At 53.7% G+C, this 56276-nt stretch carries 60 protein-coding genes and 1 pseudogene (2 of these 61 only partly in view); 41 read left to right on the top strand and 20 right to left on the bottom strand.

Annotated elements, in window-relative coordinates:
* From SYN7336_RS30195 to SYN7336_RS21005, 4 genes are all read right to left on the bottom strand, one after another.
* Positions 1–454, bottom strand: the 5' portion of a protein-coding gene (locus SYN7336_RS30195; RefSeq protein WP_017327919.1) for a DUF4062 domain-containing protein. Its footprint begins 227 nt before the window's first position; 454 of the gene's 681 nt are visible here — the first part of the coding sequence; it begins with the start codon at positions 452–454; its stop codon lies off the left edge, out of view.
* A 233-nt stretch (positions 455–687) separates the two neighbouring features.
* Positions 688–1734 (bottom strand): DUF4351 domain-containing protein, encoded by a 1047-nt coding sequence (locus tag SYN7336_RS21015; protein WP_026101198.1) that lies wholly within the window; start codon positions 1732–1734, stop codon positions 688–690.
* A gap of 149 nt (positions 1735–1883) precedes the next feature.
* Positions 1884–2243: a Spx/MgsR family RNA polymerase-binding regulatory protein gene (locus SYN7336_RS21010; RefSeq protein WP_026101197.1), complete on the bottom strand. Its 360-nt coding sequence runs from the start codon at positions 2241–2243 to the stop codon at positions 1884–1886.
* Between the two features lie 60 nt (positions 2244–2303).
* On the bottom strand, positions 2304–2888 hold the full coding sequence (locus tag SYN7336_RS21005) for a hypothetical protein (RefSeq protein ID WP_017327916.1): 585 nt from the start codon (positions 2886–2888) through the stop codon (positions 2304–2306).
* 94 nt (positions 2889–2982) lie between these two features.
* Here SYN7336_RS21005 and ttcA point away from each other — a divergent pair, with 94 nt between their 5' ends.
* On the top strand, positions 2983–3819 hold the full coding sequence (gene ttcA, locus SYN7336_RS21000; protein WP_017327915.1) for a tRNA 2-thiocytidine(32) synthetase TtcA: 837 nt from the start codon (positions 2983–2985) through the stop codon (positions 3817–3819).
* Here the strand turns inward: ttcA and SYN7336_RS27125 are convergent.
* Positions 3816–4391, bottom strand: coding sequence for an alcohol dehydrogenase catalytic domain-containing protein (locus SYN7336_RS27125; RefSeq protein WP_017327914.1), 576 nt, complete (start codon positions 4389–4391; stop codon positions 3816–3818). The two genes, ttcA and SYN7336_RS27125, sit on opposite strands and share 4 nt — an antisense overlap.
* A gap of 130 nt (positions 4392–4521) precedes the next feature.
* A complete protein-coding gene (locus SYN7336_RS20990) occupies positions 4522–5748 on the bottom strand; it encodes a beta-propeller fold lactonase family protein (protein WP_017327913.1) in 1227 nt (408 codons plus the stop codon).
* A 525-nt stretch (positions 5749–6273) separates the two neighbouring features.
* On the opposite strand from SYN7336_RS20990, the gene SYN7336_RS33130 reads away from it, so the two are divergent.
* From SYN7336_RS33130 to cobT, 9 genes and pseudogenes are all read left to right on the top strand, one after another.
* Entirely contained in the window at positions 6274–6552 is a 279-nt protein-coding gene (locus SYN7336_RS33130; protein WP_083885840.1) for a LysR family transcriptional regulator, read from the top strand.
* Complete coding sequence (locus SYN7336_RS27120) at positions 6507–7169, top strand: LysR family substrate-binding domain-containing protein (RefSeq protein WP_162139133.1); 663 nt, start codon at positions 6507–6509, stop codon at positions 7167–7169. Before SYN7336_RS33130 ends, SYN7336_RS27120 begins: the two co-directional genes overlap by 46 nt.
* An 18-nt stretch (positions 7170–7187) precedes the next feature.
* Positions 7188–7403 (top strand): annotated as a pseudogene (locus SYN7336_RS32790) (polyketide synthase); the annotation flags it as partial.
* Positions 7380–8324 (top strand): AfsA-related hotdog domain-containing protein, encoded by a 945-nt coding sequence (locus tag SYN7336_RS20980; protein WP_255346731.1) that lies wholly within the window; start codon positions 7380–7382, stop codon positions 8322–8324. The pseudogene SYN7336_RS32790 and the gene SYN7336_RS20980, both read left to right, overlap by 24 nt.
* Positions 8266–8880 (top strand): calcium-binding protein, encoded by a 615-nt coding sequence (locus SYN7336_RS31315; RefSeq protein ID WP_017327909.1) that lies wholly within the window; start codon positions 8266–8268, stop codon positions 8878–8880. The genes SYN7336_RS20980 and SYN7336_RS31315 overlap by 59 nt, the downstream gene beginning before the upstream one ends.
* Positions 8881–8939: 59 nt before the next feature.
* Positions 8940–9152 carry a DapH/DapD/GlmU-related protein gene (locus SYN7336_RS29305; RefSeq protein ID WP_156820262.1) on the top strand — a complete coding sequence of 71 codons (213 nt, stop codon included), beginning with the start codon at positions 8940–8942 and terminating at the stop codon, positions 9150–9152.
* Between the two features lie 162 nt (positions 9153–9314).
* Positions 9315–10760 carry a DUF2157 domain-containing protein gene (locus SYN7336_RS20970; protein ID WP_017327908.1) on the top strand — a complete coding sequence of 482 codons (1446 nt, stop codon included), beginning with the start codon at positions 9315–9317 and terminating at the stop codon, positions 10758–10760.
* A 22-nt stretch (positions 10761–10782) separates the two neighbouring features.
* Positions 10783–11367, top strand: a complete 585-nt coding sequence (locus tag SYN7336_RS20965; RefSeq protein ID WP_017327907.1) for a GDYXXLXY domain-containing protein — start codon at positions 10783–10785, stop codon at positions 11365–11367.
* A gap of 94 nt (positions 11368–11461) precedes the next feature.
* Positions 11462–12607 carry a nicotinate mononucleotide-dependent phosphoribosyltransferase CobT gene (gene cobT, locus SYN7336_RS20960; RefSeq protein ID WP_017327906.1) on the top strand — a complete coding sequence of 382 codons (1146 nt, stop codon included), beginning with the start codon at positions 11462–11464 and terminating at the stop codon, positions 12605–12607.
* Between the two features lie 2 nt (positions 12608–12609).
* Here cobT and SYN7336_RS20955 read toward each other — a convergent pair whose 3' ends face one another.
* Complete coding sequence (locus SYN7336_RS20955) at positions 12610–12912, bottom strand: BolA family transcriptional regulator (RefSeq protein ID WP_017327905.1); 303 nt, start codon at positions 12910–12912, stop codon at positions 12610–12612.
* A 384-nt stretch (positions 12913–13296) separates the two neighbouring features.
* On the opposite strand from SYN7336_RS20955, the gene SYN7336_RS28365 reads away from it, so the two are divergent.
* Positions 13297–16659 carry an EAL domain-containing protein gene (locus SYN7336_RS28365; RefSeq protein ID WP_051039856.1) on the top strand — a complete coding sequence of 1121 codons (3363 nt, stop codon included), beginning with the start codon at positions 13297–13299 and terminating at the stop codon, positions 16657–16659.
* Between the two features lie 17 nt (positions 16660–16676).
* On the opposite strand, the gene SYN7336_RS27105 is transcribed toward SYN7336_RS28365, so the two are convergent.
* Together SYN7336_RS27105 and SYN7336_RS27100 are read right to left on the bottom strand one after the other, a co-directional pair.
* The gene (locus SYN7336_RS27105) at positions 16677–17024 is read right to left on the bottom strand and encodes a hypothetical protein (RefSeq protein ID WP_017327903.1); all 348 of its coding nucleotides are present in this window, start codon (positions 17022–17024) and stop codon (positions 16677–16679) included.
* Positions 17025–17251: 227 nt separating this feature from the next.
* On the bottom strand, positions 17252–18205 hold the full coding sequence (locus SYN7336_RS27100) for a hypothetical protein (protein ID WP_156820261.1): 954 nt from the start codon (positions 18203–18205) through the stop codon (positions 17252–17254).
* A gap of 276 nt (positions 18206–18481) precedes the next feature.
* Between SYN7336_RS27100 and SYN7336_RS20935 the strand changes: the two genes are divergently transcribed.
* From SYN7336_RS20935 to SYN7336_RS20885, 10 genes are all read left to right on the top strand, one after another.
* Complete coding sequence (locus tag SYN7336_RS20935; protein WP_017327901.1) at positions 18482–19360, top strand: lipopolysaccharide assembly protein LapB; 879 nt, start codon at positions 18482–18484, stop codon at positions 19358–19360.
* Positions 19361–19372: 12 nt separating this feature from the next.
* Positions 19373–20659: a C45 family peptidase gene (locus SYN7336_RS20930; RefSeq protein ID WP_017327900.1), complete on the top strand. Its 1287-nt coding sequence runs from the start codon at positions 19373–19375 to the stop codon at positions 20657–20659.
* A 43-nt stretch (positions 20660–20702) separates the two neighbouring features.
* Complete coding sequence (locus tag SYN7336_RS20925) at positions 20703–21017, top strand: DUF2499 domain-containing protein (protein ID WP_017327899.1); 315 nt, start codon at positions 20703–20705, stop codon at positions 21015–21017.
* A gap of 14 nt (positions 21018–21031) precedes the next feature.
* A complete protein-coding gene (locus tag SYN7336_RS20920; RefSeq protein ID WP_017327898.1) occupies positions 21032–21346 on the top strand; it encodes a DUF3593 domain-containing protein in 315 nt (104 codons plus the stop codon).
* 165 nt (positions 21347–21511) lie between these two features.
* Positions 21512–22081, top strand: a complete 570-nt coding sequence (gene def / locus SYN7336_RS20915; protein WP_017327897.1) for a peptide deformylase — start codon at positions 21512–21514, stop codon at positions 22079–22081.
* Between the two features lie 143 nt (positions 22082–22224).
* Positions 22225–22341 carry a photosystem II reaction center protein I gene (locus SYN7336_RS27095; RefSeq protein ID WP_071590914.1) on the top strand — a complete coding sequence of 39 codons (117 nt, stop codon included), beginning with the start codon at positions 22225–22227 and terminating at the stop codon, positions 22339–22341.
* A 724-nt stretch (positions 22342–23065) separates the two neighbouring features.
* Entirely contained in the window at positions 23066–23575 is a 510-nt protein-coding gene (locus SYN7336_RS20900; RefSeq protein ID WP_017327894.1) for a TIGR02652 family protein, read from the top strand.
* Positions 23576–23692: 117 nt separating this feature from the next.
* Entirely contained in the window at positions 23693–23800 is a 108-nt protein-coding gene (gene psb30, locus SYN7336_RS20895; RefSeq protein WP_017327893.1) for a photosystem II reaction center protein Ycf12/Psb30, read from the top strand.
* A gap of 280 nt (positions 23801–24080) precedes the next feature.
* Positions 24081–25898 (top strand): translational GTPase TypA, encoded by a 1818-nt coding sequence (gene typA / locus SYN7336_RS20890; protein WP_017327892.1) that lies wholly within the window; start codon positions 24081–24083, stop codon positions 25896–25898.
* A gap of 294 nt (positions 25899–26192) precedes the next feature.
* Positions 26193–26783 (top strand): response regulator, encoded by a 591-nt coding sequence (locus SYN7336_RS20885; protein WP_017327891.1) that lies wholly within the window; start codon positions 26193–26195, stop codon positions 26781–26783.
* A 66-nt stretch (positions 26784–26849) separates the two neighbouring features.
* Here the strand turns inward: SYN7336_RS20885 and sppA are convergent, their stop codons facing one another.
* Together sppA and SYN7336_RS20875 are read right to left on the bottom strand one after the other, a co-directional pair.
* Positions 26850–27656, bottom strand: coding sequence for a signal peptide peptidase SppA (gene sppA / locus SYN7336_RS20880; protein WP_017327890.1), 807 nt, complete (start codon positions 27654–27656; stop codon positions 26850–26852).
* A gap of 94 nt (positions 27657–27750) precedes the next feature.
* Positions 27751–28125: a hypothetical protein gene (locus SYN7336_RS20875; protein WP_017327889.1), complete on the bottom strand. Its 375-nt coding sequence runs from the start codon at positions 28123–28125 to the stop codon at positions 27751–27753.
* 169 nt (positions 28126–28294) lie between these two features.
* Between SYN7336_RS20875 and SYN7336_RS20870 the strand changes: the two genes are divergently transcribed.
* Entirely contained in the window at positions 28295–28546 is a 252-nt protein-coding gene (locus tag SYN7336_RS20870) for a TIGR02450 family Trp-rich protein (protein ID WP_038027395.1), read from the top strand.
* 497 nt (positions 28547–29043) lie between these two features.
* Here the strand turns inward: SYN7336_RS20870 and psbN are convergent, their stop codons facing one another.
* Positions 29044–29175, bottom strand: a complete 132-nt coding sequence (psbN, locus tag SYN7336_RS20865; protein ID WP_017327887.1) for a photosystem II reaction center protein PsbN — start codon at positions 29173–29175, stop codon at positions 29044–29046.
* Between the two features lie 89 nt (positions 29176–29264).
* Between psbN and psbH the strand changes: the two genes are divergently transcribed.
* Positions 29265–29468: a photosystem II reaction center phosphoprotein PsbH gene (gene psbH, locus SYN7336_RS20860; RefSeq protein ID WP_017327886.1), complete on the top strand. Its 204-nt coding sequence runs from the start codon at positions 29265–29267 to the stop codon at positions 29466–29468.
* A 150-nt stretch (positions 29469–29618) separates the two neighbouring features.
* Entirely contained in the window at positions 29619–29945 is a 327-nt protein-coding gene (locus SYN7336_RS20855; RefSeq protein ID WP_017327885.1) for a TatA/E family twin arginine-targeting protein translocase, read from the top strand.
* Between the two features lie 483 nt (positions 29946–30428).
* Here SYN7336_RS20855 and SYN7336_RS20850 read toward each other — a convergent pair whose 3' ends face one another.
* On the bottom strand, positions 30429–30893 hold the full coding sequence (locus SYN7336_RS20850) for a hypothetical protein (RefSeq protein WP_017327884.1): 465 nt from the start codon (positions 30891–30893) through the stop codon (positions 30429–30431).
* A gap of 336 nt (positions 30894–31229) precedes the next feature.
* Entirely contained in the window at positions 31230–31535 is a 306-nt protein-coding gene (locus SYN7336_RS20845) for a hypothetical protein (RefSeq protein WP_156820259.1), read from the bottom strand.
* A 704-nt stretch (positions 31536–32239) separates the two neighbouring features.
* On the opposite strand from SYN7336_RS20845, the gene ureC reads away from it, so the two are divergent.
* Positions 32240–33958, top strand: a complete 1719-nt coding sequence (ureC, locus tag SYN7336_RS20840) for an urease subunit alpha (protein ID WP_017327882.1) — start codon at positions 32240–32242, stop codon at positions 33956–33958.
* A gap of 42 nt (positions 33959–34000) precedes the next feature.
* Here the strand turns inward: ureC and SYN7336_RS20835 are convergent, their stop codons facing one another.
* Complete coding sequence (locus SYN7336_RS20835; protein WP_017327881.1) at positions 34001–34585, bottom strand: Uma2 family endonuclease; 585 nt, start codon at positions 34583–34585, stop codon at positions 34001–34003.
* Positions 34586–34781: 196 nt separating this feature from the next.
* Here SYN7336_RS20835 and SYN7336_RS20830 point away from each other — a divergent pair, with 196 nt between their 5' ends.
* The 6 genes from SYN7336_RS20830 to SYN7336_RS20800 all read left to right on the top strand — a co-directional run bounded on the left by SYN7336_RS20830 (position 34782) and on the right by SYN7336_RS20800 (position 41455).
* Positions 34782–35453, top strand: coding sequence for a HEAT repeat domain-containing protein (locus SYN7336_RS20830; RefSeq protein ID WP_017327880.1), 672 nt, complete (start codon positions 34782–34784; stop codon positions 35451–35453).
* Between the two features lie 139 nt (positions 35454–35592).
* Positions 35593–35955: a hypothetical protein gene (locus tag SYN7336_RS20825; RefSeq protein WP_017327879.1), complete on the top strand. Its 363-nt coding sequence runs from the start codon at positions 35593–35595 to the stop codon at positions 35953–35955.
* Positions 35956–36078: 123 nt separating this feature from the next.
* Positions 36079–36837: a DUF561 domain-containing protein gene (locus SYN7336_RS20820; RefSeq protein WP_017327878.1), complete on the top strand. Its 759-nt coding sequence runs from the start codon at positions 36079–36081 to the stop codon at positions 36835–36837.
* Positions 36838–36891: 54 nt separating this feature from the next.
* Positions 36892–39321: an endopeptidase La gene (lon, locus tag SYN7336_RS20815; protein ID WP_017327877.1), complete on the top strand. Its 2430-nt coding sequence runs from the start codon at positions 36892–36894 to the stop codon at positions 39319–39321.
* A 62-nt stretch (positions 39322–39383) separates the two neighbouring features.
* Positions 39384–39932: a Uma2 family endonuclease gene (locus SYN7336_RS20810; protein ID WP_017327876.1), complete on the top strand. Its 549-nt coding sequence runs from the start codon at positions 39384–39386 to the stop codon at positions 39930–39932.
* Between the two features lie 338 nt (positions 39933–40270).
* Positions 40271–41455, top strand: coding sequence for an LL-diaminopimelate aminotransferase (locus SYN7336_RS20800; protein WP_017327874.1), 1185 nt, complete (start codon positions 40271–40273; stop codon positions 41453–41455).
* A gap of 10 nt (positions 41456–41465) precedes the next feature.
* Here the strand turns inward: SYN7336_RS20800 and SYN7336_RS20795 are convergent, their stop codons facing one another.
* Both SYN7336_RS20795 and SYN7336_RS20790 read right to left on the bottom strand, forming a co-directional pair.
* Entirely contained in the window at positions 41466–41888 is a 423-nt protein-coding gene (locus tag SYN7336_RS20795; RefSeq protein WP_017327873.1) for a PIN domain-containing protein, read from the bottom strand.
* A complete protein-coding gene (locus tag SYN7336_RS20790; RefSeq protein ID WP_017327872.1) occupies positions 41878–42150 on the bottom strand; it encodes a hypothetical protein in 273 nt (90 codons plus the stop codon). The genes SYN7336_RS20795 and SYN7336_RS20790 overlap by 11 nt, the downstream gene beginning before the upstream one ends.
* Before the next feature lie 198 nt (positions 42151–42348).
* Here SYN7336_RS20790 and SYN7336_RS28360 point away from each other — a divergent pair, with 198 nt between their 5' ends.
* A complete protein-coding gene (locus tag SYN7336_RS28360; protein WP_017327871.1) occupies positions 42349–42924 on the top strand; it encodes a hypothetical protein in 576 nt (191 codons plus the stop codon).
* On the opposite strand, the gene mnmH is transcribed toward SYN7336_RS28360, so the two are convergent.
* The 3 genes from mnmH to SYN7336_RS20770 form a co-directional block, all read right to left on the bottom strand.
* Positions 42910–43947, bottom strand: a complete 1038-nt coding sequence (gene mnmH / locus SYN7336_RS20780; RefSeq protein WP_017327870.1) for a tRNA 2-selenouridine(34) synthase MnmH — start codon at positions 43945–43947, stop codon at positions 42910–42912. The genes SYN7336_RS28360 and mnmH overlap by 15 nt on opposite strands.
* A gap of 180 nt (positions 43948–44127) precedes the next feature.
* Complete coding sequence (locus tag SYN7336_RS20775; RefSeq protein ID WP_162139132.1) at positions 44128–46644, bottom strand: ATP-binding protein; 2517 nt, start codon at positions 46642–46644, stop codon at positions 44128–44130.
* Positions 46645–46918: 274 nt separating this feature from the next.
* Positions 46919–48016 carry a PIN/TRAM domain-containing protein gene (locus tag SYN7336_RS20770; RefSeq protein ID WP_017327868.1) on the bottom strand — a complete coding sequence of 366 codons (1098 nt, stop codon included), beginning with the start codon at positions 48014–48016 and terminating at the stop codon, positions 46919–46921.
* Between the two features lie 132 nt (positions 48017–48148).
* Between SYN7336_RS20770 and hemW the strand changes: the two genes are divergently transcribed.
* The 9 genes from hemW to SYN7336_RS32485 form a co-directional block, all read left to right on the top strand.
* A complete protein-coding gene (gene hemW / locus SYN7336_RS20765; RefSeq protein WP_017327867.1) occupies positions 48149–49330 on the top strand; it encodes a radical SAM family heme chaperone HemW in 1182 nt (393 codons plus the stop codon).
* A gap of 71 nt (positions 49331–49401) precedes the next feature.
* Entirely contained in the window at positions 49402–49590 is a 189-nt protein-coding gene (locus SYN7336_RS20760) for a hypothetical protein (RefSeq protein WP_017327866.1), read from the top strand.
* Positions 49591–49747: 157 nt separating this feature from the next.
* Positions 49748–50080 (top strand): DUF2605 family protein, encoded by a 333-nt coding sequence (locus tag SYN7336_RS20755; RefSeq protein WP_017327865.1) that lies wholly within the window; start codon positions 49748–49750, stop codon positions 50078–50080.
* Between the two features lie 91 nt (positions 50081–50171).
* A complete protein-coding gene (locus SYN7336_RS20750; RefSeq protein WP_017327864.1) occupies positions 50172–50459 on the top strand; it encodes a DUF2973 domain-containing protein in 288 nt (95 codons plus the stop codon).
* 844 nt (positions 50460–51303) lie between these two features.
* Complete coding sequence (locus SYN7336_RS20745) at positions 51304–52176, top strand: response regulator (protein ID WP_227498553.1); 873 nt, start codon at positions 51304–51306, stop codon at positions 52174–52176.
* A 344-nt stretch (positions 52177–52520) separates the two neighbouring features.
* On the top strand, positions 52521–53792 hold the full coding sequence (locus SYN7336_RS20740; protein ID WP_083885836.1) for a response regulator: 1272 nt from the start codon (positions 52521–52523) through the stop codon (positions 53790–53792).
* Positions 53793–54001: 209 nt separating this feature from the next.
* Positions 54002–54424, top strand: coding sequence for a hypothetical protein (locus tag SYN7336_RS31305; protein WP_156820258.1), 423 nt, complete (start codon positions 54002–54004; stop codon positions 54422–54424).
* Positions 54425–54892: 468 nt separating this feature from the next.
* Positions 54893–55456, top strand: coding sequence for a hypothetical protein (locus tag SYN7336_RS20730; RefSeq protein ID WP_017327860.1), 564 nt, complete (start codon positions 54893–54895; stop codon positions 55454–55456).
* A 367-nt stretch (positions 55457–55823) separates the two neighbouring features.
* On the top strand, positions 55824–56276 hold the 5' portion of the coding sequence (locus tag SYN7336_RS32485; protein ID WP_017327859.1) for a hypothetical protein. 1077 nt of this gene lie beyond the right edge of the window; 453 of the gene's 1530 nt are visible here — the first part of the coding sequence; the start codon lies at positions 55824–55826; its stop codon lies beyond the right edge, outside the window.

The raw sequence follows: 56276 nt of genomic DNA, 5'->3' as shown, positions 1-56276 counted from the left end.
GCCAGCGGTTGAGTGCTTGGGCAACTGAGTATTTCAGGTTCTCAGAATTCTCGTCGAAGAACGCTAGTGTTTTCTCTTGCTTGAAATGCGATCGCCATTCCAACAAAAGGGCATCGCGCTGCCGGTCGTCAAATTCTTCCGGCCAGGGTGCATCCTCTTTCAGCATGAATACGAGGACATCGCACTCTTCTTCCAAGGCTTTGTAATATTCCAATTGCGTGATGCTGAGATGGTGGCCCGGTGGCACATATCCCCGTCGGAAACCCACCAGCAGCAGGCAAAGCTCGCAGCCAACGACTCGTTGTTGAGACACTGCTTTCGGCTCCCCAGCATCTGCCGACCAGTGTTCCATTGGATCGACGTAGAAACCCGCATCGCGCAATGCTAGGATCGCTTGTTCCCGATGTCGCTCCAGATCTTTAAAGGTGGACGAGACAAAGGCTCGATAGGTCATCTTTACAGTTCAGTTGCGTCAACCTGCAGCCAGTCGTGATGCTCGGTAACAGAATTGACTACAAGTTGGCTTTCAATCTTGAAACTTACCATTTGACAGGGCTGTCGATAGATAAATTTTATGGAAAGCTCTCAATTTAGCTGTGTCGCAAATTCGGAGTATGACTGAACCATGCCATATATTCTGCTCCCTTCTCTTCTGCCTAAGGCATTTTCTCCATCAGAATTTACCGCTCAGAGAACCTCCAAGTATTCGGCCAGTTGTTTGAGTGAGGCAGCGGTTAGAGCTGTATCGAGTAACTCCTCTAGCTGCACTACGGTCAGCTCCTGAAGTTGAGTCTGAAGTGAACTTGGAATAGAACCAAACCGACGTTCCATTAAACGCAGTAGCATACGGAGCGCTTCTTGTTGTCGCCCCTGTTCGAGCCCTTGTTCGCGCCCCTGTTCGAGTCCTTGTTCGAGCCCTTGTTCGAGCCCTTGTTCGAGCCCTCGTTCGAGCCCCTGTTCGAGCCCTTGTTCGAGCCCTTTGGCCAGACCGATTCTTTCCACACTGCTGATGTAAGGCATCCTCTGCTCCCGCTCGTAAGCTTGAATCTCCTCCCAAACCTCTTGCTCCAACTCCTCCGGCAATGCCATCACCCAATCGATGAAGTGAAAGAGCTGGATGATATCCTCGCGCTCGTAGCCCCGTTCGTACAGCCGCCGAATCAACCGCAGTTTCCACTGCAGGCGATCGCGCTCGTCCCCACGAGTGGCCTGCGCCTGCAGGTGAGCCATCGCAATGGTTGCAAACGGATTGCTGCTGGCCTCCAATTCGGCCCAGCGCTGCTTGTAGCCTAGCAACTTTGCTGTGAGAAAGCGGAATTCCAGGCGACAGCCCAAGACCTCGCGCACAAACTCGCTGGGCTGCCAGTTGGGACTGGTGTCGCAGAGGATGGCTAAACTCGCCACGGGGCGACCGTAGCGCTCGGCAATGCGGGTGTTGTAGATATACATGCGCTCGGGGAAAGAGTCATCTCTCTGGCCCTGCACTTCCACATGAATGAGAATCCACAGGTCCCGTCCGTCGAGCAGCCAAACCCGCACCAGTTTGTCCGCATAACGACGGCCCAATTCGGCATCGCGGGCGATCTGCTGGAGCTCTTTGTCGAGAAACTCGTAGGGACGCGACCAGTCAATTTGGGCCTGAGCGGCGGGGAAGAAGAGCCGGAGACAGGGCTCAAAATAGAGCTCCAGCATCTCCTTCCAGGGGGTATCGAAGTCTGCTCGGGGTGAGGTCATGTCTCGGGCGAACCACAACGCCTGACTCACTATAGAGTACCGCTAGGGTAAGGTCGAGGCTGCTGATGGGCTCTCGCAATCTGCCAGCGGCGATCGCGAACTGCACTGACAGAGCTCGATCGCCCGGTAACTTCTGAGCTGGAAATCGCCTAACCCCCCAAAGTCGCCCGCATACTCGCCTCAGAACCCCGAAAACCTGCCAGCACCGCCGTACCCTCTTTCACAAACAGCGGGCGCTTGAGCAACATGGCATTATCCGCAAACGCATCGATCCACTGCTCGTCCGTCATGGCATTGCGCTCCTCTGTCGGAATAGCCCGATAGGCTTGCCCGGACGTGTTGCGTATCGGTTTTGCCGTCAGCGTTGCCACCCAAGCGGCGATCGCCTCTCTAGTCGGCGGATGCTCCTTCGTATTCACAAACTCGTAGGTAACGCTCTGCTCGTCTAACCACTTCAACGCTTTTTTGCAGGTCCCGCAATTAGGAATGCCATAAACTTGCAAAGCCATTTCCACTCACACCCTCTCGAAAATCCCTCCTCAGTGTAATCGCAGCGATCGCCCCCAACTCTACCGCTTCACCCGCGTCCACAGCGCCAACCCACCACCGCGACCCCGCGCCGCCACACAGCGCTCCTCCAGCAAAAAATACGAGAAAAATGCCCGCTCTTTCAGAGGAACATCGTAGAACTGCGCCTCCCGTTCGGCTCCGCCGCGAATGTAACCCTCATAAAGGTTCACCTCGGCCATCGAGACAGTCATATAGATGAAGTCAAAGGCCAGCAAGCTTTGCTTTGGGAAAAACTGCGTCGGTCCGGTCAGGGCAAATTCTAGCGGCCCGATGCGAACTGCATTGCGGACCGTCCCGCGATCGCCATTCTCCTGCGACATCCGATAAGACAGGGAAACCTCTACAAACCGGGGCAAAAACCGACCCGCCCCCAAGACGACCCCCGTCTGTTGGCGAGCTTTTTGGGTTCCAGTTATAAACCCGAGCCGCCAAGTTCCGACTAAGTCTGGGTAACGGCGATCGGTTGCTGCCGAACGAGAATACTTTTCAGCCTCCAACAAAGCAGCCACCACTGCTGCAGGCTCGGGCTTCGGACCCTTTCTAGACTGCAGAAACTCGACCGCAGACAACAAAACCGAGTCCATCTTCACTCCCACTCTTTTCGAGTCTCACCCTACCCCAAGTACGCTTCAGCCAGAACCTATAATAGGCTTCGGGGAAATTGAGAGATTTAAGCCCGTGGACGCAACCCAAGTGCGCACCTCAAACAATTTCAAGAAGCTGCAGGCGCGCCTGCGTGGGTTGGTGGGCAAAGCCAGCGTGGATTACGGCATGCTCGAAGACGGCGATCGCGTCATGGTCTGCCTCTCGGGAGGCAAAGACTCCTATACCCTGCTCGACCTGCTGCTCAGCTTGCAGCGACGCGCCCCCGTCAAATTCGAGCTATTGGCCGTCAATCTCGACCAAAAGCAGCCCGGTTTTCCCACCCACGTTTTGCCAGACTACTTAGACAACCTCGGGGTTCCCTATCGGATTGTGGAAGAGGATACCTACAGCACGGTGATGCGGGTGATTCCTGCAGGCAAGACGATGTGCGGTCTCTGCTCCCGACTGCGACGGGGCATTCTCTATCGGGTGGCGGCGGAAGAAGGGGCCAGCAAAATTGCTCTGGGGCACCATCGCGACGATATCGTGGAAACGCTATTTCTCAATCTGTTTCACGGCGGTCGCTTAAAAACAATGCCGCCGAAGCTGCTCAGCGATGATGGCCGTCACGTGGTGATTCGACCGCTGGCCTATTGTGCGGAACGGGCGATCGAACGCTATGCTCGTGCCCGCAATTTCCCGATTATTCCCTGCAATCTCTGCGGCTCGCAGGAGAACTTGCAGCGGGCTCAGATTAAGCAAATGTTGCAGCAATGGGAGCGAGACAGTCCGGGGCGTATCGACAGTTTGTTCCGCAGCCTGCAAAACGTGTCTCCGTCGCATTTAGCCGATCGCAACCTGTTTGATTTTGTCAATTTGCAGATTGAAACCTCCAGCTGCGAGCCCGACGCGGTTCGGCTCACTGACTAAATGGTCTCGCCCCGCGCCATCCTGACTGCCAAAGCCGTCGTCGCTCGCCAAGGTTTGCAAATGACGCCGACGCGCTCGGTGGGCTTGACATCAAACTGAACAATGGGATTGAAGACGGTAATGCCGCCACAGAAGAGGGGACCGACCTTAGCTGGATCGATGCCTTCGGGCAGAGGAGTGACCCATTCTGCATGCGCCCGCACTTTGTCAGCGAAGCCGCCGTATCGACCGACGATGGTTTGTTCGGCTGTGAGACATAAGTTGTGATTGCCAGACATGCACCACTCGCAACTCATGCAAGAGTGGGAAAACCAACCCAATCCGACTCGCTGGCCGATTTCGACAGTTGTAACGCGATCGCCAATGGCTGCAACAGTTCCCACAACTTCATGACCGGGCACGAGGGGGTATTGGCTCATACCCCAGTCGTCCTTCAACATGCTGAGGTCGCTGTGGCAAATTCCGCAGTACTCAACCTCGATTTCGACTTGTTTGTCTTCCAGCGCCCCCGGATCGTATTCAAATGGCTCCAGCATTCCGCCTGCTGTTTTGGCTGCGTAAGCGCGAATCATGCTTGCCCCTTATTTGAGTGCGTCTAGACTAAAATCCGATCCAGCTTTTAAGAGACTGGCTCAAACAAAGCTGAAAGCTTAAATATTTTTTGACAGTATAAAATGAGATCCTCGGGGCTCATTGGCCATCCTACGGCACCAATACGATTGAATGGGCCCCGCGTGTGACGGGGATCGAGTAATCAGTCTGGACTAGCTGCAGTCCATCTCGTCTCTCTACACGCCAAAAATCAACACTACCTCCTCGAATACTGTCATCAAAGTGATCGTAGTTAACCACAGCTAGAAAGTTGCCAGAGGCGTCAAAAGCAGCAGCCTCCGGCAAAATCCCATCAAAAGCATAATCACCCACGGTGGAAAGCTGTCCCGTCTCTGGGTCGAGTTCGACGAGTGTCAAAGAACTGTAAAAGGTAATGCGATCGTCGTCGTAAGGAAGATAGCTGCGTTCCAGGTTAGTGGTGACGACTAACGCTCCATCTGGCGAAATTGCCAATCCTTCAGGGCTGATGCCGGTGGTGGTCCGCGACACCAACGGATGGCGGACGTTTCCGTCTGCATCCGCCGCTGTCGCTATTCGGACAGCAACCACATCGCCGCGTGGAGCTTCAATCCAAAATCCCGCCACGTCATCGCCCCAATACAGATTGCTGGCAATAAAATACTGGCCATCTGGCGTAAAACGTCCCATGAACGGATATTTGCCCAAAAAAGTTGGAGGGCCCCAGGGCTCAATTTCTAGCTCGCCGCGATCGCGCACCACGCGTAGCATCACCAATTGTCCGGCATCCACTAGAGTTGCGGCGAGGAACTCGCCAGATGGATGCCACTCGACGTGGGATGCACGTACTGCTGGTGCTACTTGCGGAATGGCAAAGTATGCAGGTTCTCCCAGCCTGCCGCCATCAAAGGGAACAATCGCCACTTGGCGATCGGCTGGAGGATGGAGGGTAACGGCGATCGCGCTACCGTCTGGACTCACTGTCACTGCCTCTGGACGTTCGCCGATCTCGATACTTTGATGAATGCGCGGATTGCGCGGATTGCTGAGATCGACAACCGTGAGAGCGTTGCCAATGGGTAAATCGCCAAATTGTTCGCCACCATTGGGACGGGGGCCGAAGGTCTCTACCACAAATGCCCATTTGCCATCGGGCGAAACTGCCACTGCTGTGGGTGGGCCGGCAACCGAATTCGAAACCGAAACTTCATTGGCTCGCCAGTTGGAGCGATCGCCCTGGAGCGGAATCACGCTCAAAGCATCCTCACCTTCTCGGGGGCCGAGCGCGCCATCGACATAGGCCGATGCCAGCATATCTGCATCCGAGACAGATACCAGATAGCGTCCCTGAAAATCCATGCTTGCCCTCCGTCCCTGCCCGAAGACAGACTCAGAGCTAGTTAACAAACATAGGACAATTGTCGGCAAAAGTAGGTAGATCGAGAATTTCATGCACCATCCCTTTTCAATAATTGACATCAAGTGAGGCGGAAGAGCCATGACTCAATCGCGCCATTCATCATCTCTACTCGAAGTGCTCGACCCAACTCGCTCGCGCCAAACGTGAATGAGAAGTGTAGCAAATACATCCATTGGTAGTGAGGTTCTCACAGTTAAACTCTCCACAGCGACGTTGCTCTACTCAGCTAATTTGCTAGGGAGATTCAGAAGGATTTCAGCGTCGAGGCAAGCCAAAGAGTATCTTTAGAGGGGCATTTCCCTGAGATTTATCTCATCAAACTTTGGAACTAGAGATTGTGGGGTGATGGAAAAACCATGTAGATCTGTAGACCTTGGGAGTCACAAACTTAATGTAAAGTCTGGTAACAAGTAAGTCCAATAGCTATCTGCGATAAACTAATAGCCTAAAACTATCAAGCAATCATGGATCTTCGCCAACTCCGCTATTTTGTTGCCGTAGCCGAAGAGTTGCATTTCGGGCGAGCAGCCAAACGGCCATACATCACGCAGCCGGTCCTGAGTCAACAAATTCGCCGTCTTGAAAGCAGTCTGGACGCACAGCTTTTTGCCCGCACCAAACGTAGCGTTCGTATGACTGACGCCGGTCGCACCCTCCTTCACGAAGCACGCAACTCTTGCAGCAGGCCGAGCGCGCCGTGGAATCGGTACAGAAGGTCAGTCGCGGCGAAATCGGACAATTGACCGTTGGGTTCACCGGCCCTGCCTGGTACACAATCCTGCCCGAGATGGTCAGACAATTCCGCGAGCGTTTTCCTCAGGTGGAAGTGGTGTTGGAAGAACTGTGCACTCCCGAGCAGGAAGCGGCTCTGCAGGCCGAGCAAATTGATATTGGCTTTCTCCATCCCCCAGTGGCTGTTCAACAGTTACAGCTCATTCCGCTAAGACGCGAATCCTTGATTGTGGCTCTGCCAGAAGGCCATGCTTTGGCAAATTGCGACGAGCTGCCCTTCGGTCAGCTAGCTGACGAACCCTTTATTCTGTTTCCCCGCCACATGGGACCCAATTTGTATGCCCAGATTCTGGAGTTGTGTCGAGACGCGGGTTTCAGCCCGAATGTCGTGCAAGAGGCGGCTCCCCAACCGACAGCCGTAGGTTTAGTTGCAGCGGGGATTGGCATTGCCCTAGTGGCCGAGTCCCTGCAAAATTTGGGACGACCTGGGGTGGCTTATCGGCCGCTGCAGGAACCCTCTCCCAAGCTCGAGTTAGCAGCAGCATGGCATGGCGAGAACGCTTCTCCCATCCTTCTAAAGTTTCTCGAGGTTATCGAGGGTGCATCTCTGGCAACTGTAGCGCTTTAATTCAGTGTCAGTGCCGATCGCATTAGTTACGTGGAGGCCCACGGCACTGGCACCTCCCTCGGCGATCGCACAGAAGCTCGGGTTTTGGCAGAAGTACTGCGTCCGGATGAAAAAAGCGATCGCCCATGTTACGTCGGCTCGGCCAAAACCAACATCGGGCACTTGGAAGCAGCAGCGGGTATTGCCGGCCCGATCGAAGCTGTGCTGGCGATGCAGCACGAGGTAATTCCCCCCAATCTCAACTTGAAACAGCTCAACCCCGAGCTGGCGTTCAACAGTGGTGCCTTCCACATCCCTACCCAACTGCAACCGTGGCCGAGGGGTGAAGAGTCTCGTTGTGCTGGCGTCAGTGCCTTTAGCTTTGGGGGAACCAATGCCCATGTTGTTCTCGAAGAAGCTCCTGTCCAGTCTTGTCCCGATATTTCCGCAACTATGCCTGCAGGTACAGTCACTCCTAACCATCGAGAACGCCCCTGGCACGTCCTCACGCTGTCGGCAAAAACGCCCGAGGCGTTACAGGCAATAGCTGCGAGCTACACTGACTGGCTCGACTCCCATGCCCAGCTCGCGATCGCCAACATCTGCTTTACCGCCAATGTTGGGCGCTCGGCTCTCGACTATCGTCTGTCGGTGCAAGCTGACTCGATCCAGACGTTGCAGCAGGAATTACTCGCTTTCAGCACGGATGGCACATCCACGCCATTGCTGCAGAGTTCCGAGCGCTGCAGCCGCCCGCCCAAGCTTGCCTTCCTGTTTACCGGCCAAGGATCGCAGTATCCCCACATGGCGGCAGAACTGTACGCGACCCAGCCTACATTCCGTCGCACACTCGATCGCTGCGCGGAGTTGCTGCAGCCTTATCTACCGCAGCCGCTGTTATTGGAAGCAAACGTCATCATCGGAGAGATGACCCAAGATGTGAATCATCCTTTTTTCTACGAGCATCCTAAAGATCACGTACCGGGGATGTACATGATTGAAGCAGCTCGGCAGGCTGGTACAGCCCTGACTCACTGCTTCTACGAGGTGCCGTTGACGCGAGCCTACATTCTCGATGAGTTAAAGGCAGATTACGGCAGGCAACGGGGACGATATCGTGAATGGCGATGCCGGCAACGATATCGTGTTTGGCGGCAACGGTCGCGACATTATTAATGGCGGTCTTGGAGTCGACGTGCTTATCGGCGATGACGGTAACGATGTCATTTCAGGGGGCGATGGGGATGATGTACTCAATGGCGACAATGGCGACGATATCCTCGACGGCGGTGCTGGCAACGACTCGATCGCGGGCGGCCAAGATGACGATCGCGCTTTTGGCGGCGATGGCAACGACGAGCTAGCGGGTCAAGACGGTAATGATTCTCTCAATGGCGATCTTGGCGACGACGCGCTGAGTGGCGGCCGCGACGATGATTTTCTCTTCGGTGCGAGTGGCAGCGATATCCTGCTCGGGGATAGCGGCAACGACGAGTTAGTGGGCGGCCTCGACAATGATTCTCTGGAGGGCGGCGACGGTCTCGACACCCTCGCGGGCGTCAACGTCTTTGTGCCCGCATTTGGCTTTGGCGTGGGCGAAATCGATTCTCTTACCGGCGGGGCGGGTGCCGATGTGTTCGTACTGGGGGATGCGAGTAGTGTTTTCTACAGTGATGGCAACGCCTTTACCGCAGATACCAGCGATTACGGGTTAATTGAAGATTTCAGGTAAAAATAGGTGATTTCACTCTGCTCGGACCGTTTGTCCAGATTTATACCGCTACTCACCCGATGAATCCCGACTTACGTCGTACCCATGAGTTCGCCAAGCCCATCGACATAGGGTCTGATGTGTGGGTTGGAGGCGGAGCAATCGTCTGTCCGGGAGTGACAATTGGCTCTAAATCTGTCATCGGCGCAGGCAGCGTAGTTACAAGGGATATCCCTGCTAAAACCTTCGCCGCCGGTAACCCCTGTCGCGTCATTCGGGACATAACAGAGTAAAGAGCTCGGGCAAGGTTCATTCCAGGTAACAGTCAAAGCACCGTTCATCAGTGAAATCGGCCCAGCCAATCAAAAAACTGTCACACCCTCTTCCCGCCAACCTAAAAGCGTTCGCCACAATAGAGCTATCCCCCGCTCTCCAGCGGGCTAGAGGATATCCCCATGACTGTCGACGATCGCTTCCGCCGCCAACTCGCCACCGAACTCGATCGCTGGGTTGCCGAAACTCTCATCGCCCCCCAACAACGCGATCGCCTGCGGCAGCATTACCAGCTCGATCGCCTCAACAGCTCCGCCAGCAATCGCTTCACCACCGTCTTACTCACCATTGGATCTATCCTCATCGGCCTAGGGGCTATCTCATTTGTCGCCGCCAACTGGGACTCTATCCTCCCCAGCGTCAGAGCGATCGGCATTCTCGCGCTCATGCTCGGCTTCGACATCGCAGGCTACCAACTATGGCAAGGCAGCACTCGAGCGGCATTGCAGCGTTTGGGCACAGCCCTACTACTTGTCGGTCAATTGATGCTGGGAGCCAGCATCGCTTTAATGGCCCAATGGCTGCAAATCAGCGGCCCCCCCAGCGGCTTGTTTTTGTGGTGGGGCATCGGCGTCACTGTTATGGCCTACAGCCTCCGACATGTCTTCAGTGGCGCATTGTCCGTCCTCCTGATTCTGGCCGCCTTTTTCAGCGGCCTCAATTCCCCCTCGCAAGCTGCTTACATCGACCTTGTCATCGACTGGATGCCCCTCCTCATCCCCGCCATTTTTCTACCCCTAGCCTATTGGTGCCATTCCCGCTGGATATTTGCCTTCGCCACCCTAGCCACCTGCTTCTCTTTCGTCGGCACCACCTTCGCTCGCGCGGCTTGGAGTGACAACGCGATCGAACATTGGTTTTTACTCGGCTCCTTCGCGATCGCCTTCGGTCTCTGGGCAGGCAGCTTCTGCCACCAGCGCTATCTACCGCAACTGCAGGAAAAACTGGGGTTGGCTCACCCGAGCGATCGCCTTGAAAAACAGCTCGACTTTGCCCCTATTGCTCAATTTCTCAGTCTGTTTGGCTGGCTGAGCTATCTGTACGTCCTCGGCTTTGCAGACACCCTCTATCGCTGGGGCACAAGCGGTTGGGACTTTACCCCTCTCCGAACCACCCTCAACCTCCCCCAAGCCGGGTTGCCGGGTCTCTTCGTCGCTATCTACTGGGCGATTGCCCTCATTGCCTGGATTGCTAACTGGCGCGATCGACAATCCTTTCCCCAACCAGTGCGAGTGATGGACACCGCGATCGCCATCGTTGCCGCCAGCATGCTCCTCATCCTCCATATCGGCAGCTTCTGGGGTTTCTCCCTCATCGCCGTCAACGCCCTCTACTTCGGACTATCCGGCACCTTAGCGTGGCAAGGCTTGCAACTGGGGATCCGCTGGCGCTACTGGCTGGGCCTCCTCGCCCTCACCCTGCAAATCCTCAGTCGCTTCTTCGAATACGACACCGGCTTACTGGTCAAATCCCTCGTCCTCGTCGCTTGCGGTATCGGCATTATCCTCGCTGGGCTCAGCTTCGAACGCCGCCCCCGATCGCCTCAAGTCCTCCCCCATAACTCGTGACAACAGATAAAGGATTGCTCTGATGACCTCTTCCCCCCTTCGCCGCCGCTTCCCCTGGAAATTTGCTCTTCCCCTCCTTTTCCAACTGGCGATCGTCCTCGCCATCCCCATCCCCAAAGCTCTCACCCTCGCCACAGGCGAAACCCTCTACCTCCAAACCGTCCCTATCGATCCCTACGATCTCCTGCGCGGCCGCTATATTACCCTCGCCTACGCAATCGAAAATCACCGTAGCCTGAGCAACCTTCCCGGCTGGGAATCGGAAGAGGAATTGCGCGATGCCGGTGGCAATCTGCCCGACTCGATCTATTTAGTCATGGAGCTGGAGGAGGATTCTGCCAATCCCGTTCGTCCCTGGCAGGTGGTGCGAGTCGCGTTTGACCTTCCCACCGATCTCGCAGAGCGCCAGCGCATCTTAAAAGCCCGCTATTCCCGCTATGGCAACATTGATGTGGGCTTGAGTCAGTACTTTATTCCCGAGGCGATCGGCGACGAGTTAGAACGAGATATTCTAGAGCACCGCAACAGCACCTTGGTCGAAGTAAAAGTAGACGATCGCGGCAACAGTGCCTTAGTGGGGTTATGGGTGGAAGATCGATCCTATTAAACTGCGGTTGCCCGCCATCGCCCTCAACAGCCCTAGATGAGATACTGGCAGGTGACGGCACTGCTCTAACGCAGGCGATCGCCTCTAGCATCAAGTGAAAGGCTTGATTTCCCCTACCTGCAAAGCCTATACCCAACTGGACGCCGCACGAGCCTGGTGTCAATCTGTGCGCGGCCTGCAACCCTTTTTCGCCTGCGCTGTGGGCTTCACCGAAACCGCCCTAATACCTGGAATCTCGGCTGCCGGTGCCACCCCCGCCGCCCGCCGCTGGACGGCGATCGCCGACGCGGAAGTTCTCCTGCAAGGCTACTCTAGCCGACTGCCCACCGCCCCCGAAGGCTATCCTTCCCCCGTCGTCATCAGCCAAGCCATTTGCCAGCAGCTCGACCTTCCCCTCGCTGTCTTCGACTGCGGTTTGCCCGAGCGCGTTCCAGGGGCGATCGCCGTTCAACCCCATTCCCCCAGCACTACTGCCGCCTGCCTGAGCACGGGGCGTGCCCTCAGCCGCGACACGGTCGAAACCTTGTTTGAGTGCGGTCTGCACTGGGGAGAAAGATTGGCGGCAGAGCATCCCTATGTGGCGATCGGCGAATGTGTCGCAGGCGGCACAACCACGGCACTGGCTGTTTTGATGGCTTTGGGCTTCGATGCTGACGGCATGGTCAACAGCAGCCATCCCGTTTGCAACCACCCCCAGAAACTCGCTCTCGTGCGACAGGGGCTGGCACAGCTTCCCGATCGCCCTGACGCCCTTGCCATTGCTGCTGCAGTAGGCGATCCCGTGCAGCCGTTTGCGGCAGGCATGACCCTGAGCGCTTCCCGCACAATGCCGGTGCTGTTGGCCGGAGGCACTCAAATGCTGGCCGTCTACGCCCTCGCCCGACGACTGGCAAGCGAGTTCCACATTCCTTGGCAGCCCAGCCGAGTTGCCGTCGGCACCACCCGTTGGGTGGCCGAAGATCCCACCGGTCGGACGGTCGATTTGGCCGAGCTGCTCGCCCCCCTACCGCTGCTGGCCACTCAGCTCAGCTTCTTGCAGTCCCAATTCTCCCAACTGCAGGCTTACGAGCGGGGATATGTCAAAGAAGGCGTCGGTGCTGGAGGCTTGGCGATCGCGGCCAGTTTGTATGCCGATTGGTCGCAACCCCACCTCCTAGCCGCCATTGAAACCACCTATACTGCCCTTCTGGCAATGCCTTCACCCCCTACAATCCCTGCCGCCAAACCCAGATCCGTCTAACTCTACCCCTGCCTTCCATCAGCCTTTTCCCACTGCTGGGGCGTATAAGTTTTGAGGGCCAGTGCATGGATCGAACCCCGCATCTCTTCCGCTAGAGCTTCGTAGACCAAACGGTGCTGTTCGATCGTCGATCGCCCTGCGAAGGCTGCCGATACTACCGCCACGCGAAAGTGACTGCCTTCTCCCGCCCCAACGTGACCGGCATGGAGGTGACTTTCGTTTTCCACCTGCACTACCGTTGCCTGGAGTTGCGATTCTAATTTGCGCGCTATGCGAGTGGCGATCGGAGAAACAGGAACAGACATAACAGCTAACGATCCTCAGTTGCAATTGTTATTTTAGGTGAGGAAACCAAGTTAAGTGCTACAAGATACATATTCGCAGCATAAGCCCTAAAGCCAGTATAAAATAAATTGAAACAATCCCCTCCTCATACGGGAGCAGTGACTTTGGGCAGAACTGGCCGCCAAAAAAACTAGGATTTGCAAGAAAAGCGAAAATCTAGTATAAAATTACTACAGCAAGTTATCTAAAAACTAATGGGGGATGATTCCGAACTACACGGTCTGCCGCCCAGTGGGAAATGTAGAGGAAGACTGCAGGTCGAGATTGCCCCTCGGGTACTCTACTTGTTGAATGTTTTGATACTTTTCAGGATTGCTTAAAGTTTTCTCATTAGAATTGAGGATATGGTACATCGCCAGGGCGTTCGGAACGCTCGCCACAATTACCGCTTTCGATTGAGGTTGAGTTCGCTCTCGGTGCGATTGACCCTGGTGTTGGCTGGTCTGACGGCTGCGACCGGTGCAGCCGTAGCACTTTTGGCGGCCAGTGCGGATCTGCGATCGCCAGATTCCTCCTCAGAATTGTCTGTCCGGGCAGAGTCCCGTTTGCCAGCCCCTTGGATGGGGTGGATGGCAGGGGCGGCAGCAGGAGGCACAGTTGTCGGTTTGGCGAGCTGGACATTAACCGCCCCATTACGCCAACTGGCTCGCCGATCGCGAGCGTGGCCGCAGTTCGCCTCGGGAGTGCTGGAGCACGAGGGTCCGCCAGGGGAAACCAGCAACGAAATCGAAGCCCTCAGTGCCGGGATCGAACGAGTTCTCGGACAGGCTACACAGATCCAATCCTATTGGAATGCACTGTTGCAAGCATGCCCCGAGGCAGTGTTTGCGATCGATGCCGACGGCACGATTTCCAATTGCAATCCTGCTGCCGAACGGTTTTTGCAACGCAAACGAGCGGATCTGATCGGCTGCAAGCTATTCGATGACGCGATCGCTCTGCTGCGAGCGGACTCGCCCATTCTGTCCTTACAAGATGTCGCTGCGATCGCCGAAAATCGCATCCTAGAAGCGATCGTACGTCCCCCCAATGGACCGCCCCGCTCGATCTCGCTCTCTGTCGAACCGATCGCGCTCGAGCCTGTCAATCTATACATTGCGATCGCCCGCGATCTGACCCAGCAGAAGGCTCTCGCAACAGCTCTCCACAAGAGTGAAGAGCGCTATGCCCTAACCGCAGCAGGCAGCCGAGACGGCTTGTGGGATTGGCGGTTGAACGAGCAACGCATGACATTTTCTGCCCGCTGGCAAGCCATGCTGGGGTTGAGGAAAGGGGAGATCGGCGATCGCCCGCAAGACTGGTTTAAACGGGTGCATCCCGACGATCGAAGTCGCTTGCAGGTGGCGATCGAGGGGCACCTACAGGGAAAAGCTCCCATCTTTCAGTGCGAATACCGCCTCCGCCATACCGAGGGACAGTATCGCTGGATGAGTAGTCGCGGCATCGCGCTGCGGAACGAGAGTGGTCAGCCCTATCGCTTAGCGGGGTCTCAAACCGATATTAGCGATCGCAAACGGATGGAGTTCGAGTTTGCCCAAATGCAAGCTCGCCAGCAGTCCCTCTTCTTCTGTGCCTTAGACCCCATCATCACCGTCAGCGCAGACGGCAAAATTGTCGAATTTAATCCAGCCGCCGAACGCACCTTTGGATTTAACCGCAAACAGGTACTGGGTATGGATTTGGGCTTTGTGTTTTTGGCCCCTTGGAACCAGCGGATGCGGGAACATATGAGCCGCTACAGCGATTGGGGAACGCAATACGCGATCGGTAAAAAAATGGGGGTGTTTGCCCGCCGTGCGAACGGCAGCAAAGTTCCGATGGAAATTTCCATCAGCCGCATCCCTGTGGCCGAAACGCCACTGTTTACCCTGATCGCCCGCGATATTGCCAAACGCCTGCAATCCGCCGCCGCTCTGAAGGAAAGCGAGGAGCGATATGCATTGGCAGTGCGCGGTGCCAACGACGGCATTTGGGATTGGGAGCTCAAAACCAATCAAATGTATTTTTCCCCCCGCTGGAAATCGCTGCTCGGCTACAGCGAAGAGGAGATGGGCAACAGTCTCTACGATTGGTTCGAGCGGGTTCATCCAGACGATCTCGATAGCCTCAAAACCGACATCATGGCCCACATTGACGGGCATACCTCCCACTTCGAAAACGAGCACCGCATTTTAAACATCAAAGGCGAGTATCAGTGGATGCTCAGTCGCGGTTTGGCGGTCAGGGACAAGCGCGGACGTGCCTATCGAATTGCGGGCTCTCAAACCGACATTACCGCACGCAAAGCCGCTGAAGAGAAATTGCGGCAAGGGGCCTACTACGATACCCTCACGGGCCTGCCCAATCGGGCTCTGTTTATGGAACGTCTCCGACAGGCGATTGCGAGTAGCAAGCGGGAGCCTAATTTTGTCTTCGCCGTGTTATTCCTGGATTGCGATCGGTTCAAGGTGATCAACGATAGCTTGGGACATACTATTGGCGATCGACTGCTGTGCGAGATAGCCCGCCAACTGGAATATACCCTCAGGCCCATCGACACGGTTGCCCGTCTCGGGGGAGATGAATTCGTGCTGCTTTTAGAAGGTATCAATACCCCAGCAGAAGCAACTCAAGTGGCAGAGCGCATTTTCAGCAAGTTGCGCAAGCCCTTTGCGATTGAAGGACGGGAAATTTTTACTGCTGTCAGTATCGGTATTGTGTCACACACCTCTGGTTACAGTCGTCCCGAAGAAATTTTGCGAGACGCTGACTTAGCCATGTATCGCGCTAAAGCCGGTGGCAAAGACCAGTATGTCGTGTTTGACGCCGCCATGCGAGCTCGGGCGATCGCCCGCTTGCAGTCCGAAACGGATTTGCGTCGAGCTGTGGAACGAGAGGAATTTTCGCTACACTACCAACCGATTTTGTCGCTCTCTAGCGGACGTATTGTCGGGTTCGAAGCCCTGCTGCGCTGGAACCATCCCGAGCGAGGACTGGTTTCGCCAGCAGAGTTCATTCCTTTGGCGGAAGAAACTGGCGCGATTGTGTCGATCGGAGATTGGGTGATGTTAGAAGCCTGCCGCCAGCTAGCTCAGTGGCAGCGGCAGTTTGTCGGCGGCGATCGCTTGAATGTGAGTGTGAATGTATCCAGCAAACAAATCGCGCGACCGGACTTTGTTGAACGAGTGCAGCGCACCCTTCAAATGAGCAATCTCGCGGCTGAATCTCTCAAGCTGGAGATCACCGAAAGCATCATTATGGATAATCTCGATGTGGCGATCGCCAAATTAGACGATCTGCACGTATTGGGCACCAAAGTTTATATCGATGATTTCGGTACGGGCTACTCCTCCTTCAGCTACCTCCAAGATCTACCCGTCGATGCCCTCAAGGTCGATCGCGCCTTCGTTAGCAAAATTTGCAATAGTTCCAGCAGTTGGCAAATCGTCCAATCGATTGTCACCCTAGCTCACGCACTGGGCTTAGAGGTGGTTGCCGAGGGGGTAGAAACCCACGAGCAACTCGTTTGCCTCGGCAATCTGAAGTGCGAATTCTGTCAGGGCTACCTGATTGCTCCCCCCCTCGATGTCAATGGGGTCAAAACCTTGCTAACCGCTGAAATGGACAATATCGTTACTCTGCAATGGCACAATTCCAGCATTCAGCGACTGGCGGTTCCCAGCCAATTCCCACTAGTTGCAACGTCAGCTAAGGCTGCCAATCAATAGGAATTTACCGAGTGCGCTTACTCTGGACTGCTGGCTTCGATAAACTCCAAACTGGGTTCCGTTTGAGTCGCGCGATAATATCCCGCTTGGCTGCCCACTGTCGAATTGAAGGGATTCGCCAAATCGGGGGTGTTAATGGTGGGCTGACCGACAAATTGTTCCACGTAAAAGTCCGCATGAAACTCCGCAAACTCGAAGTATTGCTCGGTAATGACTAGGTCCGGGTGAAACAACGGTTTGGGACGGTTAATGCGACCGTACAAAATATCATCGAGATCGTCGTAGATAGGCACCTGCGCTAGGCTAGCCCTTGCACCGAGCGACAGGCCGATCGCAGCCAATGACAAAGCTACTAGATACCGCATATCTCACACCCTGAAAAAGATTGTTTTTCCTCTCGGCGACTAGAGCTTTTATGCTTCGCAAAGCGCTAGACTCAAATCCGTAGAACGCTGCATAAAGCTACGTCCTATGACTTCAATCGAGAAGTTCTCATACGGTGCGATTGTATCCGCCATCTGACATTTGGCAACCCCATAGAGTAGTCTCCGCTGCCGTCGTCCAGAGATTTCGCCAGGATATTGCCAGAACGTTAAGGGGATGGCGGGGAAAACGTTTTGCGTTGGGGCTTGGGAGGAGGTGGAGCGGTCGATCCACTCGCCGATCGATTTGCCTGATGCCTGGGACCAGAATGAGGTCTGTCCCGATCGGACGATTTTCGCCGCTTTTTGGGGCGAGGCTTGGGGGCAGGCCCGATTGCAGTTGCCCTGACGATTTCTAGGGTGGCGTCTTGACGGCGGGCTTCGAGATCCCAAAATTGACCGGGGGAATTGGGTGGAAGTTTGCCTTTGAGATACAACTTAAAGGCACTGGTTTTGCGCTTGGGGGAAGGATTGCGGGCGTTTTGAACGATTTTGACAGTGACGGATTCCTGTTCGGGAGTCACGCGAACCACTTCGCCTCGTATAGAGAAATAACCAGGTGCTACGTTCGGCATCTGGGCTGTTAAGGGCTGCCGATCGCTGTCCTCTCTAGCCGGGTCTGCGACACCGTCGCGAGGAAGATCCGCATCTTCTTTTGCCTTGCGGGCAATCTCTTCAGGCGCCCACACGCCTGCCACTTGGAGGTGCAGTCGTTCTTGCTTGTTGTTGGCACTAGTGCGGGGATAGACCACCCACATATAATCGCGCTCGGGCTGCAGGTATTTGCGCACCAAACTCATTACCCGACCCAGCAACACCGCATCGATTTGCCCTCCATCTGGCGTATATAAAGTGCCGCGAGTGAACTGCTCTTCTGACGGTTCGTAGCGCCCTTCTACTAAACCAATTGCCCGGAATTGCATGGGGGCATCTGGCGGTGCAATCGGATGGTTGCGGACGCCCTCTTCTGAAGGGTCTTGGGGAAATGTCGGCGGTGGCAGGTTGGAGACTTCTGCACGAGTCGGCGCGATGGATGCTGGGCGAGGGGGCTCAGCTTTGGGTTTCGGCGGGATGGGCCGCTGGGGCCGCTTGGGGGGGATCGGGGCACCTAGCTCGGAGGTCATGGTAGGGGTTCCGGCAATGTTGGCGGCAAGCAAGAGAGTAGACCGATTGGCAAACACCGTCTGGCGAGTGGCGATCGCGGCAGGCGTTACGTTAAACGTGTCTGGCTGCCATCGGTATTATGGTTGTAGCTGATCTTGACCCTCCCTTCAAACGCGAAGTTATGCTTCGATGGAATGCTTTTGTACTGGAATGCCGCTAAGGGCTGCTGCAGCGATCGATGAAACTTGCAGCAATGAGTTGAGATTGAGCAACAGATCGTGCCTCGGGAGCGCAAGATGGGCAAGCCTTCAAAACGGAACTGGATCTTCCAAGCTGCGATTGGAATTGCCGTTTTGGCATTTGTCGGGTTTTCCTTGGCCCCAGCCCTCGGCCTCTTAACGAGATTAAACCGTAACGACTTGCCAGCAACCGGATTGCCCGTTGCGAAGCTAGAACGCGAGCTGGCTGGCTATCGGATTGTGCTAGATAGAGAGCCCGAGAATCTGACTGCGTTGCAGGGGCTGACGGATGACTTACTGCAATTGGGCCGAATCGACGAGGCGATCGCCCCTTTGCAACAGTGGATGGCACTGCAACCCGACCGTACGGGACTGGCCCTGCAGTTAGGACAATTGCAGTTCCAAACAGGCGATCGCGCAGCGGCTGTCAAAACCTTTCAAGCCCTCTACGATCGCCATCCCGAACGCTCCGATATTTTAGAAAACTTAATCGGCGCGCAAGTGGCCTCGGGCGACACAGACGCGGCCATCGCCTTTTTAGAGCAGCAACTTCAGAAGTCAGGCGATCGCTCCGAGACGACGGAGCTCAATCTCTCTCTCCTATTGGCCAAGACTTATCTGAATGGCGATCGCCGCCCTGCCGCTCTGGCCTTGTACGATCGCCTGCTGGCCGATAACCCTGCCGATTTCCGACCCGCCCTCGAAAAGGCGATCGCCCTCAGCAGCGGCCCCAAAGACGCGATCGATCTGGCGGCTGCCCGCCAACTCTTCGATTTGGCGGAATCTAAGGCCCCTTCCTCCACCCGCAAACGCATTCACCAACTCGCGCAACAGTATCGGGCCAAAGCCCTCACTACCGCCACAGGTTTAGAGAGTGCAGGTGGAGATACAACAGCAGCGAGATCCTTGGGCGATAATTCTAAAACAACTCCGTAGGAGAAACGCTCTATGGCCCTTTGGCCGCTGTTGTGGAATGTAGTTCAGTCCCCCTCTGCCGTTCCCCCCGCGCTGACCCCTCAACCAGTGCCCGATGCCGAACAAACTCGGCAAGAGACTCTACAAGCACCCGACTGGAGTCTTCCCGTCCTCTACCTGCGCGGCTCCCACTACGAAATGGGTTGGCAGCACGGCCATCAGTTAAAAGAGCCTATCCGCACCCTCACCCAGCAGTTTTTTAGCCAATTTGCCCGAGGTCCCGCCAAGCTGTTCTATCGCCACCTCGTACCCGGACGACTCTATCACTTGTGGCAAGCGGTGCCCGAACCTTACCGCCAGGAATTGCAAGGGGTGGCAGATGGCGCTCAATTGCCCCTCAAAGATATTTTGCTGATTAATTTTTTTGACGATGTGTTGAATTTATTGGAGTTGGGTTGGGCGTTTGCCTGCTCCACTCTAGTGGCCAGAGGCCGGGGCGATCGCGTTTTGATGGGGCGAAATCTCGACTACAACGGTCCCGTGGGGGATCTAGTGCGCCACTTTCAGGCGATTTTGGTCCGCCAGCCCGACTCCGGTGCCAGCACTGTCAGCGTTGCCGTGGCAGGACAGGTGGGGGTGTTGACCGGCATGAACCAAGCTGGGTTGAGTTTGGGATCGATGACCTCCCAGACCCACGAACAAAATTGGGATGGCTTAGGGGTGTCGGTGCTCTATCGACTCTTGCTCGATCGCTGCTCCACTGTCTCCGAGGCGCTGTCTGCCTTCGATCGCCATTCTCCCGCCCAAGGCAATAACCTCATGCTGGCGGATGCCTCAGACGGAGTGCGGCTAGAATTTACCAGTCGTCGCCGCGCCCTCTCTTCCCTGGAGGACAAACCCTTGGGAATTTCCAATCACTATCTCGATCCGCAACTGGCCCAAACCCACACCAATCTCTATCGCCGCGTTACGGCTTCAGGCTCTCAATCTCGCTACGATCGCCTCCGTCATTGGAGCGTAGCAATGGCCGACCGCATTGAAGTCGATGGCTTGATGCAAGCGATGACCGATGCACAAATTGCCCCCGACTACCCGTTGGGCGATTGCGATCCGTGGTGGACTTCAGCTGCCGTCAATAACTGGGGGACGCTCCATAGCGCTATTCTGGACCCGCACCAGCGACAATTACACATCGCGATTGGCTTGGGCAAAACCCCGATTCAGGCGAGGGATTTTGTGCAATATCGGCCTTTTGAGGCAACGTCGGTCTCCTCAGTGCCAGAATCTGCGGCGATCGCCTCTCCCCCAGCCTGCAACTAACCGCCGAGGGCTAGACTGATACGGTTGCTTTCAACCCGCTCGCGTGAACGCTCTGTCGCTACCCACTTGGTTCATTCATATTGCTAGCGTTGTGGAATGGATTGCTGCCATCTTCTTGGTCTGGCGGTTTGCCACGGTGACTGGGCAGCGGGCATGGCGGGGGTTGGCCTGGGCTATGCTGCCCGCCTTGGCGGGCGCAATGTCAGCCTTAACCTGGCATTTTTTTGATAACAGTCCCGAGCTGGATTGGATTGTTACCCTTCAGGCCAGCTTGACCTTGATGGGAAACTGCACCCTCGCCCTCGCCGCAGGGTCGATCTGGTATCAGTCTCGCCAGTCCAATTCGCGATCGCTTTAACAACTCACTCAAACATGGAAAGTTTATTTGCGCTCTCCCTATTTCCCTACCTGCTGTTTCTCTATTTCCTCACCCGCACCCCTTCCACCCCCCGCCTCGCTCTGATAGGCTTCTATCTTTTGCTCGTGTTTGTCGCCATCACCATTCCCGCCGGAATTGTGGCCAAAACCCAATTCGGTACATCGCTAGCCAATGTCGATTGGCTGCACGGTGGCGCAGAAACGTTTCTGACCCTCTCGAATGTGGTGGTGGTACTGGGCTTCAAGCAAGCGGTAGAACAGCGGACTGACCCATCCCCTTCTTCGACGCCAGACGAACAATTGGATTGAGGCTTGGGTTCGATGCCGTAGCGATGGGAAGCGATCGCGTTGCAGTCTCTAGCACACGAACCGCAGTACATCGGAGTGATTTCGACTAAATCTCAAAAGTTCGTTAGGATGAAATAACAAGAAATATTTCAGACCATCCTAGAATTTACATCATTCCGCACAACGATGCCCACCTCCGTAGCCGTCCCCAAAACCAAGCTCAAGCGTCCGCCCCTCAATATTCATACGCTAGGCGATCGCGTCCTGCGTCAGCCCGCCAAGCGGGTCTCCAAAATTGACAACAGCATTCGCGACTTGGCCCGACAAATGCTGCAGACCATGTATAGCTCTGACGGCATCGGCTTGGCAGCTCCCCAAGTGGGGATTCACAAGCGTCTCATCGTCGTGGATTGCAAGCCCGACGATCCCAAAGCCGAGCCCTTAGTGCTGATCAATCCCCAAATTCTCGAGCACTCCGACGATGCTGTATTGGGCGAAGAAGGCTGCCTCAGCATCCCCGAAGTCTTTCTCAACGTGAAGCGCCCTACCCGCATCACCGTGACCTATAAAGACGAACGCGGTCGCCCCCACCGCCTCAAAACAGACGGACTGCTCGCTCGCGTCATTCAGCACGAAATCGATCACCTCAATGGGATTGTATTTGTCGATCGGGTCGAGAATGACATTCAGCGCACCCAAGAACTGCAATCCCACGGCTTCAACGCCCGCGATGTCGTGCCCCTAACCGCAGCCTAAACAATCGCCAAGAAGAATCTCTCGGCCCTCTTCGATCGGGAAGATTTCACGTTACTATTAGAGAAATTCACGTTGCTTAACGTTTGGGCTAGTTTTCTACAGCCCGAATGGCAGCCATCAATACCGTTTACCGATTTAACGTCATGCTGTTACTGAAAATCACTGTCTACGCTGTTGTCATCTTCTTTGTGGGCCTGTTTGTGTTTGGTTTTCTCAACAGCGACCCTGCCCGCAACCCCAAGCGCCGCGATCTCGAATAATTCTCGAACGGGCCAACTGTTCCCCACTTGAGTTCGTTACCGCAGCCAGCTCGAAATCGAGGCTGGCTGTTTTGTCTATTTTAAAAAACTATCCGCCCCCTCACTGCATGCTCGGTGGCATTACAGTGAGGGGGCGGTCTAGTCGGATAATCTCCTGCGTCTGACTGCCGGGAGGAACCCAGCATCAACTCACAGCCTGCAAGTTAAATGGCGAGAACAGCCCCGGCACACAGCCGACTTACTGCAGATAGACGACCCAAGATGCGTTTATGACTACTACTCATGGGCATCACCTCCTTAATCCTTAACGGTAATTGAGTATTGGTAGCAGGGTTATAGAACCCTCTAACCTTGCCTGAAATTACAGTAGCACTATTTTCTGAGCTGGGCTGCAGAGATTTCACTGCTAAAGTGCAAAATACTGTCATTGCCTCTGTCATCGATCGCCTTGCGGCGATCGGAGTCTGGAGTCCGGCCGCCGCAAGGCACATCCACTGCGGCAATGGAGGAACGTAACAAAAAACTCCAGATCCAGCCTCAAGCGAGCAGAGCTCAGACGAGCTCGGTATACTGATGCTGCTAAGTGCGATCGCCCGCCGTCGGTACGGAAGTTTGTTTAGACCCTTGCGACCTCGTTCGACCCCCCCTTTGGCTCGAACATTTAAAAAAAGCTCGTGCTTTTGCCCGTTCACCCCTACAGCCCGTTACTCGACCGCAGTTGACTATGGAAGTCAGTTTTGCCCATCCCCTGTTTGGGCCCGAGATTCGGTGCCCCCACTGTCATCAGACCATCCCTGCCCTGACACTAACCGATTCGTATCTTTGCCAGCGCCACGGAGCATTCGAAGCTAGGCCAGAAACTCAAGAACTCGTCCACTTACAATCAGGACGGCGTTGGCGACTGTGGAACGATCGCTGGTTTCGCCAACACACCCACGTGGATGGCATCCGATTTGAAATCCACGAAGAACTCGATCGCCTACATGCCCAAGGGATGCGAGCGACGGCGGTCACCATCGCCAAGCGCTACAGCAGCCTGCTGAAATCCTATTTGGAAAACAGTCCCTCCCGCCGCTATCGAAACGGTCAGTGGCAGCTTTACGGCCTACCGGTTAGCTTCAGTTCCGAGGCCGATAGCGAAGAGAGTAGCGATCGCTGGTCGGCAATTAACTTCGAACTCACCCAAGAAGTTGGTCCTCCTCCCCGCTATTCTCCATTTAGACTATTTGAGTAGCATGGCGACGTGGGGGGAGCGTTGGGTCGCAAGCCGGGAGGAGAGCTGCGCGGCCTCGCGAGATCGAAGCCAACTGCGTTACAATCGATCGCATCAAATTCAGAAGGGGCTTTTACGATGTTTGGGAACTTTGAAGTCTTTATTCAACTATTCTTGTTGGCTTTAGTGCTCTTAGCGGGTCCTGCGGTTATTTTCGTTCTGTACTTCCGTGGCGCTGACATGTAATGCATCGCGGTCCATCCCAGCCAATGGACGGGGTCAGTCCTGTTTCACGACCGAGGTAATGTCACGACCGAGGTAATGTCAAGACCGAGGTAAATCGACAAACGACGGATCGACAATTTTGTTTGGCTTGCTAGCCCGACCCCGAGTCGGGCTTTGCTATTTTGCCTGTCTGTACGACAACACTCGTCGGGCACGTTACAATCGTTAAGGTTTTCTATCGTTTTTTTACTTTCCGCCTGCCCGAGGCGCAATCGAGCCGTTACTCCCGATCCCCCCACCCATGACTACCCCCATCCGCAACGTTGCGATTATTGCCCACGTCGATCACGGCAAAACCACCCTTGTGGACGCCCTACTGAAGCAGTCTGGCTTATTTCGCGATGGCGAAGTGGTGCCCACCTGCGTCATGGATTCCAACGATCTCGAGCGAGAGCGGGGCATCACCATCCTTTCGAAAAATACCGCTGTGCGTTACAGCAATACCTCGATCAATATTGTGGATACCCCCGGTCACGCTGACTTTGGTGGCGAAGTGGAGCGGGTGTTGGGCATGGTGGAAGGCTGTCTGTTGCTGGTGGACGCCAATGAAGGCCCGATGCCCCAAACGCGGTTTGTGCTGCGCAAGGCATTAGAAAAAGGGCTGCGACCGATTGTCATTGTCAATAAAATCGATCGCCCTCGGGCCGAGCCCATGACCGCCGTCGATAAAGTCCTCGACCTATTCATCGAATTGGGAGCAGACGACGATCAGTGCGAATTTCCCTACCTGTTTGCGTCAGGTATGCAGGGGTATGTGGTAGAAGAAGACGATCTCGATGCGGTATTGGCAGACGAATACGACGGCAAGTTAGACATGCAGCCTCTGCTCGATGCCGTCATCGCCCACGTTCCGCCCCCCGCTGGCGATCCCGACAAGCCCCTGCAGTTGCAAGTCACCACTCTGGAATATTCCGACTTCTTGGGTCGCATCGTGGTGGGCAAGGTCCACAACGGCACCATTCGCGCTGGAGAAACCATTGCGATGGTAAAAGACGACGGCACCATTCAGAAAGGCCGAGTCAGCAAACTGTTCGGGTTTGAAGGGCTATCGCGGGTTGAATTGGCAGACGCTTCAGCAGGCAATATTGTGGCTGTGGCCGGATTTGCCGATGCCAATATTGGCTTTACCCTCACCAGCCCCGACAATCCCCAAGCATTGCCCCTGATTTCGGTGGACGAACCCACCCTGCAAATGCTGTTTAGTGTCAACGATTCCCCCTTTGCCGGCAAAGAGGGGGATTTTGTCACCTCGCGGCAACTGCGCGATCGCCTCATGCGCGAATTAGAAACCAATGTGGCCTTGCGGGTCGAGCCGACCGATTCCCCCGATCGCTTCTTAGTCTCCGGTCGCGGTGAATTACACCTGGGTATTTTGATTGAAAACATGCGCAGAGAAGGCTATGAATTCCAAGTGGCTCAACCCCGCGTCATCTTCCGCGAAGTCAGCGGACAGCCCTGCGAACCCTTCGAATATTTAGTGATGGATGTGCCAGATGAGGCCAGTGGCTCCTGTATCGAGCGGCTGGGCACCCGCAAAGCCGAAATGCAGGACATGCAAGTAACCGGCAATGGTCGCACCAACCTCGAATTCGTCATTCCCGCCCGCAGCCTGATTGGTTTTCGCAGTGAATTTATTCGGGTGACCAAAGGGGAGGGCATCATGAGCCACAGCTTTTTAGACTATCGCCCGATGGTGGGAGCACTTGAAAAGCGACGCAATGGCGTCATGATTTCCTTCAGCCAAGGCGACTCAACCACCTATGCCCTGCGCAACGCTGAAGATCGCGGTGTATTCTTCATTACTCCGGGGACTAAAGTGTATGCCGGCATGATTGTGGGCGAACACAATCGCCCTCAAGACATCGAACTGAATGTCTGTAAAACAAAGCAGCTCACCAATCATCGTGCTGCTACTGGCGATGAATTAGTCCATTTGCAAGCACCTGAAGAGATGAGTTTGGAGCGGGCATTAGAGTATATTGCCAAGGACGAACTGGTGGAAGTCACCCCTGTATGCGTGCGCTTGCGGAAAGCTCAGCTGAAAGCTGCTCGCCGCTAAGGCGCGACTGAGGATCGTTTGCTCTACAGCCGAGTTAGCCCCTCAATAGCCTCCCGTGCAGTGCGAGCATTCCATCGGATACTGATGTTTTCGCCAACGATTGATTGTTCTATGAGAAAAACTTAATCTCTTCAAATGCGGTTTCATACGGCTTTGAGTGTTTTCTCGGGCAATAATGTGACGTGAGATGCAGAAAAAATACCTAGATGTTGCAATAATTGGTTATACTCAAGATTTTCTTTGGGTAAGTTGAAATTTCTACTGTCTGGCGCAAACTGCTCTCAGGGTTGAGCTATGCCGAAATATGCAACAACGATTCTCGTCATTCATAGTTCCAAACAACAAAAATGGTTGTGGAAAACTGCTCTGGCATCGCAAGGGGTATCTACAATTGTCGAAACGACCGAGGGCGACATGCTCGATCTCTTGGGCCGAGTTTCTCCCGATGCTGTTCTGCTGGATATCAGCAGCGGACAGTTCAATCCCTATGAAGTCAGCCGCAAGTGTCGCGATCGATTTCCAACTCTCCCCATTGTCTTGACCAATCACGCAGAACGCCCGATTGCGGAGGTGGAGCGTCGATGGGCTATACAGCAAGGAGCCTCGGACTTAATCGCCGATCCCACCAGTTTGAGCGAGCTGTGCAGTGCTCTGCAGCGGGTTCTCGAACTTTCTACCAGCAGCATTTCTTTAGATCGCACCGCGTTAGAGGCCGTATTGCCAAAACGAAAATCTGCAAAGGCTACCTCCGATCGACCTCAATCATTTGAAGAAAAAGCTCCAGAAACAGTTCCCCCCACTTCAGAGACCAAGCCTATCTCTGCCGCTGTTGCAAAAACTCCCCCCAAACCTCGCCTCATGTATCGGGGCCGTCCCATTGGCTGAGCTCCCTTTCCTTAAAAGACTGCTTATCCGCTTCGCGGTTGCTACCTTCTACTGCTCTAGACCTTTTTAGGGCCAATAGAGCCATAGCGGTATACCTGACGTTGTCAGCTCGAAGCGCAGGCGCTGCCACAGTTGTTGGCCCGGAATCAGGCGACCGAGAAGACCGAACTTTTTGGGCTTGCCCAGCTCGACAAACTTGGCCTCATCTGGATCGAGGTCGACGAGTTCTGCTGCCCATTGGCGGGCATCTGCTTCTGTGCCGAGGCGATCGACCATGCCCAGTTCTAACGCCTGTTCGCCCGTAAAAATGCGTCCGTCGGCAAACGCATGCACGGTGGCGAGGGATAGCTTGCGGGCCTCTGCAATGGTTGCCACAAACTGGTTGTAAGTGGTGTCGATCAGAGATTGTAGAATTTGCTGTTCGGAGGGGGTCAGTTCGCGATCGAAAGAGAGGATGTCTTTGTAGGGGCCGGATTTAATTACCTTGAAGGAAATGCCAACTTTATCGAGCAGTCGCTCTAAGTTATTGCCCCGCAAAATCACCCCCACACTTCCCGTAATGGTGCCGGGGTTAGACATAATGTGGGAGGCGCCCATGGCAATATAAACGCCACCAGAGGCAGAGATATTGCCAAAGCTAGCCAGGATGGGGATGTCTTTTTCCTGCAAATGCTTGAGTGCTTGATAGATTTCGTGAGAATCGACGACGGTGCCGCCAGGGCTGTCGATGCGCAGTAGCAGTGCGGAAAATTGCTCCTCTTCGACCCGTTGGATTGCTTTGAGCACGCGGCTGCGGGTGCGACCGTCGATCGCCCCTTCAATTTCGATGCGCGCAATCTGGCGACGCTTATTAAAACTCCACAATTTCCACATAGCGCACTGAGGTTGAGGTCGTTAAAGGGGGACTGGCAGTAATTCTTACTCGCCGAACGATCGAGCATGGAACGATCGGGCATAGATTGCTAGCTTATTCCATCGGGACATCGGCAAAGAGCAGGGGGGCGATCGCCGCTGCTTCCGACAAGGGGGTTTCGAGATCGATCTCGAAACTATAGAACCGATCCAGACGCTTGCAGAACCCTTCCGGAGAGATGGCTTGAACGTTAGAGCTGATGATATAGCTTTGGGAGGGGGCAGAGCGAAGCGCAATATAGGCTTTACGACAATAGGCTAGCTTTTCCTCTGCTGACGCCGCTCGCCAGGTTTCGCCATAGACATCCCCAGATAATTCGGAGCTGGGAGGCTGGGCTGCCCAACTGGGCTGCTGCAGTGCGAGCGTTGCTGTTAGAAGCAAGCATAGGAGGGCCAACCGCTGCCACAGCCAAGGTTTGTCTTGTCTCATTCCAGTTATTCCCATGCGATGCTCGACAATGTTTTGTGTTTCACTCAGTGTATCGCGTAGCTTAAGAAAACTTAACTAACTCTGTTTGGTGCGTAAACGCTCGATAGGAAGAGCCGCTCAATCTAGCTATATTGCGCGATCGAGCTTCATTTCGTCGATGGAGGAGTCGATGGCTAAAGGTAAATCTCGCAAGCAAAAGTTTCCCCACCTGCTGGGTTCGAAATGGACTGCGGTAGAGCCGGTGATGGGATGGAGGCATTTCCAAGTGCGCGATCGCCAAGAACGGCAGGGGACAACCTTCGCCCACTTGCAATCGGTGTGCGACGACAGCGCGAGCCTGTGGCTGAATGTGCGCCAGTTGAACAATCGCCAGCTCTGGATAGCCGGTTGGCAAGCCCTCGAAGAGATGTTTCCCACGTGAGTTCGATACTGGACTAGCCCTCATCCCCTAACCCCTTCCCCCCTCGCGAAGCGTGGCGTCAGCCGTAATTTTGGGGGAAGGGGAACTTGACGAAACCTAAAGGTTTTCGGCTGTTGCTCCCCTCTCCCAATGTTGGGAGAGGGGCTGGGGGTGAGGGCGGTTCGGCATCGTCGAATTCGCGCTTTCCCGAGCGAGAGGATTCCCAAGGGTAAACGAGTCTCCTACTATCCTCGAACGACGGTATCGACCGGGCAAACTTTACCTGCCTCAAACCAGCCCGAGAGGGAGACGAGTTCTTCCCTCCGGTCAGTGGTTTGTAAACTCCAACTCAATGATTGCATTACGTTAAGTAACGCATCTGAGAAGAGGGTTCGGCCTCAAGCAGGCCAGTTGGCATTGAGGCACTCGATCGTGGCTCGACACCATCTGGATTGCCGATCGCATTATCTGCGCGAGCAGAATGCCCCGAAGTTAATGACAGTAAAGGATTTGCTCGATCAATCCTCATGCATTTCGTAGGGGTCTTCCAGCTCTTTCGAGGGAGGCCCGAAAGCAACGTAGATGCCAAAGGCGGTGATGGCAACGAGGATGACGGCAATGCCAATGATAAGAGATATTGCTGGTTCCAAGAGAAATCGTTCCGATTTCGAATGACTTCCTTTATAGTATTACGTAAGTTTACAATTCGCGTGTCTATCGACGGGACGATAAAAGAACTATGGCAATCCGCACTAAGCTAGGCAACCTACTCCGCCCCCTCAATTCCGAATATGGTAAAGTCGCTCCCGGTTGGGGCACCACCCCCGTGATGGGGATATTCATGGGCCTATTTGCAGTCTTCCTGCTCATCATCCTGGAAATCTACAATAAGTCTCTAATTTTGGACAGCGTAAAAGTCACCTGGCAGAATTTCGGCGGCTAGTCCCAATTCTGATTTCTACGATTGAGTCCGTCCCGGCTATCTAGCTGGGACGTTGTTGTTGGTAATGGTTTTACCGAATATGTGGGAAGCGATCGCCTCCCACAGGCAGGGATAATTGATGTATCGACAGTTCAGTACGGTAGCCAGTTTATGAATATCTTTGGTGTCGGTCTTCCCGAGGCGATCGTGATTCTAGCCGTGGCACTCTTGGTGTTTGGTCCCAAGAAGTTGCCTGAAATTGGCCGCACGGTGGCCAAGACCATCAAGAGCTTGCAAGATGCCTCTAAAGAGTTCGAAGCTGAAATCAAGCGCGAAGCAGAACAGGTCTCCAGTCTGGAGAAACAGGCGAAACCAGTTGCCAATATTTCACCACCTGCAGCAGATACAGAAGATACAGCCATCTCTGTGACAGGAGACTCGGCAGCCTCTACGAATGGGGCAGTCAGCGATTCTCAGGACGAAACAGCTAGAGTGTAGATTCTTACTTTGGAAAGTGTCTTTGGGCAGACTTTCTCGGAACTATCGCCAGCGCGATGCCGCTCGATGGCACTCAAGGCTGAGTTAAGACGATTTCTACGACAGTCCTTTGCAGTATGTGATGGGGAACATGGTACGGCGATCGCAATCCGGCAAACCGAAACGATTGAACCTATGGCCCTTGCTGTTGCTTCTACTCCTCATGTTAGGCATAGGTTGGGGAGGCTGGCGACTTTGGCCTCAGTTCCAACTCGAGCGTTCTGGGCAACAACCCAAAGTAGAGGCAGACACATCGATCGAGATTGTCCCTAATGAATAAAAATGGTCTCCAGTGCGTGACTGGAGACCGATGAGAGGAAGGAAGAACACGCGGACTTTTGCGATCGGAGAGGGCCAGGAATTACTGCCCTAACACATAGGTATAGATATGAGCGCGAGGGGGGTATGCAGGCAGTTTTGCACGATCGCCTTTGCTGTTTGTCGCTAAGCCTGTCGACCCCGAAAAGCGATCTTTTGCTGGCTGCGATCGCCCTCTTCAGCGCGATCGGATAAGACTTTGTGACCCCGAAACTCGAAGGTTTTGGACTGGAGTGATTTGCTCGTGCCGGAATCGACGGCTCTGCCGCGAAAGTGAGTTTGTCGGCTGATGGGTGCAGCGTTTGGGTCGGGCTGGGGTGCTTCGGTGGCGATCGCCGAAATAGCGGTGACTAGCTTCGAGTACATGCTGTTGGAGAGTTTTTGCCACAGGCTGACGCAATTGCCTTCGTCCACCAGAATGCAAACTGCGTCTCGATCGAGCAGGCGACGGCAGGCCAGAATAGCGTCGTTGAGACTGCTGAAGGCTTCCCGATCCATAAACCAATGCCCTTGAATTTGCAGCACTTTTGCGCTGCGCTCAGTCATGTCTACAGACAAAATATTGAGTCGATCTGCACTGAGAATAAACATGGCACCTATCCAGAAAGAAAGAGTTCGCTTGAATGCGTTATCCCTACGGTCATTTCGCAATCGGTAACTGATAAGGCAATCTCCTGCTGTGACTTGACTGAAGCATCTCATCAGCAGGGCAACTTCAAACTGTGAAGCGTACTTTATCAAACCTAAATGCGGATTAAATAGTTCAATAGTTTATATCTCTGGAAGGCGATCGGGTTATGCATTTTTTGATGGCGCGACTTCGAGCACACCATCTACGACAACTTGGCTGTTGACTCGTAATGCGCAGATCCGGGAGGAGGTATTGCACCCGCGATCGCCAAACTGTGACCTGCGACAGAGGGTCGGCTATACGTCTGGGGCAATCTTCCGACCGCGAAACCGAATCTTTTCGATCGTTGCTGAATCGGCTGCTGTGTCTGGGGTTTGGGAAGGATCGAACGGTCTGCCCCGAAATACCGCCACGTTTTCTGAAGAGCCGAGGATCTCGGCCTGAATCTTTTTGGAAGCAGCTTGCCATACCGTGAAGCGATCGCGGGCTCGAACTAGAAGGCAACTTTCCCCTTCGCTCTTGAGTTGGGAACCAGCAGATATCGCTTCGTCACGAGTTTCGAATGTAGCCCAAGCCAGATAGATCCGGCCTTCGACTTGCACGACTGCTTCGGTTCCCCAGGGCAAGTGAGCGGGGAAGGCTTGGACTCTGTTTGCACTGAGGATAAGCATGATGGATGAATGTCAGAAAAGGCGCAGGGGTCGGAAAATGCGGTCGATATGGGTTCCAGGGCGTTCAATCTCCTAGTCGAATTGAGACAGAACTTCGGGGTCGATACCGTATCTTATTATACGGCCTAGTGGGGGCTTTGGGAAGCTCTGGCTAGGGCTCCTGCCAAATGGCAATCTACCGTCAGTTTGTTCCAGCTGAGTTCCCTGGTTACCGCTCTTGTTTATCTCTAGCGATACAAAGCTTATGCAAAGATTGGGCAGATACGAACTCCCGATCGAGAACAATCGGCGAACAGGTCGCACACAGTGATGTTGGCGACTGGAAAACTGCCGACTCAGTCGCTCTAGGCACAAAAATACTAGAGCCTAGAACGCTGTACCCAGGGGAATACGCTGACGCTGCAGCAATTGCCTACAGGCTGAAAGCGATCGCCTCCAAATCGGCCGAACTCATTGTGAATCAACCTGAGCGATCGCCAATACTACTTAATCTTCCCCTCAGTTTCTCGTGATTGACATATTTTCGTAAGATTTCGAGACTAGCTGGCTGAAGTGTCTAGCAAAACCTGACAGTAGCTCTTGCTCTCCTCTGCACATGTGATATATACGCAGCAGATCTGTGGAGACTTGCCGTCATGACTCTCGAAATTCCGCGCCGCCAGTACGTCAGCACCTACGGTCCGACCGTGGGCGATCGCCTGCGGTTGGCCGATACCTCTCTTATTATCGAGGTAGAACGGGATTTCACCACCTATGGCGAAGAGGTCAAATTTGGCGGCGGTAAAACCATTCGCGACGGCATGGGACAGTCCCCTACGGCCACTCGTGCCAATGGCGCACTCGATCTGGTCATTACCAACGCCCTGATTCTCGATTGGTGGGGGATTGTCAAAGCCGATATCGGCATTAAAGACGGCTATATCGTCGGGATTGGCAAAGCGGGCAATCCCAACATTCAGACCGGGGTTACTCCGGGCATGGTGGTGGGAGCCTCGACCGAGGCGATCGCGGGGGAAAATACGATTGTGACGGCAGGCGGTCTGGATACCCACGTTCACTTCATTTGTCCGCAACTGTGCGAGTTTGCCATTGCCTCGGGCTTGACCACACTACTCGGCGGCGGCACGGGGCCGGCCACGGGGACTAATGCCACGACATGCACCCCCGGTGCTTGGCATCTGGGCAAGATGTTTCAAGCGGCTGAAGCGTTTCCCCTCAATCTCGGCTTTTTTGGCAAAGGTAACAGTGCCTTGCCCGACGCGCTGACGGAACAGGTGGAAGCGGGGGCTTGCGGTCTCAAAATGCACGAAGACTGGGGCTCCACACCCGCTGTTATCGATACCTGTTTGGCTGTGTGCGATCGCTACGATATTCAAGCCCTCATCCACACCGATACCTTGAACGAATCGGCATTTGTCGAAGACACCATCGCCGCCATTAACGGACGCACCATCCACACCTTTCACACCGAGGGGGCAGGGGGCGGGCATGCCCCCGACATCATTCGTATTGCTGGCGAGCCTAACGTCCTGCCCAGTTCCACCAACCCCACCCGCCCCTTTACTGTCAACACGATCGAAGAACACCTCGACATGTTGATGGTGTGCCACCATCTCAGCAAGGATGTGCCAGAAGACATTGCCTTTGCCGAATCCCGCATTCGTCCCCAGACAATCGCCGCCGAAGACATCCTGCACGACATGGGGGTATTCAGCATTATTGCCTCTGACTCGCAGGCAATGGGCCGCGTCGGGGAGGTGATTGTGCGCACCTGGCAGACGGCTTCGAAGATGAAAGACCAGCGGGGGCCATTGCCACAGGATAGCGATCGCCACGACAACCATCGAGCCAAGCGCTACGTCGCGAAGTACACTATCTGTCCGGCGATCGCCCACGGTCTCGACAGTGTTGTTGGCTCCATCGAAGTGGGCAAGCTCGCCGACCTCTGTATCTGGAAGCCTGCCTTTTTTGGTGTCAAACCGGAAATGGTTTTGAAAGGGGGCTGTATTGCCTATGCCCAAATGGGCGATCCCAATGCCTCTATCCCGACTCCGCAACCGGTATACCCGCGACCGATGTTTGGCGGATTTGGCAAAGCCCTCGAACAAACTAGCCTGACTTTTATGTCGCGGGCGGCGATCGAAAACGGCGTTCCCGATCGCCTCGGCCTGCAGCGTCCGGTGTTTGGCGTCAAAAACTGCCGCGATATCGGTAAAGCCAATCTCAAACTCAATACCGGCACTCCCCAGATCGAAGTCAACCCCGAAACCTACGAAGTCCGCGCTGACGGGGAACTGCTCACCTGCGAGCCAGCCGCAGTGCTGCCGATGGCCCAGCGCTACTTCCTGTTTTAAAGGCGTAGGCCGATGCTTCTGCTGTCGGAAACCTTGGCAAGGTTAAACTCCAGAGTGGGCGGCAGCAAATACCTCAGCGGCAGTCAGGTTCAACGCTCCTAGCTGAGGAGAGTGGATGACACTTTTTCCACTGAAGGTCTCGACCTCGGTATACAGGCCATTTGTCAGTTCTAAAACCAAGATCGTCTCTGCTTGCGGATCGACAATCCAGTACTCGCGAACGCCCAAATCTCGATATTGCATTCGCTTGGCAACATAATCTCTGTTGCGCTGAACCTCTCCAGAACTCACAACTTCGATCGCCAACACTGGCGGATCCATTGATAGCCGAATGGTATTGCGCTGCTTTAACTGTTCGATGTGCTCTGCTCGAATCACCGTTAAGTCTGGGTATCGGTTTCTCGGCTCTCCTCGCACTTCGAGCTCTAGACCGTGCCCTCTGAGGCAACGATAGCCCACAATTGGCAGCAAAACTGTAAATAGAAAATTGGCAATCTCAACATTCAAGCCCGATTCGGGTGGCACCTCGATTAATTCTCCGTTGAACAGCTCGTACAGACTATCTGTCCCATCGTCGTAAGACAGATACTCCTCAAAACTTTGAAATCGTTGTTGGAGCTGACTCATAATCTTTATTGGAACTAGATTGTAGATGTCAAGCTACGAGGGGCGACGCTGGAGCGCAGGCTTTTTTACAATGCCCTCAGCATGTTAGCTCCCACAGCGATAGAAGGGGTATGTCCAGTCTAGGATAGGTTTGCGAAACCCAGCTCAGCCCTTACTCTGATAGAGGAATTGAAGGTGTATTGCCGAGGGGTTTGCCTTGACCGAAAGTTCTGTAGAAGAAGTGGCAGCCCTGCTGCAGTCGGAGGATTGGGGCGATCGCCTCAAGGCCGTCAACCAAACCCGTACCCTAACGGGTACAGATGCTCTCAAACTGCTCTCGCAGGCTGCAGTCGATCCGCACACCCGCGTTCGCTACGCCGCAATTAGCCAAATTGGCACCCTCAAACTGGACGATCCGACGGCTCCATTACCTCTCTTGCGCGATCGCCTGCTCTCGGATAGTGAAATTGACGTGCGAGCGGCAGCAGCGGCAGCTATGGGAGATCTGAAACAGCCAGAGGTGCTGCCCGATTTGCTGGCAGCCTGCGATCGCGAAACCGAATGGCTGGCCGTGCTCAGCATCATTGCAGCATTAGGAGAACTGGGAGATCTAGCTGCTTTTGACAGAATCCAGCAGGCGACAGGAGACGACAATGGCTTAATTCGGGCTACCGCTGCGAGTGCTTTGGGCGATCTAGGCGATCCTCGCGGTCTCGATGCCCTGATTCGACTCGCTGCTGAGGAGGATTGGCAAATTCGCCACCGTGCCTGTATTGCGTTGGGAAAAATTGGCGCTGGTGGCGCTCGACCCACTTTAGAAACGCTAGCCGATGACGACATCGAGCAAGTCGCCCAAACCGCCCGAGATATCCTGGCCCAAATGCTATAGATTCTCTCGAAACTGGAGCCAACGATACCATTGATTACCGATCGCTACAGACCCCTATCCGGGGTCAAAGTGCTAGGATAGCGGTGCCAAATTTCGGGCACCCTGTTGAGAGCGTCACTGTCGGAGCGCAATTTTTAGGATGTATACCGTATTGCTCACCTACGGATTGAATCCCTTGAAGGATTTCAAAGTCTTGGTGCGTTCGGGACAAAACAATATTCTCGGGCAACTCTTCAAGCGCAATCGCGATGCCAATTTGTCGGTGGGGGCTTTAGTACCCGAAGATTCCCAATCGATGTCGGTGGTAGAACTGTTGGCCAAGCTGAAATTTTTTGTGGCGTTAGAGGGAGAGGAGCCCCAAACGGAGCGCAAAGCGTTGCCGGGGTCTAGTTCGGTGGGGCTGCAAGTGTACGAGCACCAGGATGGAAAAACTCGCTATAAGGCAGAGGTAATGCGTTGGAAGTTGGGCAAGCGTAAGGCTCGGACTCGCAGCTATCGCTAAGTTGCCCTCCTTGCCTGCTTGTGAGGCTGGGTCAAAGCCCCTAAACTGGGATGTCGAGGCCCGGTTGAAACGCAACAGACCGCCAGCCGTCCCTCAACCTCCTGTCGTTGTGAGAACCCTGCTATGACCTCGACCAAGATCGCTGCAATGCTAGAGGCTCTTGCCGATCGCCGCGCCCTTAAAGTCATTAGCGGCTTGCAAAACTTTGATAGCGATCGCGTTCGCCGCGTGGTTCGCGCTGCCGAGTTCGGTGGAGCTACCTGGGTAGATATCGCTGCTTCGCCCGCATTAATCGAACTGGCCCGCTCGGAAACCACACTCCCCATCTGCGTCTCGGCAATCGACCCCAACGCGCTCAAAGACGCCGTACTGGCGGGGGCCGATCTGGTGGAAATTGGTAATTTTGATAGCTTTTACGCCGCCGGTCGCCAGTTCTCCGCCGCAGATGTTATCAGTCTGACTCGCCAAACTCGTGCCCTCCTACCCCGCACCCTACTCTCCGTCACCGTTCCCCACACCCTGCCCCTCGACCGGCAAGCCGAGCTGGCCGAGCAGTTAGAACTCCACGGTGCAGACTTCATCCAAACGGAAGGCGGCACCAGCAGCACCCCCGCCCACAGCGGTACCCTGGGCGCGATTGAAAAAGCAGCACCCACTCTAGCCGCCGCCTACGAAATTAGCCGCGCCGTCTCTATCCCCGTCATCTGTGCCTCCGGCCTCTCCACCGCGACAGTCGGTATGGCGATCGCCGCTGGTGCAGCAGGGGTAGGGGTGGGCTCTGCCATTAGCCAGCTCGATGTCGAAGTGGCCGCGATCGCTCAAGTGCGCGCTCTCGTAGAAGCCCTCAATAGTCTCTCTCATAGCGTTTCGGCAACCCGCTAATCCGTGCCCCCCAAACGATAAGATGGGGTTAAGATTTCACACCCCAAACGATTTGTGCCTGCCCCCCTGCTGCTTCCCCTGATTCCCCTACGGGACACAGTGGTGTTCCCGTGTCTCACGGTACCGCTACTGATTGGCCGCTCGCGATCGCTGGCGGCCCTGAAGGCTGTTCTGGCCACTGACGACCAACTGGTGATCTTAGCCGCGCAAAAAGACAGCGACTGCGAAGATCCCCTAGCCAAACAGATCTATCGGGTGGGTACACTGGCCAAAATTCATCAAGTCATGCGACTGCCTGACGAGTCCGTCAAAATTTTGGTGGAGGGCCAAGAACGGGTGGCGATAACCCGATTCCGTCGTCGCCAGCCAGGATTTCAAGTGGAAGCCGAACCGATCGAGACTGTGGGCTTAGCAGAGGAGGGAGAGCGACGGGACCGTCTCGAAGTCATGCAGCGGATGTTGGTGGACGAGTTTGCCAAATATGTTAGCGCCCACCCCAAACTACCCGATGCCGCTTACGAATCCGTACAGGAAATTGTCGACCCCACTCGCCTCACCGACCTCATTGCATCTTTTCTGCCCATCGATCTAGAGGCCAAACAGCAACTCCTGGCAGAAGCCAATGTCAGCCCTCGTCTCATGCAGGTGAGCCAATTGCTGCACGGCCAAATGCAGTTGATGGAGATCGAGCAGGAAATTCACGCTCGCGTGCGCGAACGGATTGATGCCAATCAGAAAGAGTATTACCTGCGCGAACAGCTCAAGGTGATTCAGTCGGAGTTGGGAGATGAGACTGATGAAATGGTCAGTTTGCGCCGCAAGCTGGAAACCATCGGCATCCCCACAGAGTCTTGGCCGCGAGTCGAGCGGGAGTTGAAACGGCTGGAGCAATTGCCCCCCATGACGGCAGAAGCTGGGACCATCCAGAACTATTTGGAATGGCTGGCAGCCTTGCCCTGGCAACAGATGGGCTCTGAAACCCTCGATTTGTTGCGGGCAGAACGGGTGCTCAATGCCGACCACTACGGCCAGGAAAAAGTTAAAGAGCGCATTCTAGAGTTTTTAGCCGTGCGGCAATTGCTGGCCGATCGCGATCGATCGCGATCGGGCGGTCCCGCCATCCTTTGCCTCGTCGGCCCGCCGGGAGTGGGCAAGACGAGCTTGGCCCGATCCATTGCCAATAGCCTCGATCGCAAGCTCGTCCGCGTCAGTTTGGGGGGCGTTCACGACGAATCCGCCATTCGCGGTCACCGCCGCACCTATATCGGTTCGATGCCCGGTCGGATCTTGCAGGCATTGCGGGATGTGGGGACCCGCAATCCGGTGATGCTGCTGGACGAAATCGATAAACTCAGCACTTCCTTCCAGGGGGATCCGGCAGCGGCCTTGCTGGAGGTGCTCGACCCCGAACAAAACGCTAGCTTTAGCGATCACTTTGTCGAAATTCCCTTCGACCTCAGTCAAGTTTTCTTTATCTGTACTGCCAACACTGACGACACCATCCCCGCACCACTGCTCGATCGCATGGATGTAGTTCGCTTGGGGGGCTATACCGTGGCTGAAAAAATGGCGATCGCCCGCCAACACCTGATTCCCAAACAAATCGAGCGCAATGGCCTCGAAAAAGACACCCTCGAATTGCAAACCTCTGCCCTGCAACGGCTGATCTGCGAATATACCCGCGAGGCGGGAGTGCGCAATCTAGAGCGCAAAGTGGGAGCACTCTGCCGCAAAGTCGCGCGCAAATCCCTGACCGCTAGTGACAAGCGCCGCCGCATCACCGAGCGCAACCTCGAATCTTATCTGGGCACCCCCCCCTTCTTACCCGAGGAGAAAGATCTCCAAAATCAAGTGGGCATCTGCACCGGTCTAGCTTGGACTCCCTACGGTGGCTGCACCCTGCCCATCGAAGTCAACGTCATGCCCGGTAAAGGCAAGCTGCAGCTCACGGGGCAATTGGGGGATGTGATGAAGGAATCGGCCCAAGCCGCCTTCAGTTTCATCCGCTCCCACCGCAAAGAGCTGCAAGTCACCGACGGCTTCCCCGATCAAATCGACGTTCACATTCACATTCCTGAAGGGGCCACCCCCAAAGACGGCCCTTCGGCAGGAATTGCGATGGCCACTGCATTGGTATCCGCGCTGTCGGGGCGGGCGGTGCGCCACGATGTCGCCATGACGGGCGAAATTACCCTGCGCGGTCGGATTTTGCCCATTGGCGGCTTAAAAGAGAAATCTTTAGCTGCCAAGCAGGTGGGCATTCGCACGGTATTGTTTCCGAAGGGCAATACCAAAGATCTGCAATCGGTACCCGATGAAGTCACGCGAAATCTGGAATTGCGTCCGGTGGAATATCTCGCGGAGGTACTCGACTGTGCCCTTGAGGAACGCAGTGCGGGAGAGAAACGGACGTTTGTGCTGCCTTGGGTGAAGGTGGGCGGTGCAGCGGCGTTGGGCGATGGGCCAACTCTCAATCCTTCCTAGCTTCACTATATTGCCTTTGCTATGCCCGATAGGGAACGGAGCCATGACGGCAGTATTAAAACTTGGACCCCATTATTAATCTGACCCGACAACAGTTTTATCGACTGTGTTTGGCAAATCCCGATTTACCTCTGGAACGTTCCCCCAATGGAGAACTAGTTATTATGTCGCCGGTCGGTGGAGAAGGCGGAAGTCAAGCAGCCAACCTGATTGTCAAAGTCGGCATCTGGAACGAACAAACCCAATTGGGCATCGTTTTCAGCTCTCAAACTGTTTTTAGCTTACCCGGTGGGGGCGATCGCGCTCCCGACGTGGCTTGGGTGGATCTGAATCGCTGGCAAGCCTTGACTCAGGAGGAACGGGAAGGATTTCCCCCGTTCGGCCCCGACTTTATCATTGAACTGCGATCTCGCACTGACCGACTGCCCCCGCTCCAAGAGAAAATGAAGGAGTACATCAGATGCGGGGTACGATTGGGCTGGTCGATCGATCGAACGGACAAGCAAGTAGAGATTTATCGCCCCAACCAAGCAGTAGAAATTATCGCAATGCCTACCCTGCTCTCTGGAGAAGCGGTGCTTCCGGGCTTTGAGTTGAAGGTAGAACCCTGAGCGATCGGTGGAAGCATAATATATTTAGAACACGATTGGGGATTCTCGGCTCGATTCGGCAGATTGGGGGTAATTGCTGTAACCTGAGTTCGATAGCTCTGCATGGCCCTCACCCCCAGCCCCTCTCCCCAGGGAGAGGGGAGAAACAGCCGCAAATCTTGGCTAGATTTTATTCCTCTGGCCCCAAAGTTATGGTTGATGCAACGCTCAGCGGGAGTGTAGGGGTAAGGGACAGACTCTGGTCGAACTGACGTTGCTGTAGGGCTCTTCAAGCTGAGATTTTTCCACATCATGTCGTAGGGCTTTTTCTACTCCCTTATTTCAGTACTATTCTTCTCATGATTCGCCTCGCTCAGCGCATTCAGCCGCTCCAAACCAATGTGTTTGCCGACATGGACGGTGCCAAAGCGGCGGCGATCGCCTCCGGTCAGTCCCTCATCGATTTGTCCCTCGGCTCTACAGACTTGTACCCACCTGCAGCGGCGATCGCCACGCTCCACAAAGCCCTCGACGATCCCGAAACCTACAGCTACACCCTCTTCCACAGCACCCACTTTTTCCGCGCAGCTTGTGCTCGCTGGTACGAGCGCAAATTTGGTCTAGCCGTCGATGCCGAAACAGAAGTACTGACCCTAATTGGCTCTCAGGAAGGCACTGCCCACTTGCCTCTAGCGTTGATGGACCCCGGCAGTATCGCTCTATTGACCGATCCGGGCTATCCCTCCTATGTGGGCGGCGTGTATTTAGCCGGAGGAGAGATCCACAGTATGCCCCTCGTCGCCGATCGCAATTTTCTGCCCAACTTCGACGATATCCCCGCTAGAGTCTGCGATCGCGCCCGCCTGATGGTGTTGAGCTATCCCAATAACCCCACCACCGCAGTGGCTCCCCCCAACTTTTGGCAGCAGGCGGTCCACTTCTGCCAAGCCCACAACATCGCCCTCATCCACGACTTCCCCTACGTAGATATGGCCCTCGACGGTCCCCCACCGACATCAGTGCTAACGGTGGATCGAGAAAAATCAGTGTCTGTCGAGCTGTTCTCGATGTCCAAATCTTTTCATATGGGGGGATTTCGGGTCGGGTTCGCGATTGGGAATGCGGAGATTGTGCGGGCCTTGCGTCAGGTAAAGGCAGCGATCGATTTCAATCAATATCGTGGTATCTTGCGGGCTGCCGCAGCCGTACTGGATAATCCGGGCGATGTGGTGGAGACCTCCCGAGAGATTTATCGAGAGCGGCGCGATCGCAGCACCGCTGCCCTCGCCGCCATTGGCTGGTCGATTCCCACCCCCTCAATGGGCATGTATCTCTGGGCTCCTCTGCCGCCGCGCTACCCTGGCAATTCGATGCGCTTTTGTTTGGATTTAGTCAAAACGACTGGAGTGGCACTGGCTCCGGGTCGAGGGTTTGGGGAAATGGGAGAAGGTTACATTCGGTTTGCCTTGATGCACGAGATGGAGATCTTGGAAAAGGCGATCGGGAAAATCTCTGAATTTTTGCAGCAATATGCAAGAGGATAGAGCAAACTTTTTATAGAAAGGGATTGAGAAATTCAACCCCTTCTATGATGGCTCCTGTAGAAAAATCTTCACTGTAAATATGTTGAATTTGGTTGAGCTTGGCAGTTGCCCAAATCTGAGCATCCCAAAAGCTCATCTGATAAACCAGTACCCCGCGCGTTGCTTCGAGTGAAATCGCTCCAGTAACAGGAACGATCGAGCAAGCAGCCCAGTAATTGCAAATTCTCTCGGCAGCTTCATTAGGCGTTAGGAGTTGACGTCTAGTTCTCGTTGTCGCGACAAAGAACTCTCCCAAGATTTGGGGACTGATAACAGCCTTTTGCGAGCGAATGAGGCGATCGACAGCGGCAAATGCTTTCGCTTGCTTATCTGAATCTGAGCCATCGTAGAGATAGACGAGGATATTGGTGTCGAGCAAGACTCTACCGTTCATATAAATCTTCTCGGCTCCAGTCACGCTTACCGGGAGAGGGTGCCCGCTGACGGTGTTCGGAGATGAAAATGGTTTCTGACTCCCAAGCCGTTAAATGATCCCTAGAGGAGATGAATTCACGATCGCCCCCCCTTTGTGCTAAATGATTGTCGATCGCCTGCCGAATCAGTTCGGCCTCACTGTTGCCTGTTTGCTTGCAGAGTGACTTCAGCAGTAATTCTTGATGGGGTTCGATATAGACTTGCTTGCGAATCTTAGACATCGTCGCAACCTAATTGTATACATCACATTATACATCTCCCAATTATGTCTCCGGCGACTCGTGAGTCTTTACAACACATGCTTTTGGGTGTGCCGCTGACGATTTGCCGAACGATCGCTCAACCGAGATATCTCCCTTGGAGCTGTCCCGCAGAGAGGAGTATTTTGGGATCGCAGCGATCGCGAGGACAAAGCACCCATGAGGCAAAAGATTCGGCAATGGTTGACGCAAGTAGTGCTCGTTCTTTTGGTGGGGGCAGTCTTGGTGGCTTGCGGCGGCAATGCACCCACATCGGTGGTGGCAGAAGCCTTGCGCTACGATATCGCCCACTTAGAGGGGGCAGAGGGTCTCTTGGTGGGACACGAATTGCTAGAGCAGTGGACGGAAGTGCAGGATATTGAGGTGCGATCGCAGCATTTCGTTAGACTTCCCACTGTCCGGGAAGAAATCTATCCCGGCTATGACATTTCTGGAAGCTATACTCTGGCGGTTCGCCTTCCCTATCGAAAGACCCGATACAAGCGACGCGGAGAACCCTTTCAACTGACGCTGGCGCAATTGCAGAACGACACGGACGATCGCCCCATCTGGAGACTGGCCTATCCACAATCCCAGCAGGGCGATCGACCCGTTTGGCAACTGGTTGAATTCAGGCCGGAAGTGCCCCTGCCGGTGGAGTCCGAATTAACAGAGGAAAACCGCTTGTCCGATTCGACTGACTCTGATTCGACTGACTCTGGCGAGACAGAGGAGCCCGCATTAACCCAACCCTGATTCCGACAGGAAAAACCGAGCTTTTTCAATGAGTATTCCTGCCGCTTCTTCATACAACAACCCAGACACATCAATGGTGTAACTATCCGAACTGCGTCGTTCCAGATCGTAGGTATAGGTCTTGTCGTAATAGTGCAATACGATATCGAATGCTTCGGCCAATTTGCCCTGTTCGAGCAAGGCGATCGCCGCTTGAGTTCTTTCCCCTCCCAAGCGCTTGCGAATTCGTTGCGTTGCTTCAATCAATCCCCTCCGATCCTCGCTGCCATATACATCGACGATCGAGTCAATCCGTTCTTGACGAGTCCGTTGAATGCGAAAAACGACAGCCCGTTCCATTTGAGCAAACACTGCCTGCGGCACCCGACAGCACCCCACCGTTCGACTTTCAGCCTCGATCCACACCAGTTTGTGCGGATCTAGAGCAGCCCACTGCATCGCGATCGCATTTTCGTACTGTTCGGTGGACGGCTGCGGCGGCAAGCCCAAAGCGCCATAACTACTGCCTCGATGGTTGGCTAACCCCTCTAAATCGAGAATTTGCTCTCCCCGAGCTGCTAAAGCATGCAACGTATAGGTTTTTCCCGTACCGGTCATTCCTCCCAAGATGGCGATGGGACGAGTTTCTGCAAACGTCGATAAACACCAGCGCCGAAACGCTTTATATCCCCCCTCTAAAACCTCCACCGAGAGCCCTGCAGTGCGCAACACCCAGGCCATCGTTTCGCTGCGCAATCCCCCCCGCCAGCAATGCAAGCGGATGGGGCGATCGCCGACTAACTGCTTGGCCCGCCGCACAAAACTGACAAACTTGGGACCGGCAATCTCAAAGCCCAACTCGACGGCGGCATCTCGTCCCTGTCGTTTGTAGCAAGTGCCCACCCGTGCTCGCTCTTCATTGCTAAACAGCGGCAAATTCATCGCCCCCGGAATGTGGGCCTGCTCGAATTCCCCCGGACTGCGCACGTCCAGGATGATGCCGTCGGCATGGAGAAAATCTTGTAGGGGAAGGGGTTGGGGCACAGATCCGGTATTGCGCCATCAATAGGGATCTTACCTGCTGGAGTTCTGTGCAGCTCGTCACTCTCAACCTCTATGCCAATTGAAGAAAGGCAAACAAAATGAATTTGTCAAGTATATTTGACTTTTCGTTACATATTGTTTACAATTCTTAATGAGACCTGAGACCGAGCTCGAACGCTCCTATGCGGATCGGTCCGATCGATAGTTTTTCAGGGCTTGAATCAGTTTTTCGGTGCGAATGGGCTTGCTGATGTAATCGTTCATACCCGCCTCTAAACAGGCTTGGCGATCGCCTGGAGTTGCATTGGCAGTTAATGCGACGATCCAGGGGGCATCTTCAGCCACTGTCTGAGCGCAAATACAGCGAGCGGTTTCCAAACCGTCTAGCTCGGGCATCTGTACGTCCATCAAAATCACATCGTAGCGCTGGCGCTGTAATGCCTCCAGCACCTCTCGTCCATTGCTGGCCACATCGGCACGATACCCCAATCGTTGCAAAATTCTGAGCATCACCTTTTGATTCACCGCCACATCTTCCGCTAGCAAAATCTTCAGGGGAAGCTGTTGCGCCAATGTTTCATCAAAAGCAAATGGAGTCGCAGAAGCTGACTCCTGAGGGGGCAACTCGCTACCCAGAGCAGTCGGGAGCGTGCGATTCGCAATCTGCCCGCTCTTGCTTGCTTGCAGCGCGTTGTCCACCTGTCCGTCGTTCACTGACTGCACGGGCACGGTAAAGGAGAAGGTCGAGCCCCGATCCACCTCACTCTCAACCCATATCCTGCCGCCCATTGCCGTCGTCAGGCGGTGGCAGATCGCTAGGCCCAAGCCAGTGCCGCCATATTCCCGCGTCATTGACGCATCCACCTGCACGAAGGGCTCAAACAGACAATTCATGCGCTCCGGCGGAATGCCAATCCCGGTATCTTTCACCGCGAAATGCAGCTCCCAATTCGCTGCCGCATCTAGCGGACGAGCAAAGACCGATAGCATCACCTCCCCCTGGTGGGTGAATTTGACCGCATTGGATAGCAGATTGACCACAATTTGCTGAATGCGGGTGGCATCTCCTAAAACAGTTTGGGGTACCTGCGGATCGATCTCGCCGATCAGATTGAGCTGTCGGGCAGCGGCTTGGGGCGAGACAAACTCCAGCGAATCTTCTGCGCACTGACGTAAATTGAATGAATGCCGCTCCAGTTCCAGCCGCCCCGCCTCAATTTTGGAAAAGTCCAGAATGTCGTTCACGATTGCCAGCAGGGTTTCGCTACCAGTGCGAATGGTTCTGGCAAATTCTTGCTGTTTCGGGGTAAGCGTTTCATCGAGTAGCAATCCTGTCATGCCGATGATGGCATTCATGGGGGTGCGAATTTCGTGGCTCATCGTAGCGAGAAATTCGCTTTTCGCCCGATTTGCGGCAGTCGCCGTATCTCTGGCCTGTTTGAGTGCTGCGGTACGTTCTTCCACCCGCTGCTCCAGCTCCCGATTGGCTCGCGCCAACTCCGCAAACGACTCTTGCAGTTTTTGGGACATTTGATTGAACGCATCTGCCAAAGCATCAACCTCGCCCACACCAGCGACTGCAACTGTTTGGCTGAGATTCCCACGGGCGATCGCCTCTGCCGAGCGACTGAGCCGCACGATCGGTACCGCAATCCATCGAGAGGTGGTAACGCCCACCAGCGTGGCTGCCACGAGTGCAATGCCGATCGCCGCAACAGTGTTTCGCTGATTGGCATCGATCTGAGCAAAAAAGTCAGTCTCCGGTACTGCGATGACAATCAACCAATCGAGGCCGTAGGCATCCTGCCAGGGGGTCACCCGAACAAATTGACGTTGGTTGTCGGCCATCAGCCGAAAAGACTGCGGACTCTCAATCTCCGCCATGCCATTGGTCTGTTCGAGCAAGCGTTGAGTCACGCTTTGGGTCAGCGGATTCTGACTGTTTACTGCCTCTACCCTTCGTTCGGTCCCGTTCTCTGCTGAGACCGCCATGGCTTCGCCTGTGGAAGTCGCCACTAACAATCCCGAACGTTCGATCGCAAACACCTGTCCGGTTCGGCCAATCTCAAACGTTTTGAGAAATCTGCTGAGGGCATCCAAAAGCAAATCTGCGGCGAGTACTCCCAAAAACTCGCCATCGTCACTGTAAAGGGGTTGCACGGCGGGTAGGGCAATTCCCCCTTGACCGAAGTAAATATAGGGTTCGCCCCAAGTCGCGCCTCGATGCTCCACTGCCGCCCTGTACCAAGGCCGCACCCGCGCATCGTAATCTGGAAAGCTCTGCTGCCGTTCGCCCCGATTGCCCTGACGATCGGCAGTATAGATGAAATAAGTGCCAGGGGATTGGAACTCGGGTGTGACTTCGATGGCATAGGTGCCATCGAGTCTGCGTCCGGGGGAGATCAGTCCGCCGCCAGCACTTCCCATGTAGACATAGCTCACCCATTCAAACGTCTTGACCTGCCCGAACAGATGGCGCTCGATCTCATTCGGATCGTCGATATCCAATAAACGATTCTCAAATGCATTCGCCGTTAGCTGATTAATCAGATGGGGGATTTCCAGATGACTCTCTAGCTTTTGTTCGACGCGATCGCTAACCTCGTTGATGAGCTGATTCGCTAGATCCTCAACGGCTCTCCGTCCATTCCGAATGCTGAGCCACCCACTTATCCCCACAGCTGCAGCAATGGGCACGACAATTGCAAGAACAATCGTAGTGCGAATGCCAAGGTTGTACTTAAGTCCGAACATTGAAATTCAAATTGCCTTGGCAGCAAACTAAGGCCGTGCTGGCTAAGTTGTCATATCGGGCTTTAGACGTTAGGTCGAAAAGCGCTGGGATGAACGGACTCGTTCTATCCATTTAAAGCAATGGTACAGTACCAAAAGGAACCACTGCGAGTGCCTCCTCGGTATCACCATAGCAGTATCTGAGGGCGGCCAGCATGTCGCGTTCGAGACTGAGATCCTATGATGACTGAACGGGTTCAGCCTTCTTTCTTTTCACTAACTTGGCAAAAATCATCCGACCTGCAGCCGTTTGCAAAGCGCTAGTCACTTCAACGGGGCGTTTCTTGCCTACTAACTTCACCCCTTCCTCCACCACCACCATCGTGCCGTCTTCGAGATAGCCCACCCCTTGGCCGGGTTCCGTGCCCTCCCGTACGATTTTCAGCTCGATATTGTCTCCCGGCAGATAAGCTGGACGCATGGCCTCTGCCAGTTCATTCACATTCAGGACTGCAACATTCTGCAGCGAGGCCACTTTATTGAGGTTGAAATCGGTGGTCAGTAACGCTCCATTACTAATCTGTGTCAGCCGCACGAGCTTTTCATCCACAGTCGTCAACTCGGGATAATCCGCTTCGTGAACCACAATCCGATCGAGGTAGGTTTCCTGCAACTGCTTGAGCATATCCAAACCGCGACGGCCTCGTTCTCGCTTTTGAGGATCGGCCTTATCGGCAATTGCTTGCAGCTCCAGCAAGACGAACCGAGGCACCACAATCGTGCCCTCCACAAAGCCAGTCTCGATCAGCTTGACAATGCGACCGTCAATAATGCAGCTCGTATCCACAATCTTGGCGGAGGCGGGTTGGACCGATCCTTCTGCCATCAGAGTGGCCTGCATGGCGAGATTTGGATTGAATAGGCGTAAAAGCGATCGCCCGTGGGTATCCCCCAAACTCACCCCCAGATAGGCAAAGCAGAGGCTAAAGAAAACCGATGTGAGGGGTTCGATAAAGTTGAGTTCTTTGGGCAACGGCAAAAGGTACACTGGCCCCATCGCTAGATTGGCCAATAGCAGCCCCACCACCAGACCAATCGATCGCGTGACCAAGACATCGGCGGGCAGCGATCGCACAGTCCGCTCGAAGCGGCGGTAGCCCCAGCGCACGATCGCCCCCAGCAGCAAGCCGGTTAGAGCGCCAAAGCCGCCGGTCACAAACCGCGCTCCTGCAACATTGGCATTGGCCAAAACTGCCTGGGGCAGAAAGTCCAGGCCATAAGTCCCCACCCCCGCACCTGCTAGGATGAAAATTAAGATGAGTAAGACGTCTAGCATTGAGAAGATCGCTTCCAAAAGACGTTCGAAAATCGGCCGTATGACTCCCGAGTCGAGGGCAGCGACGATTGCTATAACCCTACCGAATGGCTGTGCAACTGCGCTCCCGCCCGCTCTTAAGAATTATAACTGTTGAACTTTCCCTCCCAAACGGCGATCGCCCCTTCCCCCTTTGCGCCCCCAGAGGCCGCATACCTGCACATTCCCTTTTGTCGCCGCCGCTGCCACTACTGTGATTTCGCCACCGGGCGGGGCACCCCAGAGTTAATCGAACGCTATGTCCGAGCTCTCTGTCGCCAAATCCAACAGCTCTCCTGCAGTTCCCTTCCCCTGCAAACTATTTTTTTTGGCGGCGGCACCCCCTCGCTTTTATCTCCCCAACAACTGCAGCAGATTTTGCGCGTGCTCGAACAGAGACAACCCTTTGCCCCCGACATCGAAATTTCTTTAGAAGCCAATCCCGGCACCGTCGATCGCCCCCAATTGGCTGGCTATCGAGAGGCGGGGGTCAATCGCATTAGCTTGGGGGTCCAAGCCTTTCAAGCGGAATTATTAGCTGCCTGCGGACGCCTGCACGGGGTGGAGGAGGTCTTTCGAGCGATTGAAGATTTGCGGGCGGCAGGCTTCGAGAATTTCAGCCTCGATCTGATGTTTGGCTTGCCCGAACAGACCTTAGAACAGTGGCAAGCTTCCCTCGATGCCGTTGTGGCGATCGCTCCCCGTCACGTTTCTCTCTACGATCTCACCATCGAAGCGGGCACTCGCTTCGGTCGCCTCTACCAGCCCGGTGATGCCCCTCTCCCCAGCGATGCGGAGACGGTGCAGATGTACCGCATGGCGATCGCCACCCTCGCAATAGCGGGATACGACCATTACGAAATTTCCAACTTTGCCCGAGCGGGAGCCCAATGCCGCCACAACCGCGTCTATTGGGAAAACCGCAGCTATCACGGCTTGGGGATGGGAGCCACCGGCTATGTGAATGGCAGGCGCTACGAGCAGCCGCGCAATCTGGCCGATTATTTTCAGGTAGTAACAACGGGACAACTCCCCACAGCTCCCGTCACACCATCTGCCGACCGGCTGGTGGATACTTTGATGTTGGGCTTGCGGCTGCGGGAAGGGTTAAGCATCTCTCAATTGGAAAACCTATTTGGTTCTGAGGCGATCGCCATAGTGCTAGAGATCCTCCAGTCTTACGGCGATCGCGGTTGGGCAAGCGTCAGCCAGGGGCGGTTGCAGCTCGTTCCGCCCGAGGGGTGGCTATTTTCCAACACCATTTTGGTGGAGTTGATGGCTGCCCTCTCGGACTGAGGGGAAGGGAAGCACTGTCTTAACGTTTTGATACAATCTAGAATAGAAACCTAACTTGCAAGGATGGCGAGATGATGGATGAAGCTGCCGTACAGGCGCTCAAAGCCCGCATAGAAGACATTCGCAGCCGTCGCCCGTCAGTGGCACAACTGTTGGATCGCACTGATTTAGGCACGCTGCGGGTGGATGTCAATCAAGCACTTGAAGAAATTGATGACTTGCTAGAGGAATTCGACCGTACGTTTTCGTCTATGTCCTGAAATCGAGCCTGTCTTGAAATTGAACTTCAACAGCAGTCCCTGCACGTTTCGAGACGCCATCGATTGCAAGATTGTTTCGGTGAAGATCCGATATTGAAGCCCAAGCTACGCTAGTAGTACCTCCCCCAGCCCCGATCGCTAAGGCAAGCCAAACTTTATGTCAGGCCCCAATCCTCAATCTCTCCTCAAAGATCTGCTCGATCCCCTCATCGATGACTTTCGATACTGGTTTGGGCGATCGGCCACGTTGCTCGAAGGCCATCGCATTGATTTCATGACCTCCAGCGAGCAGTCCGATCTATTGCAGCGGATTCTTACCGCGCAAGCGGAGCTTCAATCTGCCGAGCTACTCTATAATTTGTCAGAGAATGAAGTGGGGATCGATCCTCAGTTAGTGGTGAAGTGGCACCGTTTGCTCTTGGAATGCGGCAATGTCGGACGTCGCTATCGCCAACTACACCCGCGAGTGGAGCCCGACTCGACTCCTTAAGCCTCCCTTCCCGTACACTAGCTCTCTCCCCACGCGACGGTTATTTCCCCAGTTTCCTTGCCATCACCTCGGTTTCCCTACGGATTGTTCGATGCTACAAGTTCTCTATCTCACCGCATTTGCTATCGTTAGCTTTTTAGTGATTCGCAATCTTGCGATGAATCTGATTGCTTTGAGTCGTAGTGAAATGCAACCCCCTTCGGCCCGGAAGCGAAAAGCGAACCTGCACCCGGAATTGTTGGATGAAGACGGCAATGTCACGGATGAGCCCCTATTGGTCATTCGCTCGACCAATTTGGAAGAAGCTCGCGAACGCCTCGATGCCCTTTATCGGGGGGATTCGGACTCGGGAGACGACGATCTGCAACCCAGTCTGTAACCGGTAGCTTCCCCTACAAGGATTGTCAGGCTTTAGCCTTGGCTGAATCTCTGCAATGCCGGGTGGCAGCAGAGGTATTTTTTATGACAGCCGTATCAATATCTACGCTTCCTCTCGAAATTAACTCTTTTCATAACCGCTCATTCAAACGGTCAGAATTTTTGGAGTGGGAGCAGCCATAGTTTCCGCAATTCACAGAAGAGGCAAGTTTAAAGCGTCGCACGTGGAGATATTCAAGCGCAAGTAGAAGTTCATTGATGAGCTCTTTCTGGAGTTTTCAGGCATTGCACTCGGCCCCCTAAATCCCCCATCAGTGGGGGATTTAGGGGGCTAATGCAGCGAACCACAGCGCTAGTGAGAGGGTCTAATAGACACATTCTCAAAACTGCGGGTCTCTGCTTAGACGGGGTTTAGCCTGGTCATTTTTAATTCACAACGAATTCACAAAGTGCAGCCATTCTATTGAAGGAACGCAAATACGGCACAAAATTAGCTCGACTCAGGCTGACTTGTCACTAGGTTGCACTTTAGGTTTTATTGCTCCATGAACGGCCGACCCCAAATGACTTCGTTAGAGCAACATCTCGATACTTGCATTCGGAACAATTTTACAGGCACCCTCGAATCTAGTGGAGTTGACGGACAAGCTTGGAAACTTCGGTTTTTCCTCGGGCGAATCGTCGGAGATGCCGGTGGATTTCACCCCATCCGACGTTGGCAGCGTCAGTTTATGCGCTTTGCTCCCGAGGTCGACCTCACACAGATCTCTGCCCCAGACTGCGATCGATGGAACTATCTACTCCTAGAACCTCTGCTGCGAAACGGAAAAATCTCTCAGCAGCAAATGCAAGCCATTTTGGAAGGAAGTATTCGTGAAGTCCTATTTCAGATGGCTTGGGAAGAGCAATTAGGCGGAAAGTGTAGTTCTGAGTTTCCCTCCTACTCAATATCGCCAGAGAAGCTCTTAGACTTTGAGACGGTTCCCCTACTGAATATCAATACAGACAAACAGTGGCAACCCATCAAACAGCAAATCCAGTACTGGATCTCAGAAGACCTAGCTGATTTTCATCCCCGCTTTATACCTGTAATTCAGCATCCAGAAAAACTCAGTCAAACCGTTACTGACAGTAAGATTAGTCTCCTCAATCGGGCACTTGATGGCCAGCGTACCTTATGGGATGTGGCCCTTTACCTGAAACGCCCCCTCTCCGTGGTAGCCAAGGGCATTGCTCCTTATGTGCGTTCTGGGGGAATTCGACTGATTCTGGGGAGTGATGAATTACTGGCTATCTCAAACAAAGGCATCGGTGAAGTTAGTCAGCCGTCACATAGCGATCGCCCGCTTGCCAAAATTGCCTATTTGGACGATAGTATCGCTGAAACTCAAAGGATGAGGCGCCTGTTGGAAGATTCAGGACATCCTTTCATGGGCATCAATTCAGCCATGACAGCTGTAACAGCACTCTTGGAATACCAGCCCGATGCAATCTTCCTCGATCTAATCATGTCTGTAGCAAGTGGCTATGAAATTTGCACTCAGCTACGCCAGGTGTCTAAATTTAAAGACGTTCCCATTATTATTGTGACCAGTCATGACGGCGTTGTCGATCGCATGCGTGCCAATCTAAGCGGAGCTAACGGATTCATTTCTAAACCAATTGCCCGAGATAAGATTGTACGAGCTCTCAAACAACAGCAAATCGCCACGGCCTAAGGATTCTTCCCTCCAAGACGTTTAAGTCTTATGGAAGGATGTGGCAGGGTAACTTATTCCCTTGCCACTCGAGCTTGAGAGTATGGGAAATATGAAGACCCGATCGAGATATCTCAGTCAATCGAGCTGTTTGAATAAAGTTATTTCTCTGCATTGAGCTCGGACAAAATAAAGTAATCCATGTTTTCTGAAAGCTATATTGTGAAGCTCAAATTATTGCCTAATTTTATCTTTTGTCAAGCAAATTTTACGCATTAATACTGATGATTTATATATAGAAAACAGAGATAATTTAAATGTGTTCGTGTTCTAGTAAATAAAAATTTTAGATAGCGGCAAAATCCATGAGTTCTCTCCAGCATAGAAACCTAGAACAATACATCACAACTTGCAGCCAAAGTCAATTTACAGGTCTCTTTGTGTTTGACGGTTTAAACGGTTGCCAGTGGAACCTACGTTTTTTGTTCGGCAGACTCATTGGTGATTCAGGCGGATGTCATCCTTATAAGCGTTGGCGAAGACAGTTACGCCAGTATGCTCCCGATCTAAATCCAAATTATTTAGAAAGTCTCAATCTGGGTTCAAATCAGATGTGGAGCTATCAGTTGGTTAGTATTCTTCTAGAACAAAAAGTCATTAATCGGAGGCAAGCGATCGCAATGATCCGAGGAAGCGCGATCGAGGTTCTATTCGATCTCGCAGAGCAAGAGTCTACAAAAAGACACGCTAATTTAGCGCCGCTATCGTACTCAATATTTCCAGAAGACGATCTAGCTTTACAGCACACTCAAGTATTTCCTCTTAAAGTGGACTATCTCTGGGAGAATGTCGAGCGCCAAGTTCAAGCATGGTTTGGTGCAGAGCTAGATCCCTATCATCCCAACTTAGCTCCCATCATCACCAATCGCGAACAACTGCAGCAAAGACTTTCTGAGACAAGCTTTGCTCATCTATCTACACTCCTAAAGGAGAAGAGTACTTTGCGCGATATATCGCTTGCGATCGGTAAAGATGTAGTTTCTGTAGCAAGACTGTTCAAGCCTTATGTTCGTTCTGGCGAAATCGATCTGATTGAGCAACCAGACGATCTAGCTTTCAAAACTTCTGACCTAAAGGCTCAGAGCTCGAGATCGCAGGGGGTAACTCAGGCAATTGGCTCCTTAGGCTCAAAAAACAAATCATCAGCACGAAAGCCCAAGCAGAATGGGAAGCTAAATGTTGCGTATATCGATGATAGCCCGATCGATTCCAAAACTATGAAGCAAATATTAATAGAGCATAATTTGAACCCATTTCTAATCAGCGATACAGTCAATGCAATTCCTACCTTGCTAGAGATATCTCCAAGCTTGATTTTTTTAGATCTAGTAATGCCAGTAGCAAATGGATATGAAATTTGCGCTCAGCTACGCCGAACTTCTAAATTCAAAAATACTCCGATTATTATTGTCACTAGTAGTGACGGCGTTATCGATCGCGTGAGGGCTAAGTTAGTTGGAGCTGACGGATTCATTGCTAAGCCAATTGCGAAAGATATAGTTGCTGATATTTTACAGCAATATTTATATATCGCGCCCTCAAAGCTTGTGCCGTTGACTGGACTTGCCTCTGCCTAAAAGTTTCCTACATTAAAATTATTTCTCGCAAGCTCTGCGATTCAATATAAGGTTTGGTAATATTTTACACTCTGCCTGTGACACAATTTCTGTTACACATGGGTGCTATGGTTTGGACTATTAATCCGATCGGCCCGATTCACTTCACCTTAAGTAATGGAGGCAGAGTATACATATAAAACGATCTGTTTGTAATTTAAAGGATGACTATGAAGAGCTTTAGCGATACACATCTTCTGAGACAAGAAGTTGAAGGTGGCATCAAAAAATTGAAGGCTATCAAAAAGAATCTGCCGAAACGGATTCTAGAGTCTCTATCTGCCAGCGTTCTATGCTATTTGACTTTGTTTGTTGGCTCGGGGAATATTGCAGCAAAAATAGCCGTTTCAGCGATTGGTCCATTATCTACCTATCATGCAATGCTCCTGTCATTAAAGCTTAGAAAAAAATCTGACTTAAATCAGGAATTACGAAAACTGAAGAAACTTAACAAGTCATTATTGCGTTATTCGTGTAAATTTGGTGGCTCATCCAAAAATCGTAAATCCAGCAATAGTGGTGACTCTTCTAAATCATCAAGATTAGGTGTCAACCATGCCAGCTTGAAAACTATATTTTGGAGAGATACCTAAGCATCTTTCAGAACAAAAACTCTAAGATTTTCAGGACTTTCTCTGAAATACTCCAGCCTGAAATGTAAGTAGCTCGATCGATCTTGCTAGTACTGTCGGCCTCCATTTGCCCCCTAGTCCTCCAGCAATGGGGGACTTGTTTGAGGTTGCTAGCTTCTTTGCAAAGCTTTAATAAGAATCCTGCTAACAGTTTTCTAAGTCTGATAGTCCCAGATCTTATGGCGATCGTAGTTCGAAATCGCTAGTCTAATTGATGGCATGACTGCAAGCTCTGTAGTTGGGCTTTACATCTAGAGAAGTATCTTAGAACAAACCAATAATCACAAGTAGTTCACATTTTACTGTCTATATATAAGAACACCTTCTGATGAAGTATTGACTGAATAAAAAATGCCGAGCTAGTCATCAACTTAGCCTGAGGTATTTGTTCGGTCTAAAACCTGCCAGTTCAAAAGGATATAGATCCCTATGGAAATTGAATTGTTCCAATTCTTCGATTTAAGTCGGATTGCGCCTAGTCGAAAGGATATGAGCTTAATCTGCTGTCATGGGAGCTGTTTTCATGAGGTTCTCGCTCGTCTTAAAAAACAAGCAAAAATAGGTGCTATCAGCCCAGTAGAACAATATAATTTGGGTGTGATGTACTTTAGCATCAACCGCCTCACTGAAGCGGAACAACATATTCGAAAGGCTATTTTTAAATCTCCTCAGGATACCACAATCTTGTGGCGGCAAATGTATATTAAATTGCTCTTTAGCTTGGGGCGATGGAGTGAGATATGTCGGCAATATGCTGCGATCTCTGACTGCTGTTATGATGCTGATGTCACTTATCTTACTGGACTTTGTACGCTTGTGATGAGAGGCAAATTAACTGCCCGTCGCAAGGCATTTGAATTGATGAGTCTATCTTTATCTCTCTATCGGCTGCATGGAGATATGCAGGGAATTGAATGGGCTTACAAGGCAGTTGAGTACTTTATTGACGAACTCAATCAATTTCTGAATTTGCCTGTCTATCAGCCAGATTAATCTAGCCTGCTAGGGCTTTAATTGCTTCGCTCTTTGCAGTCTCGCCATGCCTTTGATGCGATCGCTTCTGTAGAGGAATTTGGGGGAAATACTGCAATACCGTGACTCTCCGAGCCTCGGAGCCGATCTTGATGCTTACGAACGATTGTAAACAGGCATGTGCCGTTATCTCGTGAAATTGCTAACCCCGTTACCGGATCGCGGGCACGGCAGTTGAGAGGCTAGATGAAAAAATGTGTCGAGGTTCGATCTGGAGGGCTGCTTCGCTCCCAAATGTGCGCCTGCCGCTTTACGCTTTTAAGTGATCTGGGCTGGTTTGCTGCCGGCCCGTCAAGCGAAGCAAAATGATGAGGTGTGGTGAGCTGACATGGCGAAGCAACTGCGGTATTCGTTGACGGTTCGGCCCATCTGGAAGCTATTTGTGGGGCTAATGCTGATTGTGGCGATCGCCTTGACTGGCTGCTCGCAACCCTCGCAACCAGACCTCGCTTCGGGGTCGAGAGGAAAGGCGATCGCCGTTGTTCCCACACCCCCCGAAATTGCCAAGCTCGATCGCTATCTGGAGCGCTATACCCCTCACGTCAGTATTCTCAGTCCCCGACCGGATGAAGTGCTGACTCGCTCGTCGCTGTCCGTGCGGTTTGAGGTCGAAGGCTATCCGCTATTCAAAGATGAAGAATTGGGCCTAGGCCCTCACCTGCACGTCATCCTCGATAACGATCCCTACATCGCCCATTACGATGCCGATAAGCCTCTGGTGCTGGAGAATTTGGCGCCGGGCACCCATACTCTGCGGGTGTTTGCCTCTCGTCCCTGGCAC

The sequence above is a fragment of the Synechococcus sp. PCC 7336 genome (genome assembly GCF_000332275.1).
Taxonomy (GTDB): Bacteria; Cyanobacteriota; Cyanobacteriia; order Thermostichales; family PCC-7336; genus PCC-7336.
The sequence above is the reverse complement of the archived record's forward strand: the minus strand, read 5'-3'. Positions and strand labels throughout refer to the sequence as shown.

Bases quoted from the DNA above. Each gene is read 5' to 3' on its own strand.
- SYN7336_RS21015 (WP_026101198.1), bottom strand. From the start codon at position 1,734: ATGACCTCACCCCGAGCAGACTTCGATACCCCCTGGAAGGAGATGCTG.
- SYN7336_RS21010 (WP_026101197.1), bottom strand. From the start codon at position 2,243: ATGGCTTTGCAAGTTTATGGCATTCCTAATTGCGGGACCTGCAAAAAA.
- SYN7336_RS21005 (WP_017327916.1), bottom strand. From the start codon at position 2,888: ATGGACTCGGTTTTGTTGTCTGCGGTCGAGTTTCTGCAGTCTAGAAAG.
- SYN7336_RS27125 (WP_017327914.1), bottom strand. From the start codon at position 4,391: ATGATTCGCGCTTACGCAGCCAAAACAGCAGGCGGAATGCTGGAGCCA.
- SYN7336_RS20990 (WP_017327913.1), bottom strand. From the start codon at position 5,748: ATGGATTTTCAGGGACGCTATCTGGTATCTGTCTCGGATGCAGATATG.
- SYN7336_RS33130 (WP_083885840.1), top strand. From the start codon at position 6,274: ATGGATCTTCGCCAACTCCGCTATTTTGTTGCCGTAGCCGAAGAGTTG.
- SYN7336_RS20980 (WP_255346731.1), top strand. From the start codon at position 7,380: ATGCAGCACGAGGTAATTCCCCCCAATCTCAACTTGAAACAGCTCAAC.
- SYN7336_RS29305 (WP_156820262.1), top strand. From the start codon at position 8,940: ATGAATCCCGACTTACGTCGTACCCATGAGTTCGCCAAGCCCATCGAC.
- SYN7336_RS20970 (WP_017327908.1), top strand. From the start codon at position 9,315: ATGACTGTCGACGATCGCTTCCGCCGCCAACTCGCCACCGAACTCGAT.
- SYN7336_RS20965 (WP_017327907.1), top strand. From the start codon at position 10,783: ATGACCTCTTCCCCCCTTCGCCGCCGCTTCCCCTGGAAATTTGCTCTT.
- SYN7336_RS20955 (WP_017327905.1), bottom strand. From the start codon at position 12,912: ATGTCTGTTCCTGTTTCTCCGATCGCCACTCGCATAGCGCGCAAATTA.
- SYN7336_RS28365 (WP_051039856.1), top strand. From the start codon at position 13,297: ATGGTACATCGCCAGGGCGTTCGGAACGCTCGCCACAATTACCGCTTT.
- SYN7336_RS27105 (WP_017327903.1), bottom strand. From the start codon at position 17,024: ATGCGGTATCTAGTAGCTTTGTCATTGGCTGCGATCGGCCTGTCGCTC.
- SYN7336_RS27100 (WP_156820261.1), bottom strand. From the start codon at position 18,205: ATGACCTCCGAGCTAGGTGCCCCGATCCCCCCCAAGCGGCCCCAGCGG.
- SYN7336_RS20935 (WP_017327901.1), top strand. From the start codon at position 18,482: ATGGGCAAGCCTTCAAAACGGAACTGGATCTTCCAAGCTGCGATTGGA.
- SYN7336_RS20930 (WP_017327900.1), top strand. From the start codon at position 19,373: ATGGCCCTTTGGCCGCTGTTGTGGAATGTAGTTCAGTCCCCCTCTGCC.
- SYN7336_RS20920 (WP_017327898.1), top strand. From the start codon at position 21,032: ATGGAAAGTTTATTTGCGCTCTCCCTATTTCCCTACCTGCTGTTTCTC.
- def (WP_017327897.1), top strand. From the start codon at position 21,512: ATGCCCACCTCCGTAGCCGTCCCCAAAACCAAGCTCAAGCGTCCGCCC.
- SYN7336_RS27095 (WP_071590914.1), top strand. From the start codon at position 22,225: ATGCTGTTACTGAAAATCACTGTCTACGCTGTTGTCATCTTCTTTGTG.
- SYN7336_RS20900 (WP_017327894.1), top strand. From the start codon at position 23,066: ATGGAAGTCAGTTTTGCCCATCCCCTGTTTGGGCCCGAGATTCGGTGC.
- psb30 (WP_017327893.1), top strand. From the start codon at position 23,693: ATGTTTGGGAACTTTGAAGTCTTTATTCAACTATTCTTGTTGGCTTTA.
- typA (WP_017327892.1), top strand. From the start codon at position 24,081: ATGACTACCCCCATCCGCAACGTTGCGATTATTGCCCACGTCGATCAC.
- SYN7336_RS20885 (WP_017327891.1), top strand. From the start codon at position 26,193: ATGCCGAAATATGCAACAACGATTCTCGTCATTCATAGTTCCAAACAA.
- sppA (WP_017327890.1), bottom strand. From the start codon at position 27,656: ATGTGGAAATTGTGGAGTTTTAATAAGCGTCGCCAGATTGCGCGCATC.
- SYN7336_RS20875 (WP_017327889.1), bottom strand. From the start codon at position 28,125: ATGAGACAAGACAAACCTTGGCTGTGGCAGCGGTTGGCCCTCCTATGC.
- SYN7336_RS20870 (WP_038027395.1), top strand. From the start codon at position 28,295: ATGGCTAAAGGTAAATCTCGCAAGCAAAAGTTTCCCCACCTGCTGGGT.
- psbH (WP_017327886.1), top strand. From the start codon at position 29,265: ATGGCAATCCGCACTAAGCTAGGCAACCTACTCCGCCCCCTCAATTCC.
- SYN7336_RS20855 (WP_017327885.1), top strand. From the start codon at position 29,619: ATGAATATCTTTGGTGTCGGTCTTCCCGAGGCGATCGTGATTCTAGCC.
- SYN7336_RS20850 (WP_017327884.1), bottom strand. From the start codon at position 30,893: ATGTTTATTCTCAGTGCAGATCGACTCAATATTTTGTCTGTAGACATG.
- ureC (WP_017327882.1), top strand. From the start codon at position 32,240: ATGACTCTCGAAATTCCGCGCCGCCAGTACGTCAGCACCTACGGTCCG.
- SYN7336_RS20835 (WP_017327881.1), bottom strand. From the start codon at position 34,585: ATGAGTCAGCTCCAACAACGATTTCAAAGTTTTGAGGAGTATCTGTCT.
- SYN7336_RS20825 (WP_017327879.1), top strand. From the start codon at position 35,593: ATGTATACCGTATTGCTCACCTACGGATTGAATCCCTTGAAGGATTTC.
- SYN7336_RS20820 (WP_017327878.1), top strand. From the start codon at position 36,079: ATGACCTCGACCAAGATCGCTGCAATGCTAGAGGCTCTTGCCGATCGC.
- SYN7336_RS20800 (WP_017327874.1), top strand. From the start codon at position 40,271: ATGATTCGCCTCGCTCAGCGCATTCAGCCGCTCCAAACCAATGTGTTT.
- SYN7336_RS20795 (WP_017327873.1), bottom strand. From the start codon at position 41,888: ATGAACGGTAGAGTCTTGCTCGACACCAATATCCTCGTCTATCTCTAC.
- SYN7336_RS20790 (WP_017327872.1), bottom strand. From the start codon at position 42,150: ATGTCTAAGATTCGCAAGCAAGTCTATATCGAACCCCATCAAGAATTA.
- SYN7336_RS28360 (WP_017327871.1), top strand. From the start codon at position 42,349: ATGAGGCAAAAGATTCGGCAATGGTTGACGCAAGTAGTGCTCGTTCTT.
- SYN7336_RS20770 (WP_017327868.1), bottom strand. From the start codon at position 48,016: ATGCTAGACGTCTTACTCATCTTAATTTTCATCCTAGCAGGTGCGGGG.
- SYN7336_RS20760 (WP_017327866.1), top strand. From the start codon at position 49,402: ATGATGGATGAAGCTGCCGTACAGGCGCTCAAAGCCCGCATAGAAGAC.
- SYN7336_RS20755 (WP_017327865.1), top strand. From the start codon at position 49,748: ATGTCAGGCCCCAATCCTCAATCTCTCCTCAAAGATCTGCTCGATCCC.
- SYN7336_RS20750 (WP_017327864.1), top strand. From the start codon at position 50,172: ATGCTACAAGTTCTCTATCTCACCGCATTTGCTATCGTTAGCTTTTTA.
- SYN7336_RS20745 (WP_227498553.1), top strand. From the start codon at position 51,304: ATGCAAGCCATTTTGGAAGGAAGTATTCGTGAAGTCCTATTTCAGATG.
- SYN7336_RS20740 (WP_083885836.1), top strand. From the start codon at position 52,521: ATGAGTTCTCTCCAGCATAGAAACCTAGAACAATACATCACAACTTGC.
- SYN7336_RS31305 (WP_156820258.1), top strand. From the start codon at position 54,002: ATGAAGAGCTTTAGCGATACACATCTTCTGAGACAAGAAGTTGAAGGT.
- SYN7336_RS20730 (WP_017327860.1), top strand. From the start codon at position 54,893: ATGGAAATTGAATTGTTCCAATTCTTCGATTTAAGTCGGATTGCGCCT.